The sequence below is a fragment of the Bacillus cereus group sp. Bce041 genome (assembly GCF_052646455.1).
Map to the genome: position 1 here is coordinate 461,372 of NZ_JBQXON010000003.1, position 40,834 is coordinate 502,205.

Here is a 40,834-nt window from a genome sequence, read left to right on the forward strand (position 1 = left end):
GCTAAAAAATTTATAGCAGTATTAAATACAGACTCTAATACTTCTAAAACTTTTTCCTTACATTTCGCTAAAGTTGTTTCAATCCATTCTACAGCGATATCTACCGCTCCTTTTATTTCAACTGTAGCCATTAGGCTAAATTGAATTGCTTCTGCTGTAATTTGGGATTTTAGCCCTTCATACTTTGTATTTAATCTTGAAAAACCTTCTTGAACTATATCTTTTAGCTTTTCAAGCTCCTTGCTACCTTGCATAACGTCCGAGTACCATAATATCCCACCTAAAATAGTAGAAATTGGCGTTACGCTTAGTATCAAATTAATTGCATTTCCAGCTATTTTTTCTTCCTGGATAGAAACTTTTCTATGAAATACGTCATTTATAGTTCCTGTATATATTGCACCAGTAGATTGGGAAAGCTCCAGAATCCCCGGAATAATATCCCACCCTGTATCATTATCACTTGCTAGTTTATCAATCCATATTAAATGTCCATTCTCATCATAATCCTTCACTGTAAAAGCATATGAGTGACCAGCTTGATTCGGAATTTTATACATTCTTCCCGGAAGTGTGAAGTCTGCTGCCTTTATCCCAATATGTAGTGGATCATTCTGATTAATGATATTCCGAACATTTTTCATATCAAAGCCATTACCAAACTTATCTACATCTCGATTTAAAACTGGTGCTGGATTTAGCGCCAAAACATCAATATCGTCTTCTTGATGCCTTAATGCTACTGTATTTGCAATACCTCCGCCCAAAGAATGTCCTGTTATACTAATGGTTTTACCATCAGCATATTGTTTCACTTTTTCGTAAAATGCCTCTCCTTGATCATATTGTTTTACTTCTAACTCATGTTCCCAATCATTAAACACTAATTTATTTGCATTGGTTAAATTATGACCACCTATCTCCGCATCCACTACTACATCACTATTATTGTCTTTTCCAGCTTCCGTTCCAACATACGAAATAACAACTTCTCCTGTTTTATTATCCTTAAAGGCATAAGCTGCAAATCCTGTATCTTTATCCACTTCAACTTCTATAAGTGTTGCACCAAATTTTTCTTCTAAAGTATTTATGTTTAATTCCCTGCCGTTTTCTCCTGTTTTATTATATGGCTCTTCGCTGTTATTGAAACTATATATATCTTCTCCTGCTAGTTTCAATTTCCCCCAATCCGAAGTCAATCTATAATTTTCTGTCTTTTCCACACCTTTCGTCAAACCACTTCACCTTCCCATTTAATTACTTATTTTTATATTGTTTTTCATAATTTACAAACTCTTTCTTAGCTTCCTGATTGTTATCTTTTTTACTACTAAAATAAACATATATTTGTTGACTATGCGTTAACATTTTACCTTCATCATTTTTCTTCTCATAGTCAATTGAAATTGTTAATTCTGTTATTTGCATTGGGTGTTTTTCATTGTCTATTGAATCGTTAAAGTTAAGTACAATTGATGCATTTTCAAATTTATTATATTGCAATTTTAATTTATCATTAATTATTTCTTGAAATTGTGCTTCTGTTAAAGTAAATCCAACTGAATTTGGTTCATTAAATTTTTTTCTATTACCATCTGCTTTCAGTTTTAAATTCCCTACACCTTGTAATCTATTAAATATCAATTTCACAGGAGAAATATCTAAATTTGAATCCGAACCTTGAAGTTTTCCGTTTTTATACATAAAGTTGGTATTATATTTTTCTTCTTCTTTATAATTAATATCCTTATGCCTATCCTTTATATCTTTTGTTTTACTTGTTATTTTTTGAGACGTTATTCCATATAACAATTTTTCTTTCAAATTATATATACCTTCAGTAGTTTGATATAGTGTATTATGAATTCTGTCATCACCATTTTTTTCTGTCGTAAAATCAATAACCCGTTCCTTCACATACGCATACCCATCATCACTCGCAGACATAACCTTTCTCATGTCACCTTCATCCAAAGCTTTGACAAATGGCTTATAATCTATTTGCTTTTCTCCAAAACCACATCCACTTAATAAACTTGCCACTATTGACACGACTATCATCACCTTAGCTTTCTTTTTTAATTTCATACTGTCACCTCGTTAGTTACTCTAGGCATTTTTAGTTTCATTATGTTCCCTTTTTGATAGTAATACACTTCATCTTTACCTAATGGTGCTTCGTTGCTTATATATTTTATATTGAAGATACTTTGATCATTTAATGGCATTGCGATAATTGCTGCTGTTAGTTTACTTCTCATTTTCATAGGTAGAGCTTCACGATTTCGGTCCATGTAGTCGTGGTGACCTGCTAATACAAAGTAAATACCTACTGTACGAGATAAATCAATTAAAGTCGCTGCATCCTCCATTTCTAAATAAACAAATTTACTAAACTCTTCAACATTTGTCATGATAATGAGTTGTTTTGTGAATGCAGGAATTTCTCTACCTTCTTGTCTTGCTTGTGCTAATTCAAAAGCTCGTTCACGAATTACTTCCATCCAATACTTCGCATGCATATTGATTTCATTTTCGTCTACAATGTAGTGCGTCACATCGTCTTTATATTGAACGAAACTATACTCTGCTGTATCCACCAACGTCACACTTTCAAAATAATCTTTATTCAATTGAGATAGGATGCTAGATACAATTTGTTTTCTCATACTATCATCTACACTATAAATCATTAAATGATCATTCACTGCAATATCATGAGCTACAACTTCTACGTTTGCAAAATCAAGCCCCATTGGAATTCTTGCTGCTTGTAGAGCTTTTGTAACGTCTTTATTTTTACGATAAGTAGCAATATCAATCACTTCTGGCATCATTGGAATTGCCTTCGGACGTTCTCCATCCCATTCTCGATCCATATCATTTGCTTCTTGTTGTAATAATTGAATTTGCTGTAATTCATCTTCTGCTTTCGTAGGTAATGCAACCTGGAATAATGTAGGAGATTCTAGTTTTATTAACGCTCTTCCTGCTGTTTCTTCCACTTTTATATCAGATCTCCCTACAATACTAGCTACTTCACTTTGATCAATCATATATAGGCAAGTTTGGATTTTAATATTATTGTACAATTGAATTCTAAGTGCATTTTGTCGCCCTGCACTAATTAAGGTATGAATTCCTAAACTTGCACCATCTCGGACAATTTGCATAATTAGCATTTCAAAGCTTTCATAGAACTTCGCTTCTTTTACTGCATCATAATTGTCGATTGCAATAATAATATGTGGTATTTCTTTCCCGCTTGCCTTTTCATACATTTCAATATTTGCAACGTCATATTCACTTAATAATCGTTTACGATTTTTCATTTCTTGAGTTAATCTTTCAACAAACTTTAAACATTTTTCAGATTCATCAATCGTAATCGTATCCGCTACATGAGGTAATCCTTTCAAAGGTAGAAGACCATTTGTTCCAAGGTCCACTAAATACACATGCAAATGCTCCGGACTATGCTGACGAGCTACATCCATAATGACTGATTGTAAGAATGTTGATTTTCCGTAGCCTGGGCTTGAGAAGACCGCTACGTGTCCGTCTTTACTAATATCTAATGTTAATGGTGTTTGTGATTGTAATTCAGGCTGATCTAGTAGACCAATTGTTGCTTGTAATGGTTTCTTTTCTTTCGTCCATGCTTCTTTGAACTGAATTGCATGTAAGTCTTGTAAATATACGCTTTCTGGAAGTGGTGGTAACCACGGTCTAGCTAACGCTTCAATTTCATTTATTTCTGCGTAATCGTGAATGTAGTCAATAACAGCATCCAGTTCAGATGGTACGCTTATTACTTCTTTACTGCTACCAAGTCCACTTAAATCTTCACTTAATATTTCATATTGTCCTAGATCATTTATTGCATAGATTGTTGCATCTAAATGTTCTTTATCCTCTTTATTTTCTACATAGTCTGCTCCGCTCCAAGCTGATTGGAATAGTTCATAAATTTCATTATTCCCAACTTGTAAGTAAGCACGTCCTGGTAATGTAATTTCAGCAGCATCTGGCGTTTTTAAGATTTCATTACTATCTGACGTATTTTGAACTTTTAATGCTAGTTTGAATTTCGAGTTACTCCAAATTTGATCATCTACAACACCACTCGGTTTTTGCGTAGCTAATATTAAATGGATCCCGAGTGAACGACCGATACGCGCTGTTGAAACTAACTCTTTCATAAATTCTGGTTGTTCTGACTTCAATTCCGCGAATTCATCACTAATTAAAAATAGATGCGGCATCGGCTCACTTACTAAGCCTTCTTTATACAGTTTTTGATACTGATTAATATGGTTTACATCATTTTCACCAAATAATCGTTGTCTTTTCTGTAATTCAGCTTTAATTGATGCGAGCGCTCTCATACTTTGCGCTCCATCTAAGTTCGTAATTGTTCCTAATAAATGCGGTAAGTTTTTGAATAAATTCGCCATTCCGCCGCCTTTATAGTCAATTAGTAAAAAGGCTACTTCGTACGGGTGGAAATTGACTGCTAGAGATAATATATACGATTGTATAATTTCCGATTTACCTGAACCTGTTGTACCTGCTATTAATCCGTGTGGTCCGTGTGCTTTTTCGTGTAAGTTTAAGTTTACGATATCTTCTTTCCCACGTAATCCAAGTGGTACAGCTAAAGATTTATGCGCTGCATTTTTCTCCCAACGACTTGTGATATTCAGTTCTTTTACTTTTTCAACGCCGTACATTTCTAAAAATGTTACGCTTTCTGGAATACTATTTTTTAAGTTTTGCAAATGATTTAATGGTGCTAATGCCCGTGAAATATCTTCTAAATTGAATCCTTTTGGCACATGATTTAGCTTAAATTGACGGTTAACAAGTTCTCCTTGCTCTAAGATGATGTTCCCTTGTTTTGCATCTCTTATATCTATTACCGTTTTCACATGCTCCGGTAAACTTTGCATAACATCTTGTACAAATACAAGCGATACACCTAATTGACTCGGGTCATCATTAAAGAATTCCATAACAACATGGTCTAATATTAGTTTTTCATCTGTAATGAGAACGACATAGTGCGGTGCAAAGTACATTTTTTCATTAGTAGAACTTTTTTCATCTAGTTTTAATTTTCGTTCTTTCAATATTTGATACAAACTATTTAACACTTGATCACGGCTACGATCATGGTATACAAATCCACGTACATTTATATCGCGAACACTTCCATGAGGTAACCAGCGCATCCAATCCCATTTTTCTTTTTCTTCTTCCGGAAAAATAGTAATAAACTGCAAGTCATAATAACTATGGAATAAAGCCGTTTGTGCAACTAATAATTGTAATTGCTCTAACACTAAAGAGCGTTGACCAATATAACCGACTGGTCCATTCATTAAATCTGTTACAACTGGTACATCTTCCAACGATAGATAACGCTGTCTTAGTTCACGTGCTATATCAATTAATTCATCTTTCGTTTGACTAAATTCTTCTTCATTAAATTGAATTTCAAAACTCGTATTAGCTTGTCCTGTTCCAACGCTAAATGTTAAGAAATCATGATGTAACATTGTTTTTTCATAAATTCGAGGATTTACTTGAACTGCCATATTACGTATTACTTCTACATTTGGATTGTGATAATGTAATGCGTGACGCTGTTTTTCACTTTCTGCATGTAAATCTTTCGTTTTTTGTTTTATATACTCTCTATAGCTTTTATCTCGTTCAACAATATCGACTTTATATTGCTTTAAATTTTTTATATACGATGTGACAGAAACAATGATTGTTACTAATGTCATCGCAATCGATGCGATAATAAACATTCCATATTTCATGAAAATAGCAAGTAATACGGTTACGACAATCATGACAAGTGAAGGTGCAATGATTCTTGCTAAATGCTCCGTTGGTTTTGATGGCATACTTGAAGGCTTTGCAATTGTCATTTTCTCTTCTGGTTCACGGTAAATAATACGTGGTGAACGATGATAGTCTGGATAACCACTTTGATAATTTGTTTCTGATTCTACTAAAATAGGTAACGCAGATTTCACTTTATCTTCTGAAGAAAGTACTTGAATGTCTTCACTACCAATCTCCAATAAAATACCATCAAAATATAATACGTCTCCTGATTCTAATATAACGCTATCTTTTAACTTCGTATAATTATGAAATACATCCCCGCCATACACGTTCACTTTAAAAGAATCGTACAACGTTTCGCGAGATAGCATTAAATCTACACTAGTCCCGGTAATAGAAATATCATCGTAATCGTTTTGACTCACTGTAAGAGAATGTTTCGTTCCGATATCAAACACTCTAGTTGTGCCAACAATAGATATAAAGATTTTCAAGCTCACATCTCTTGTTTTCCCAATCTCAATTTCCTTATTAAATTCTATTAATTGATTCTGTACCATCCAAGCATTTACTTCATTATTCCACTTTAACTCTACTTCTTGTTCTAAACTTGGATTCGTAATATCATTTGTCCACTCTTTTCCAATCGACACTATTGATTGCTCATTTGGATGTAATGTGCACTTATATATTTTGTCTCCATAAGTCAATACTAATAGTTGCTCCATCCGTGTTCACTGCTCCTTTTCAACTGTCTCATCAAGTGCTTACTCTTTTTTCTCTGTGTCCGACAAATTTTTATCGCTTGATGAATTGCCATATTTCTTTTTATATTCATCTAATTGTTGCTCATATGTTTTTAACTTTTGATCACGTTCTTCCCCTGATAAATCTGGATTATTTTTCAGTGATTCAATTTGTTTAACAAGGCCGTACATAATAAGCTGAGGATCATCAAGTGTCTTAGCTAAATCTAATGATTTATCAAAATTACCTTTTCCGTTATACATCCAATACAGCAAATACTTTTCATCACTTTTCAAACTAATGTTTTTCATAATCGATTTCTTTTGAGCTTCACCTAGTTTTTCAGCTGTAATGTATGCAAATGCTAACTCATATTTAGATGCAATCGGTAATGATTCAAACTCCTCCTCATTCAATTGCGTAATGACTTTGTCATAATCAGTTGCTATGAAACTTGCATTTGCTTCTAACAATTTATTTTGATAAGGAAATTTTATAAAAGTGAAATATATTAAAGGAGCAGCTAAAATAACTGTCGCCGCTATGAAGGAAAAAGCTAAGTATTTAAATGATTTATAGCTTTTTTTAGGTACTAACTGCATATTTTTTTCTGTTTTTGTTTGTTCCTTCTCAAAGCTGTCATCAAGAAACTGCAGTAATGCATCTAAGCTTTCCATTTGAGCAACGGTCTGTTCAAATGTTGTTTCTTTTGCATCTTTTAGTAACCCAGCATACAAATCATCAAAGTTATGTTTTTGGGAGAATAAAGCAATAATTAGACACTTATATTGTGTTAAAAACTGCTCTTCTAATAATGGGGTTGGTGGAACAATATCTCGAATTCCTCTATGTATAATACTTGGTATTAAATTAGCATTAAAAACTATATTGTCTGGATGTAAAAAGAACGTGATTCGTTTATTTAAATATTTACGAAACTGCGCAACATTCCGAAGTAGTCTTAATTTCTCATTTCTTCTAAAACGGCTAAGATCGTCCCACTTATATAATTTTTTATCTACTTGATATAGAAACGTAAACATATCATCCGTTTCTTCTATTGTTAATGGTACAAATTCAGATGATACGCCCGTAATTATATCGAATTGACGGAAGTCTTTTATACGTGTTTGAGATTTGGTCATCTCCAATTTCCAATTTTCTTTTTCTATTTGAAATTGATAGTTCATTGCATCAATTTGAATTATTTTTTCCGCCATGTTTATCCTCTTCTCCTTTTCTTTATAACCCGTAATAACTTATTTTCAAATAACTAAAAGTAAAAAATATTCTTTATAAAACTTGCAAAATATCTCCATCTGTTATTTGGTGATCAATTAAACGATCATTATCTGTTAAAACAATTGACTTATTTTTCACTTTAATCACAAAATGTGAACCTTCATGATTATCAATCTTTAGCGTATCTAATAAGTTTTTTAATAAATATTTAATAGATTGATGATTCGGAATACGCAAATCATATGTATTTCCATTCCATTTACTAAAATCTACTGTCACATTGATATGTGTTTGTATTGCCATCGCTTTACCTCCAACTTTTACGAAGAACCGTATAAATACCGATGCAAATAAGTAGAATGCCACCGCCAAATAATAATATTATTGTTATACTAATTGGCTCTTCATTCATTGTTTCATTACTTGCTACTTCATCTGCACTTTTTCTGACAATGTATTCACTGCTAAACAAACTATTTTTCGTATCTTTAACACTATTATTCTCTTTTTGTTTTATAAAAAGAGAATCTCGCAAAGCTTCCATATCTTTTTGTTCTTTCTTTTTCTTTTTCTCAATTTCTTCTTCTATATCTTTGTTAAATAACTCAATCGATGCTTTATCTAATTCTGTTTCCTTATGTTCCTTTTTATTTTTTTCTTGGTCGCTTTCTTCAAGTCGATCCACTTTAAACTTAATCTTCCCATCATCACCAAGATAACTGTCAGCCGCGCTCCTTATCGGTAGCGCGACAAACAGTAAAAGGATAGAGAGAAATGATAACTTAGCCACTATGCTCCATTGTTTGATCATTTACTTCTTTTTCCTCCCATTTCTTATGCCATACAAATAGATTACTAACCAATCCAATAATGGCAATTACAAACAATACGACAAAAATAACTTTCCCAGTATCTTTACCACTAATAAAATCATTTAGAAAACTTTCTATATACTGAAGCGGTGAGAATTGACGTATCTTTCCGACAGAGGACATTTGATCTACTTTACTTCCAACTGCCTCAGTTAAAAATAGGTACATGCTTAAAAATACTAATAGTATAAACATCCCTACCATTTTTATTTGTCGTAATAAGTAGGTTGAGACCAATACAAACGCCATCATAATAAATGTGATGAACGCAATCCATAGTAAACTTTGATCCTGACCGAACTTTAAAAGACGCCCAGAAATGATACCTATACTAATCCCTTCCACAATTGATATACCGAAAGCTACTACTGTAGTTGGTACATTCATATCAATTAATGAGAATTTCTCTTCAAAATGATCTGATTGCATTCGTTTCTTTTCTTGATTCGCAATTGCGTATGCTGTAAATAATGCAACAATGAAACAAGTTAATACAATTAAGTATGGTGTAAAAGCATTACCTGCTACAATTACTCCATCATTTTGCTTTTGAACTGGACTAGCTAAAAAGTCATATAGCATTTCATTTTGACGATCTCCAATACGACTATTCGCTAAAATTTTCGTAAAGTTTTTGGAGAATGATTTATCATCTTCCATTTTCTTCGTAAAGTCGTTTAGTAATAAATCAGCTTTTGAAACAATTGTCGTTCCGCTGTCTTGAATTTCTTTTGCTTGTCCATTGATTTGATCAAATGTTTTATATACATCGTCTGAAGTTGCTAAACTATGCTTCGAACTTTCGACCAATGACTGACTTTGCATCATTAATGATTTAATACCAGAATCTAACGATAAAATAGCTGTTTGCTCACCAGCATGATTTGTTGTTAATACTTGCTGCTCTTCAACTAGCTTTAAGCTATTCTCACGCCATTTCGCTAAACCTTTTACATACTCTCCTAAATTTTCATTCATACTAGTTGCTTGTTGCGTCGTTCCATTTAATTTCTCCGCTAGTAGCATAGAATTTTGATCCGCACTAGTAATAGATTGTTGATAAGAGTTTATTTTTTGTTTTAAACCTGACATATCTTGCTTTATTTCTGTAGTAATACTTGATGAAACAAGATTTGAAATTAAATCAATTAAACTTTGTTTATTTAATACGTAGTACAAAGACTGATCCGTCGCAATTGCATCTAAACTTCCCTCTTCTAACTTAGGACCTACATCTTTCGTTCTTAAATCAATCCCATAATACATTTCGTAAAGGCTCATTAAACCTTGATAACTTTCGACTGTATCTACTGCTTCTTTTATTAATACACTGGAAGTAATATCTGTTATTTTTTCTGTTTTTTGATGTATAACTTGATTCGTTGTACTTTCAATAATTTTTGAATTGCTACCGTTATCTGTCCCAGTGTCTGGCTTCTCTCCTGTATCAGGTTTTTCTCCTGTATCAGGTTTCTCTCCTGTATCAGGGTTTCCTCCCGTGTCTGGATTTCCTCCTGTATCAGGTTTCCCTCCTGTGTCTGGATTTCCTCCTGTATCAGGTTTCCCTCCTGTGTCTGGATTTCCTCCTGTATCAGGTTTCCCTCCTGTGTCTGGATTTCCTCCTGTATCAGGTTTTCCTCCTGTATCAGGGTTTCCTCCCGTATCAGGTTTTCCTCCTGTATCAGGGTTTCCTCCCGTATCAGGTTTTCCTCCTGTATCAGGTTTTCCTCCTGTATCAGGGTTTCCTCCTGTGTCTGGATTTCCTCCCGTATCAGGTTTTCCTCCTGCATCAGGCTTGACACTGTCACCATTATTACTCTGTTCTGTTTTTTGAATAATAGGCGTTTTAGCATTGTGTACTAACGGCATTATGCCATACTGTGATTTATGAACCACATTTTCCACTTTGCTATTTTCCGTTTGTGTTCCTTTATCTTCTTTGTTAGGTTTTTCTTTTTCAGGACTAGTTTCTTTTTTATGAGTCCCGCTCAATTCCCACTGCCACATTACAGGAGAGAAAACATCTATATTGATGTTTGGATCTTTTAACTTCACATGCAGATCAATCTTTATATCCCCTTCATTACGAGGAGCTATTGTAATTTCTCCTGCTTCGCTTTGAAGAAAATCACTTGTACGATCCACATCATCAATATGTAAGAATCCTGTACTCCCATCTAGTTTAAATTCTTCTGGAATCTTTATCTTCAAAATTTGCGGAGATTCCATTTTAATTACTTTAGCAGTATCACTAAATGTAATTCCCTCTGTATAAAGTCTATCCTTTACTTCTTTAATTGCGTTTCCTAAAGATATTTTATTTACAGGATCATAATAAAAATTATTTTCTTTATTATATTTTTTTGTAAATTGAATTACATTTTGCAGTTGTAATTTCGTTGTATCTGGCAAATCACTTTGACCGATTTCTTCCATGTTTAAACTAGGTAATTTCGCAATTAAATTCTCGATTTGTTTCTTTATTCGAGCATCTGGTTGTTTCATTAATGTATTTATGAAGATTTCTTGCTTTCCATCATTCGACATAGATTGCTTTAACTTCTTAATTACCGTCTCTTGAATATCACTTTCTAACTTTCCTGCAAGTTCTGTATCATATTCAGATACTTGTTTTTTTACATCTGCTAAATATTTTTGAATCGCTGCAGCATCAGTTAAAATATTCGGTTCTTTCTCTGAAAACGTAAATTGATTTGAAATAATTTTATTAGCGGATTCCAATGCACTTAATTGCTTTAAAGCATCGCCTGTATTCATATCATTCATATATTGATTGAATTGATTTGTGAAATTATTCGCTAACAAATTGTTATCAGTTTGCATTTTTTGAAAGTTATTAAAACCATCTAAATACGTACTGTTAGATTTATTCCCTTCATCTAACGCTTGACCGAAACCTTTTAAAACATCCTGAAATCCTTTGAAACTATTAACAGAAACACCTGTATAATCCTGTACTGTTTTAAATTGGTTTGTGTAATTTGCTAACGGACTATGTATATCTTTTTTATACATAGTTGTTTGAACGTTTCCTTTTTCAATTATTTTACCTATATTATCTTGTGCACCTTGTAGCTTACCGATAATACTCGCAAAATAAACGTCGATTATTTGCTTATTGAAATCTTCTAAAATAACAGAAGCTGTATTTTCTGCCTCAGCTTTCAAATCCTTATTCCCAGTTGCATTTACTTTGTAGTTTAACGTTAATTTCTCTGGAATCTCTGAATCAATCGCAACTGCCTTCCTAGAAAAATCATTTGGAATAACAATCATCATATTGTAATTATTATTTTTCAATCCATTTTCCGCTACCCCGCGACTAACTACGTACCATTCTTGTTTCGTATTTTTATTTACATTTTTAACAAATTGATCTCCAAACGCTATTTTATTGCCCTCAAATACAGTTCCCTGATCTTCATTTACCAACGCAACTGTCATTTTTGGTGTAGTATTCTCATTAGCTTTCTTAACATTTTGATTTAATGCTAAATAGGAGACCCCTGTCGATAGTACAAGAGCTAAAATAATAAACAACAAGATGCTCCATTTGAACTTTTTCACTACTTATCACTCCTGCGACTGCGAGTCTATCTAATGAAAGACTTCGTATCTTACTCTAGTTTTAAAGTAATTTAGCCATACAACGTATGGTTGCATGGCTAAATTATATATTTCTTTTTATCTGTCTTATTGTAGACCGAAATTACGAGAAAGATCTTCGTCATGTCTAGCAACAGCTTCTGCAGTTTTATTAAGCTGCATATTAATTTCTTGTAATAGCTGTGCGAAGTTTTGTACTTTTGGTTTTAATTGATTGAACTGTTGGTCAAAACCTTCGAAAGCACGACCTTCCCATTCTCCTCTTAATTCATTTTGTAAGTTTTGTAGTTGACGTAAAATGTCCTCAATTTGATTTGCACCTTGTCCATATCGAGTCGCTTTCGATTTAAGCTCCTCTGGTGACATACGAATTTGTCCTGCCATTATTAAATCCCCCTTAAAATTTAAAAATAGTAAAATTAACCAATAATCAATTCTACAAATTGATTATATCAATAATTTAAAAATTTCTAAACAAAAAAATGATATTTTTCCAAAATTTCTCTTTTACTATAATAACGATATATTGTATAATACTAATTTATTTGTTTTTTAAGCACACTCTATAAATCTACTATAAAATAAAGGCAAACCATCTATTTTATATATTTATAAGGACTTATTCACTTTAAATTCCAGCGATAAAGTAGCCACTAAATCATTGTTTTCTCCCATTCAGAATATAATACTCACTTCAAAGTCATAATTACCTGCCTTTCAACAAACCCAAACTCTTCGTACATCTCTTTTGCAAAATTCCCAGCAAATACATTCAACCGAATTTCTAAATACTTCTCCTTTAATTCCTTAATACCAGCTTCCATCAGTTCTCGCGATAATCCTCTCCCGCGATATTCTGGGAAAACGTACAATTCATATATAAATCCAAGTTTTTCACGAGAAAAATAGTCTGTATTTTCCCCTATTAATATCCATCCCATTACTTTATTTTCTTCTTTAATAATTAAATAGTATGCTCCTTTTTCTACAATCGGCTTTGTAATCTCAATTGCTTTCTTGGTACTTAATTGACAATTGCCTCTCGTCCCTTCAAAAAGCGATTGAGCCGCATATTTTAATATTTCATTGGTATCTTCTTGATTCGCCTTAATTATCATTTTTCACAACTCCCCTTGAATAATAGGCATTACTATCGCTTGTTCAAGATTCTCCGCTTCCATAACAATTGCCGTTAATCCGTGTTCTGTACTTGTTTCATGGAGCTCTCCCTTTTCCCAAAACACAGCTTGTCCCGCCTCTATCTTTATCTTTTCTTTATTTACTCCACATACATATCCTGTCCCGTCCACAATAAGAAGCAGTTGAGATACAACTGCTTCATGATTACCGATGATTCCATTCTCGTGTAAATGCATAGCACCGATATGTATATTTCCTCGATGGTTTAATATTTTCGACATGATGAAATTAGATTGAAATACTGATAGGTGCTTTCCTACTTTTTCACTAAAATCAAAAATTTTCATTACTAGTTCTCCTTATACGTATAAAACCATCCTTACTGTCTGCATCATATGTCCTTCAAAGTCTTCTTCAAATTGCTCTAATTCAGCAAAACCTTTCGCTTCATAAAAGCGTTTTCCTTTTTCATTTGCTGCTTCTACATGTATGTACAATTTCCGTATCCCATTTAATGCTTTAATTCCTTTTTGTAATAAAGCACTTCCGATCCCTTTTCCTTGCTGATCTGGTAACAAATAAATCGCACCTAATTCCGCTTCGTTTTGTAGTCTAACAGGTGAAAAGTTCGCAAACCCTATTACTTCACCCTCTTCTTCCGCAACGAATAAATGCGTATTTTTAAGACGATATTTCATTTTTTCATCAGAATATGCCTCGTCTAAAAAACTATCTTGAATTTCTCTCGGAATAATGCCTTCATATGTATCATGCCAAGCTATTTTTGCTACTGATTGTACAGCGTGAATGTCTTCTTGCTTCATTTCTCTAATTATATATGTCATCTCGATGTCTCCATTCTCTTTAAATTATATTCTGCTAATATACTAGAAGAAACGGCAAAACCATTTTCATAATTCACCTTAATTAATTTTAATTTCTCAATTGAAGCTGTTGCAAAATTAAACTTTCCATAAATATATTCCATTACACTTAAAAACTGCTTTGTATGTAATCTATTTGCAATTGTACAATGCGGAACCCATTTTCCCGGTACGTAATATGAATTTGGGTTGTCATGAAAAGTTTTAAAATAATCATGATAAGAATAATGAAGTTTTAACAATTCATCGGTAACGGTCGGCGCTAGAAAGACCGTTCCATTAGTAGGAAAAATTCCAACAGAAGGAAAAGTTACTGCGTCTATATTTCCTTGAATGGCTACAAACTCCCCTAGTTTCTCCGTATACAAATGAACATCTAACTCATTATAATCCGCAATCGTTATATGAGGTTCTACTCCAGCTAATTGATTTGTTCCAATTACATTTGTTAATTCATTTTGCAGTTCTGTAATTTTATGAGTAAACACACGATCAAATGTAGCAATAATAGCGTACAATCTTTCTCACCCCTTCGTTACACATAGCGCTTCCCATTCTTCACGAATCATGCCCATTCGAATAGAATCATAGTATGTTCCGTTATAATAACGACACTTTCGCATTCTACCTTCTAAGCTCATTCCTATTTTCTCCGCTACTTTCATCATTCGTTCATTACCAGACCAAGTCGTGAGCCCTACTCTACCAATTTCCATCTTTTCAAATAATAAATCTCGATATAACGTTAACGCTTCTGTACCGTATCCACCATTCCAGTAAGTTGGATTATAAATAACAATTCCCATCTCCAGCCAACGCGTCGGTTTATGCTCCCAATAAAATCCGACCGTCCCTATAATTTGACCGTTATTTTCTATAATTAAATTTGACAGTGGTTCTTCTTGCAAACGAGTTTGCACCTTCTCTTTATAGGAAGAGTATTCTTGCATTGAGAACGGGAAATATGGCGCATCCCATTTCTTCCATTCTGGGCTTTCTTCTTTAAATACGATATTCCATAATGTTTTTATATCTGATTCTTCTATTGTACGAATTGTAACTTTCTTCCCCTTTAATATAACGTTTTGCATAATTCCCTCCTGCATTCCTCTTTATTTCATATATAATTATAATATTTTTTCAGAAAAATCAAAACTAATATCATTTATTATATTGTATAATTTTGTTATTAGATACCAATTATTGATTTAGAAAGCTGGTGATTTAGTGAATAATCGATTTAGTATTGCTTTATTTCTCACTATTATTACGACAAATATTATTCTATATTTCTTCTTACCATCAAATATTGTTACGAAATGGGACTTCAATGGAACGCCTACATCAACAATGGATAAAAGCACTTTTGTAATCGTAAATATAATTATATGTTCCTTCTTATTCTTTGTATTTTTAGCTTTATCTAAAGTAGCGAATAACCAGAAATTTCTCCATTGGATCGGCAACACAATGTTACTATTCTTATTTTTTGTCGATATTGTCATCGCCCTCATTGCTCTTGGCTTTTCACTTCCTCTTGATCATTTCATATTTTTAGCATTAGGGCTTTTATTTATATTAATAGGTTATTTCAGTTCCAAAATTGATACGACTAAATCAACCGTTTCATTAGAATGGAATGATAAGCACCTTGAAAAAAGAGCTTCAAATATTAGTAGTATTTCAATGATGATAGCAGGTATTTTTTTAGCGATACTTCCTTTTATCGTTTCTGCTCCCTATAGAGGTTATGCTATACTAGCAATTCTTTTAGGAATGACGCTTATCATTCTGCCGAGTACGATTTATTTACTTATTAAAGACAGCAAGCAATCTACTCCTTTAAAAAAATAGGAGGTTATATCCCTCCTATTTCAGCTTAATGTTTTATTTTTCACTTTTTCTATCTCAACTAAAATCCCTTTCCCTATCCAACCCTCTACACCATCTTTTTTAATTAAATCATATCCTGAACAGCTATCATCAATGAGAGAAACGATATCTCCCTTCCTAACGCTTATTTGCGCACAAGAAATATCGGTTTTCACTGTATATTCACCTGACTCAAGTTGTTTCATATATTCATTTTTTACAGTGAGTAAATTATTCGTTTCCTTTTGTTTACATACGGTGTAATCTTGCATCTTCTCGATAGGCTCTATGTAATAATACGGATATGTCACTCCGCCCTGCATTTCTGAATTCGCATTAAAATCCGCTATTACTTCATACTCCGGAAAATAGTCTACATATGTATAAGAAAACGTATCGCCCGTTTGTTTCCTCTGAATAATAAATACGTTTAATTGCCCTGCTTCTTTAATTGCATTTCCTCCATCAATTGCAATAATTTTTTTCTCCTTATCAATAACTGGATTGTTAGACGGTGCTTCTTCAGAATAGTTCACGACAGGCCAATGACCAACTATTACATACTTATTTGCTTTATGTGATTTATTAAAAAACTGTGGCATTGCTATCGCATTTTTGCGCTCTGTTTCTTTCCAATCTACTCTATCTTCTAGACCGGCATGCACAAAAATATAATCTTCTGTTTCAATCGCTGTTGGCAAGTCTGTTAGCCAATATAGTTCTTGTGAAAATTCACTTAACAATGCTTCTTTCACTTCACGAATTGAAGTGCCCTCATGAACTGAAAAACCTAATTGCTCTAGCCATTCATTAAAAATCGAGTGCTTTCTCATACATAAATAATTAATAAAATCAGGATTTTCATTTAGAAGAGCCTCAACTAAAACTTCACAATTCCCTTCAACAACGTGAACCTTTGAATTGTTCTTTACAAGATTCATAACGTAGTTTACTACGCCTACGCTATCTCGTCCTTTCTCGCAAAGATCTCCATTAATAATTAAATAATCTTCATCTTTAAAGTTAACTTTATGTAGTGCTTCTTTTAAAAGATTTAATTCTCCATGAATATCAGATATGACGATAACTCTAGCATCATTAGGGATTGATAGTTTCTTTATTTTTTTCAAGTATAAGCGCTCCAATCATTCTCTTTATTAAATTAAAACAATTCGACAAAATACACTATATAACCTTTTCAAATACATATACCATAACTTACAACCTATTTACGGTTTAATAATAACTTAAAAAATAAGAAGAAGCTGTTCCCAACTTTTGCGGGACAACTTCTTCTTATTTTTTATAATTCTTTATGAAAAGAATAACTCACCTTATCATACCCTTCTCTTTCATAAAAACGATGAGCATCAATTCTTGAAAATGCTGACGTGAGGACGATAGACTCACATTCGTTTTCCTTTCCCCAGTTCTCTATATACGAAAGTAATACTTTCCCATGTCTTTTTGAACGATGTGCTTCTGCTGTTACAAGGTCATATACGAAAACGTGTTTCTTATTATAAAAGTTCGTACAAATTGCTACACCTGCAAGGCTAACAACTTCATCATCCTCATTACGCAGCGAAAATAGTTTATAATTTTCTTCTTTCATATTTCGAAATAAAGAGCTTGTTTCCTCTTTTGAAAGTTTCGTTCTTAATTGCTGTAAAACAGGTAATACTTCATGTAATTGCTCTTCTGTTACTACTTCTTTAACATTCATTTTTAACTCTCCCTTAACTATTTAAATAATTTTCTAAATGTTATATCATTATTATAGAAAGCAACTGCCCTTTACTTAAGTGGCAGTTTAAGTGTTTTTTATAAGGCCAGTTTTAAAGGAGAGTTTTATATGGATTTTACTATCCCATTGCAATTACAAAGTAACACACCTATTTACTTGCAAATTTACGAATATATAAAAGCTGAAATTATACAAGGGACTATTTCTGTTGGCACACGTCTACCCTCACACAGAAATTTAGCATCACAACTTAATATTAGCCGCATTACTGTTGAATCAGCTTATCAACAGTTATTAGCTGAAGGTTATGCAGAAAGTAAACCGAAACGTGGTATTTTTGTAGCAAATTTCGATATTGACATTATCCCAAATAAAAAACGAAATGCAGCAAAGAAGACGAACAATTTGATAGAAGAAAAATTTGAATATGATTGTAGCCAAGGGCTTATTGATCAAAATGCATTTCCGATTACAAATTGGAAACGAGCATTACAAGAATCCATACTTACATACGAAAATGCACTATTTGCCAAAGAAGATCCTCAAGGTGAATTCGCTCTTCGAGAGCATATATCAACATATTTATATCATTCTCGCGGTGTACATTCTTCACCTGATCAAATTGTGATCGGCGCCGGAACACAGCCACTTCTCTGGCTACTGCTTCAACTGCTTGGCCCTACAAAAGAATACGGCATTGAAAACCCTGGATTTCACCGTATACACGCAATTATTAAAAGCTGTGATAGACAAATTCATCCCATACCATTGGATGAAAAAGGGATTGATATTTCTAGTTTATACAATACAAATTCCAATGTCGCATACGTTACACCATCACACCAATTTCCACTCGGGATTATTATGCCTTTATCTAGAAGATTAGAATTGTTAAAGTGGGCTAATGATTGCAATGGATACATTATTGAAGATGACTATGACGGAGAGTTTCGCTACGCTGGTAAGCCGATTCCTTCTTTACAAAGTCTTGATTCAAATGAACGCGTTATTTATATGGGAACTTTCTCAAAATCTTTTTTACCTTCTTTACGAATGGGATATGTTGTTTTACCACCACACCTTTTAAAGATATACCAAGAACTGCATGGAATTTTCAAACAAACAGTCGCTACAATACAACAACTTGCTTTTGCTAACTTTATACAAAATGGGAATTGGGAACGTCACCTTAATCGAAGTCGTACACTTTATAAAAGAAAACATCATGCATTAGTAAAATCCATTATGAAAGAAATGGGGGCTAATGTTCAAATTCTTGGCGAACAGTCCGGACTTCATATTGTTTTATGTGTAAATAACAGTATGAATGAAAATGAACTGATTGAATCCGCTAAAAAACAAAGCGTTAAATTATACCCACTTTCTCCATATGATTTCGTGAATGATTTACGTAAGGAATCATACGTATTACTCGGCTTTGGTAGTATTCCGGAAAATAAAATTGAAACGTTGGCTATATTATTGAAAGATGCTTGGTTTCCTAGTTGCAAGGAAACTTGTTAACAGTGGGTTTAACTTGTAACATGTTAACAATTCAACAAAATAAAAAAGAAGGCTGTTCCAAAATAACTTTTTGGACAGCCTTCTTCTAGTTATTCACCTGACCTAGCTTTCCTTCCCGGACGTTTCACACCAGTCGTTTCTGTTGAATAGGAAGCTTCAATTATAGCCGTTGGATCTACAGAGAGAACGAGATCTTTCATTTTCGGATAAATGAATCGGTTTGTAATGCAATAAATGATTCTCTTATGCTCCCCTAAAAAACCACCTTCTCCATGTAGATACGTAACAGATAGTTGCAATTCTTTCATAAGTAAATCGCCTATTTCTTTATTCTTACCAGAAATAATCATAACGCTCTTACCTTGATTAATACCATCTAGTATAAAATCAATCATCTTCGTAACAATATAGAAAATTGCTAACGAGAACATCGCTTGTTCGATTGAAAATAAAATGGCAACAAAAATGAAAATAACTGCATTTACTGCAAGTAAAAATGTACTAATCGGTACATTAAAGTGTTTATTCATCCAAACTGCCAACATTTCCGAACCGTCAATTGCTCCACCCATTTTAACAACAATCCCAACACCAATTCCAAACAGTACTCCACCATAAAGTACAATTAATAACTCAGAAGTCGTAATTGCTGGAAATGGTTTTAAATAAATTAATCCGAGTGTTGTAACTACATTCGCATAAGATGTACGGATAAAAAACTTCTTTCCCATTACTTTTGCAGTAAATAATAAAATTGGGATATTAATTCCTAAGAACACACCATAAAGCGGCAATCCTGCGACTTTATTTGCCATAATAGCAATAGCCGTTACCCCGCCATCTACTAATCCATTAGGTGCTAAAATAAGCTCTAATGAACCTGCTACTATAATTGAGCCAATTGTTAATAATACGTATTCAAATACTTTCTTCATTCATTACCCCCAAAACTTATATATTTTCTTAGTATTATTTTAACGTAATTTTACTACTAATTCAAAGGTATCGATTTATATACAGAAAAGTTTCACCTTTATCGCTATTTTTATGTAATACATGTAACGCGTAATACTAAAAACACACTTACAAATTAAAAGTAAGTGTGTTTTTAACATCTATTTAATCTTTACGTACGGCTTCATTTTTAATTTGAATATTTCCTCAACTGCCCTTTGATATCCACCAGCATTTCTAAGCGACTCTCCCACTTTACGACTATTTTCCTTAAACGTCACATCATCCATTACTTTCTTTACAGTCTCACGTAACAATTCAGAAGTTAACTCGTTACGATTAAGTGTTATGCCTGCCCCTACTTCAGTCAATCGTTTTGCAACGAATGGCTGATCTCCTGTTACCGGAATTACAACTAATGGAACACCGTAATATAACGCTTCACTCGAACTATTCATACCACCATGTGTCACGAATACATCAGCATGCTGTAAAACTTCTAATTGCGGGACATAATTATACAATTTAAAGTTTTTCGGGATATTTTCAAATTGACTTATATTTATCTTCTTGCCAACGACTAATACGACTGTCGCATCTACATCTTTAAACGCTTCAAAACATTTTTCATACAAAGCAGGTTGTTCATTAAAAACTGTTCCCATAGAAATGAAAATCACTTTTTTATTTTTTAAATCTTCGGTAGGAAAACTCCCCACTTCTTTTCGAGTAGCAATTGATGGACCTACAAATTTATACGATTCATCAAATACCTCTGAACGTGGCTGATATTTTTTTGAAGTATATACAATCGTAATATCACCAGGATGGTTCATAATATCATACATACTATTACATTTCATTCCATACTGCTTATTCCATCTTTCCATTCCCGCTAAACAAGATTGATATAATGGATCCATTTCATCTACTTGTCTCGATTCTTGCCCATCATGAAAATTAATGTACTGATTAACAGCAAACGTTGTACAGGATGAAACGCTTGGTAATTGTAAAATATTCGCTATAATACGTCCTACTGGAAAATGATTATCATATATTAAATAATCATATTTTTCCTCTTTTGTTTCTTCTACAATTTGAGTAACAATACGCTCTGATGCTTCAATCATATGAGATAGCATCGTCAAAGGGCTCCCACCTTCATTTACTCGTTCCATAATATTAATTTGAGAGAGAAAATTCTCAAACACTCGGAATTCCGCACCTGTTGCTTCAACCTTCTTTCTATAATCTTCAATACAATAAGAAACAACTGTTTCCCCTCGCTGAATTAACTCACTTACAATAGCTAAAGTCGGATTAATATGACCTTCCCCAGGGAAATTTATTACGAGTACATTTGCCATAACATTCTCTCCTATCCAATTAATATAACAAAATTAACAATTAATTATATTAATTAATTTAAGTCTATTATAAATGAATGCATTCTACTTCTTCATGCTTTTCTCTTCATTTTATTATTGAGAAATATTTTCTATAGTCTACATTATTGTGATTCACAATCTTATAAATGAATGCTTAATTTTACTTTTACTCTTCATAGATTTAAAGATACGAGTCTTACATTCAAGTATTACCACCATTATTTTTAGACAATTCATACAAAAATAGAGAAATATAATATTTTTAATGAGTTTTCACTATAAATGTAAGTATGCTGTCTATCTTTTTATCTTTATCCTCATAACACATCATCTGTTATATAATGAATTTATGGAATTTACAGAAAAAGGAGTCTTTTCATGTTACAACAACTATTCAATTCACCTATTCTATCCGTTCAAGCCTTGCACCCAGGTTATGAAGATCATGCAAGTGATGTTTTTCTCGTTCAAACAGAAGATACAGAAGTTATCGTTCGTGCTTCTAAAATGAATGAAGAACCAAATAATGATTTTTGGTGGGGATGTAAAAATCTATTTGGAATTGATCCAAGGAACGTCCATCATTTAGAAACTGTACATACATTGCTGCAAGAACATACGAATCTTCCTATCCCAACAATATTAGAAAAACATGTTTTAAATAGCCGTGAATTTGTGGTGGTCGAAAAGTTAGTAGGTAACACAGTTCAATCTTTTATCGAGCAACCAGATTCTATTTTATTCAGCCTAGGAAAAGGACTTGCAGAAATACATAAATTTAAAGCCGATTTCATAGGAAATCCGTCAGGCACGTTCCAAGTTCCACTAGATGAATTCCAATCACATATTTTAAACGTGAGTAAAGAGCTTGTGAATATGTTTTATTCCGATGATGAAAGCATAAAAAATGCATTCCCTACCTTTGAATCACAACTTTCTTCCCTGTCCGTACCAAAGGAATCTACACTCGTCTTAATTGATATGGATCCTACTCAATTTTTATCTGACGGTACAACTATTACGGGTTTAGTAGATAGTGAAGCTTACGCTGTTGCTCCGCGAGAACTTGATTTTATCGGACTAGAATATGTACTTACCGAAAAAGAAGCACATGCCTTTAAAAGTGGTTACGAAACAATTATGTCTATTCCTCACTTAGAAGAATATAGACAGCCTTATCGTTATTTATACCGACTGTTATCTGTGCAAGGTAATGTGGAATTAAAAAAATGGTTAAGTCACCCATCCTATTTTTAAATACGAATGAGAGGGAGTATACAATGGATATTCAGAAAAAGCGTTCTGTAACAGAAAGTGAAATACAGCAAATGAAGGATTTGGCTTATATTTGTGGGCAACAAGACAATCTTGATTACTCTTCAGATTTACATATCAACTTTTTAAAAAATCGAAATGAAGATTATATAAACGATTTTCTTCTTTATAACGGTACTCAATTAATTGGCGCTTTAAATATGTATGATTTCGAAAGACCAACAAAGCTTGAACTAATAGGCTTTGTACATCCTCATTTTAGAAAACAACGTTTCGGAACTATCCTTTTACAAACTGCAATGAAAGAAATACAAAATAGAGAGACAGATGAAGCTCTTCTTATTATTAATGGGGATTCTATTTCTGGGAATGAATTTGTAAAACATATGAAGTTACCATATTTATATAGTGAATATAGTATGGAGTGCAAAACAAACGAAATTCAAAAAACAACAGATAATAATATACAGCTTACTCTTGCAACTTCAGAATCACTTCTTGATCTTATTAAAATTTCTAGTAAAGCTTTTGGTGATTCAGTAGAAAATACGACTGCATGGTTACAAAAAATGATGAATTCATCTTCCCATCAAGTTTACAGTGCCCTTATTGCTGAAAAAGTGATAGGAACAATTACAGTTTCTAAACAAGAGCAATCTACTACACTATCAGGATTCGCCGTTCATCCTTCTTATCAAGGTAAAGGATACGGAAAAGATATTCTTTGTAATATAGTACATACCCTTATTACAGAAGGAGTTTCAACAATTGAATTAGACGTCGAAACGAAAAATATCCACGCTTTAAAACTATATACACAATGTGGTTTTGAAATTAAAACGAGGCATGACTATTATAATTTAATGAATATTTAGGTGAATATATATGCTAAAAAAACAATTTATTCTAATTATGATATTTTAGCAAACATCTATAATGAACATTGGGGACATTTTGTTGAATCCTCCTACCCAGCCTCGTTTTACAAGATGCTCTTCTCTACTCTCGTATATTAGATCTTTGTTACGGGACTGGTCATCTTACTAGGAAACTACTTGATAATAATTTTGTAGTAACTGGTATAGATGGTTCTACTTAAATGATTGAGTATGCACGTAAAAATGCACCAGATGCAACCTTTATCGTCGCTGACGCTCGCTATTTCAATATAAATGAGCAATTCCACTACGTCATCTCTGCCGGTGATAGTTTAATTTAGATGAACTAAAAAGTGTGTTTCACAAAGTTTACTCCGTATTACATAACGAGGGTATATTCGCATTTGATATGAATAAAAAAAATAAAAAAAACTGAATCGAAATGATTCAGTTTTTTCTTAATATATTTACAACTGCAGTTGTTTCGTCATTTTCTTTATAGACACGCGGAATTCTTCTATCTAGCATACATGTAACTTCATAGTTTATTGTACCTAACATATCCGCTATTTCTTCTACTGCGATATTTTCTTCACCTTGTTTACCGTAGAATACTACTTCGTCTCCTACTTGTACTGGCATCGCTTTTGAAACATCCAACATTAACTGATCCATACAAACACGGCCAATAACAGGTACTCGAACCCCGTTAATTAACGCATAGCCTTTATTAGATAATTGACGATTATAACCATCAGCATAACCAATTGGTACAGTCGCAATCCATTCTTCACCAGTTGTTACATACGTATTCCCATAACTTACACCACGATTCTTCTTCGCATGTTTAATATGAGCTACTTTTGATTTTAACGACAACGCAGGCTGTAAAGAAACGACTGAATGATCCACTTCTTTTGACGGATACATACCGTACACTCCTATTCCAACGCGTACCATATTTTGAAATGTGTTACTTAATTCCATTGATCCCGCACTATTTGAACTATGAATATATGGTATTTGAATTCCTAATTCTTTCGCTGTATTAACAGCTTTTTCAAATAAACTTGTTTGCATATTCGTATATGATTTATCGATTTCATCTGCCGTAGAGTAATGCGTAAATATCCCTACTACCTCTACATACTCCATACGGTTTAATTCTTCTAAAAATGGTTTAACTTCTTCTTCTTGTAAACCGATACGACTCATTCCTGTATCAATTTTCACTTGAATTTGTACTTTCTTTTGAAGACGGTTTGCAATTTCATTTATACCATGTAAATCTTCTACTCTATAAACAGTCATCATAACGTCATATTGAATTACATCTTCTACAGCCGCTACTGGTGTGTATCCTAAAATTAAAATCGGCACAGTAATTCCTGCTTCTCTTAATTCTATTGCTTCATCTACAAATGCAACTGCAAGTTGATGTATTCCTGCTTCAATTGCAGCTTTGGCAACTTCAACTGCCCCATGGCCATACCCATTCGCTTTTACAGCAGCCATCATCTTAATTTCTTCATCATTTACATGTTTTTTAAATTCTTTTACATTATGTTTTACAGCATTTAAGTCAATTTCTACAATTGTATCTCTTCCATATTTCAAACTCATTGGTCTAACTCCTAACTCAATAATTGCATTCCATTCTATTTCACGTTTCATATGAACTTTTACAATATAATACTTTTCATTATGCTAGTCAAACTACTAGAATTTTCGGAATTTTGAGTATGATATAATATCCTCAAGAAACTATTATATACGGAGACGAGGAGAATTACAATGTTTGTTCAATCTGCATTGCATCAACTAAAAGTTGCTATTGATACTTCTATTGATATGCTTAACCAATATAGTGAAAACGATTTAAAAATACAACCGATTCACTCAAAACGATCATTATTTGAAATGTGTGCACATCTTTCTCTTATTTGTCATGCTGATTTACTCATTTTAAATGGTATTCCAGAAAAAGAATTACATACCTTTTATATAGAACGTACCCCCCTAACAGTTGCTCACATGCAACAAACGATGATTGAAGGTTACAACCTTCTCTCTAAAACATTTCTTTCCTACTCCCAAATAGAATTAGCAGAAGTTATGACTGCCTATTGGGGTATTTCTTATTCGCGCTTTGAATGGTTACTTGAAATCGTTGCACACTTTTATCATCATCGTGGACAAATTCATATTTTATTATGCGAGCATATGAAAGATCCTCGCATTCCTTTATTTGAGTGATTTTCCACTCATTCATTAATTATAAATAGAGAAGCTACAAAACCAATAAAAAGTATCATTCCTAATTTTCCCTCCTAATTGACCTACAAGAGAAACTAAAGACGGAACGGATATAGCAATACCTATTACAAAACAGACACTCATCATTACAAGTAGAGATAGATACGAAACAAAGCCCATTGAACTTAGACTAAAAATAGCAATCAACAATCCTCCTTGAAGAACTTTCCTTACTTCAAACCTCTTTGTTAAACGACCTGCAAGTGGTGACAGCAACATACCAAACAGCCCTGTTAAGCGAAAATAAAGGATTTGTTCTGCAGTTAAATTGTAAGTAGGAGAGCTCAAATAATTCCCTAAAACAGTATACATATTAACAAAAGCCATTAATAAAACAGGATTTTTCACACTGACTAACTATTAGTTTTAAATAATGCGCAACTTCTTTAAGGCATAAGAAATTCCGCCTTCACTCGCCTTCGTTGTAACGAAATCAGCCCTTCTCTTCAACTCCTCTCCACCATTTCCCATCGCAACTCCTAATCCTACATACTGCAACATCTCAATATCATTTCCACCATCGCCAAAAGCAATGGCTTCTAATTTACTAATGTTTAAATGTTCCAATACTTTTTGAATTGCAGTTAGCTTCGATACTTTACTATCTTCCAATACATTTATAACGTAACCATGAAAACGCTCAAACGTAAGTGCTGGATATCTTTCAATGAATTTTTGAGCTTCTGTATCATCAGCATACAGACATATGCAATACATCTCATCTGATAAGTTTCTAACTTTGTCAGGATACTGCTCTAAATGTAAGGTTTCATTTAACGCTCGCATGACACGTTCATCTTTGGAAGCAATATTATTCATTGCAAATTCTTCTGTAAAGTAAGAAACACTGTGACCATGTAATTCAGCAAAATTTGAAATATCATGAACGATTTCGCTTGAAAGTACTGATTTATGTATAACTTCTTTCCCACATTTTATATGTGCACCATTTGCTGAAATAAACGTATTTATACCTAGTTCCTTAAATTGTGAGCATAAACTATATGGTCTTCCAGTTGTAACAACTACGTGAATTCCTTTATCTATTAATCTTTGTACCGCTTCTTTTGTACTTTCGTGCATGCTTCTATCAATCTCACTTAATAACGTACCGTCAACATCGAAAAATACAACTTTGTACATAAGTCTTTACATCCCGTCCAAATGATTCGTATCATTAATGAAATGCACCGTTTTTTGTTCACCCTCAATTTCAATTAAACTTATTCCCGTATCTCCCATTTTGAAATAGTAGTCCATTGAAATTGGCATTTTGAAAAATGCACGTAATAGACTATTAATTACGCCCCCATGGGCAACAATTGCAATTCGGTCATATGTATTCTCTGTCAAGATTTTAGAAAAGATTCCTTCTATTCTCATTCGAAACTCAATAAACGATTCCCCGTTTTCAAAACGATCATGAAGAAACTTTGGCTCTGGATATTTCTTTGCTTCTTCAAATGATAAGCCTGCTTGCACTCCATTATTAAACTCCATTAATTCCTCTTCTAATTGAATTGGACAACCAATTGCTTCTGCTAATGTTTCACCCGTTTCACGAGCGCGTTTTAATGTGCTTGCCCAAATGAAATCTGGTGCAAAATCTTTTTTCACTTTCTGTACAAGTCTTTGTACTTGTTGTCTCCCTTTGTCAGTTAACTCAAAATCAGCTCGACCTTCATGCACATGTAAAATATCAGCTTCTGATTCTCCGTGGCGTATTAGTAGTATTTGCATGTTTCTCTCTCCCTTTATTTAACATTAATAAAATTCCATTATATCACATTTTAAGATTCCAAAATAAAAAAGGAACGGTCTCCCGTCCCTCATCCATTCACTTTTTCCGCATCATTCCAATAATATTTACTAAACGCTTCTGTTAACACATCAATTGTGTTATATAATTCATCTAACGTATTATCAACACCACCAACTTCAATTAACATCGCATTTTTCGATAAATCTTGGTTATAAACGCCATTTCCATCTTTTTTATACTTTGGAAAAATCCCTCTACTTAATCCGTAATAGTTTTCATCTAAATAACTATTGATCGCTCTTGCAATTTTTTCATTTTCAGCACGGCCTTCATTTTCCATCCCAATTATAAAATATAATCTTGCATACGATTTTCCGTTAATTACTTTTGTTGTTACTTTCTTACGCTGATCGTCACGGTGTATATCAATTGGAAACGCAATTTTATTATTTTGTGCTAATGCTTCTTTTACATATTCATGAGACGCTTTATATGACTGATACCATACCCACTTTTTACTCGCTAATAAATCACCCATATTCGTTTTATCATGAACTACCGGAATTCCTTGTCCTTCAAGTTGCTCTTTCATACGTTTCCCTAGTAAAGACACATTTACATCTGGGCTAGATGGATCAGTTGCCCCTGGTAATAATGGAAAGAAGGATTCCCAGCTATGTGTATGATAAATATATACTGCACTTTCACCTTTTTTCGCTCCGTTCTTTTTCTGAACCGGATTATTCTTTTCCGCTTCTGTAACTTTATCTTTTGCTATTTCCCGTTCTTTCGTTACTTCTTCAATCGGTACACTAGATTCATTTGGGATATTTGTCAAGTTTGTCCCTTCCCCAGCTACGATAATATTAGAATAATACTTTGACATACCAGGTACTTCTTTACCGACGAATGTTCTTAAATCTTTAATTTTCAAATCTGTCGCGATAGAGAACATTAAATTCCCAACTGACTCTCTTTTATTCTTCTTAAAATAATCAAATCCGTAATAGCGATTCTCACTTTCTATCATTTGAACAAAACCTTGCATCGATACTTTTCCAAACCATTGATTTGCATAATTCGATTTCATTGTATGTAAAAATGACGTCAAAATCGACGCTATCATAATTACTATTAGCGCATATAAAAGGAGTAACGAAATCAGCTTCTTCCCATGTATTCGAGTTGCATACTTTTTCACTGCATCACCTTCTTTATACATGGATATGTACAACCTTTTCAGAATATACGCACAAAAAAAGAGAAATGGTATACCATTTCTCTTCCTCACTTTTATTGTTCTTTTCCTGTATCATTTGAAGGTAGTTTCTTCGCTTGTTTTTCTTTAAATATTTCTCCAATTGCCCCAAGAGTACCAAGTGTTTCAATTGCATTAGACGGAATAAAGACTTTATTTGCTGGTCCTTTTGCAACTTCAGCTAATGACTCAAATGATTTGTAAGCAAGTATACGCTCATCCAAATTCGCTTCACGAAGCAATTCAATACGATTTTGTTCTGCTTTTGCAATTTCTTCAATTGCTCGTGCTTCCCCTTGTGCTTCTAATTCTTTTGCTTCTTTTATACCTTCAGCTTCGCGAATACGTGCTTCTTTATCCCCTTCAGCCATCAAGATTTTACTTTGCTTTTCTCCTTCAGCGCGAAGAACTTTATCTTGTTTTGCTGCTTCAGCTTCTAAAATAATCGCACGTTTATTACGCTCAGCCTTCATTTGTTTTTCCATTGATGCTTGCACATCTTTTGGCGGGTTAATATCAACAACTTCGACACGTTCAATACGTACGCCCCATTTTTCTGTTGCTTCATCAAGCGCTAAGCGGATTTCTGTTGAAATTTTTTCACGACCAGATAACGTTTCATCCAGTTCCATTTTACCGATGATTTGACGCATCGTTGCTGAAGTAATATTACGAACACCATATTCATAGTTTGAAATACCATATGTCGCAAGTTCTGGTTCAACAATTTGATAGAAAATAATTGTATCAATTTCTACTTGAACATTATCTTTCGTAATTACCTTTTGCGGTGGTACATTCGTTTGTTGAATGCGTAAGTCATGATATACACGAACACGATCTACAATTGGTATTAAAATATTTAACCCTGGGTGCATTATACGTTGAAACTTACCAAATCTTTCAACAACCCCAACTTTTTGCTGAGGAATAATTTTAATTGTTAATGCGATAAATGTAACTACAATTAGTGCGAATATAATCGTTAACGTTAATGCTACCATATTTATTCACTCTCCTTTTTCACTTGTAATATAGTACTATGCCTCTTTATAACAACGACTTTTTCTCCAGCATCAATTGAAGAATCTGCAATAGCTGTCCAAGTATCTCCATCCACCTTCACAATACCATTCGCTTCATTTGTAATCGTTTGCATAACAATCCCTCTTTTACCAACAAGCATATCTACTGTATCAGTAAAACCTTTTGCTTCTCGAAAGTTTTTTGAAATTCTTTTCGTAAAGAATGTCAAAGTTAAACTTACAATTGCACCAACAGTAACTTGTAACAGTAGTGCATCAGGAGCAAACAAAGCAATAAGACCTCCGACAACAGCTCCAATTCCAAGCCAAAGCATGTAAAATGTAATCGACAACATTTCCGCGATAAATAAAATACCAGCTATTATAAACCAAATTACCCAAGCAGCCATATGCAACCCTCACTTTCTTTCTCATTTTCTATATGTATATGAAGAAAAGAATGGTTTATCCGCCCTTTCTTACACTTGGGCGTTCGCTACAAGCTATTGTACATATTCACTGTTACAATGATCATTAATATAATACTATATCAATATATTCTTCATTATACATGAAAATCCCTTTCAAAAATTGACAAAAAATTAAATTCTTTAAAAATTTTAATTTTTAAATCACAATTATTACAATTACTAAATACTATTTTTTATAGAGGTGATATTCTTATTGAGAAACCTGTCACTAATCTACTATTTAGGTTCCAAAATATGCATTACTCTCGCTGACATCGTATATGTAATGATTATTACAACTCATATTTATATAGCAACTAAATCAGCTACTATTACTGCTCTTTTTCCATTATTACAAGTTATCACAAATCTAATTGCTAACATCTCTGCACCACTTATGATAAATCGTTTTCCATCTTATACGCTGTTATATACGCTCCAATGGTTGAAAACAGTCTTTTTACTATTATTAATGATTTTGTTCCCGGTCTTATCCACAAACATTATAGCTCTATTAACTTTTATTTTTGTCATTTCATTATGTAGCGGGTGGAGTGCTCCATTATTATACGGTATTCTTCCGCGCCTTACACCGAAAGAAAAATTAGTAAAAGTAAATAGTATCTTTTCCTTTTCAACACAAATTGTGCAAGCCGTTGCTTATTCATTTACGAGTATTGTCGTTCTTCTCATTGGCGCTACTTCTACACTCATGATTAATAACATTTTAATGATTTTCGGATGCATTGCATTACATTTTTCATTACGTTCCATACATACTGAAAGAATAGCAGATTCTCCCTCTTCCAAAAGTACTGTTTTATTGGAAGGTTGGAAACTCCTATTTCAAAATCCTTCTCTCCGTACCGTTACATATATGGACTTAATCGAAACTTTCGCAGGAACAATATGGATTGGTGCTATTACGATGGCATACGTTACGACTATCCTTCATAAGGGCGAAGAATGGTGGGGATATATTAATACAAGTTATTATGTTGGCACGTTAATCGGTGGTCTATTAGCATGGAAAATGAGTTCCTATATTCAAAACAATTTAATACGATCTATGTCGATTGGCTCTCTTATATTTAGCATTCTTACATTTTTATATGGTATGACAAGCAGCGGATTTATTGCGCTTTTTCTATGTGTTCTAATGGGACCCTGTTATCAAATTAGAGATATTTCCCAAACGACTGTTTTACAATCAAGTGTCGCCCCTTCTTTATTATCAAAAATGTATACAGCACATGGCACACTTCTTTCAACAGCCTCTGGACTATCTATGCTTAGCATTGGCATTATTACTGATATGTTCGGTGTTCGTACAATTTATATCATCGCTTCTATTCTTATTTTATGTTCCGCTTGTTTATCTTTTAGTTTATTAAAATATCATAAGACAGAGCAGAACGATATTTCAATTTAATCACTAAAACAAAGAGGACAGGGATTCCTGTCCTCTTTGTTTATTCTATTCATGATAAGTGGGGGATTTTTCTATGCTTTGTCGCTTGTTCAAAAGCATAAGCTAATTTAATTAATATCCCTTCACTAAAGGCAGTGCTTGCAATGGTAATTCCAAAAGGCCTCCCGCTTTCCATATACCCTGCCGGTATTGCTATAGACGGATAACCCGCTTTCGCACATATAGTAGAACCTATATAGGAAGGAAACAGTATCGCATCAAGATTATATTTTTCCAATGCAAAATCAATGCCTTGTTCTTGAGAAAAATATATATCTTCTAATCTCGCATTTAAATATTCTGGATTTCGTAACGTATTAGGAAAATCTTTTCTTCCCTCTAACTTAGTTTGTCCATATTTTAAAGCTCTTTCTGCTATGTTTTTATTAAACTCCATTAACTCCGAAATAGAATGTACCGGGATAGTAGAAGGTAATTTAGTAAGATAGTTATCTAAACTATGCTTCAGCTCATAAAGCGGAACTCCCCAGCTCCATTCTCTATGAAAAGAAGGAATATCAATATTTTCTACTACTGTCGCTCCTTCATTACGTAATACTTGGATCGTTTCCTTAAACAAGATTTCATCATACTCACCATTTTCGTAATAATCTTTTGGTGCATCGTTAAACACACCAATCTTCGCTCCATTTAAACCATTTGCATCAAGGTAAGATGTATAATCCCGATATGCCCTACCGTCACTTTTGTGAGTAACTACATCTTTCTCATCCATTCCAGTTAAACTCCCTAGCAAAATAGCAGCATCGGTTACCGTTCTAGCAAATGGTCCAGCTGTATCTTGCGAATAAGTAAATGGAATAATTCCTCTACGACTAATTAAACCGACAGTCGGTTTAATACCTACTACAGAATTTTGAACAGCGGGGCTCAAAATAGAAGCATCGGTTTCTGTCCCAACAGATACTACTGTAAAGTTAGCAGCAACTGCTATTGCAGATCCTGTACTAGATCCGCCAACAAACATATGATCCTTGCCCGTTCCATATGGATTGATTGTTTGACCACCTCTTGCACTATATCCAGCCCTCATTTCAAAAGACATTGCATTTGCTAATTCTGTCATATTCGTTTTTCCTATTATCACTGCCCCTGCTTCTCGCAGTTTAGTAACGAGAAATGCATCTTCACTGCTTATATTTTGTTCTAGAGCTATTGTACCTGCACTTGTATGCATGAAGTCATTCGTTTCAATATTATCCTTAAGCAAAACAGGTATTCCATGCAATGGTCCCCTTACGCCGTTTGTCTTTCTTTCATAATCTAACGCTTCTGCAATAAAAATAGCATCTGGATTAATTTCTAAAATTGAATTGATTTTCGGCCCGTCTTGATCATACTTTGCGATTCTATAGAGATAATACATCACTAGCTCTTTTGAAGTTAGCTTTCCAGATTCCATTTCATTTTGAATATCTTGAATTGTTAATTCCTTTTTTAAGATTGGATTAAACTGAATTTCCATTTATATTCTCCCTTATATGAACTTTTTTAGCATATACCCCTTACTTTTTCAATTTTTCATCTCAACACATCCTAAATTAATATCCCTTTAAAGAAATTCAATATCCTTATTTAAACACCTTTAATTTCCCGAAAAATAAAAAAAGTCTGAAACGGATTAATCTTCGCTTCAGACTCTTACATTACTGTGCGTATACTTCATCTAATAAATGTAAAAACTCACCTTGTTTTCCAGCTAATTCAGGGCATTTTACAATATCAACCCATTCGTAGCAAAATACCAATCCTTTATCTTCCTCACCAGCACTTACAATATGTTCCCAAGTATCCTTTACATCTGTTAGTAAAGTTACATGGAAAAAGTGGCGTTTTTCATACTCCTGTTTTTCTTTCATATGTATAATGTAATCTGCTAAAAAACGCTCTATGCATAAATGACGCAATCCGGATTCTTCCTGTACTTCACGCAATATAGCAGCTTCTAACGTTTCACCTTCATCAACCGTTCCCCCTGGCACTTGAATACCAGCTTCATGTATATCACGATGTTTAAAAACAAGTAATTGCATAACCCCCTCTTGTTCTCTTGTAATATATGCATGTACTTTTTTCTTATATAACATCGTCATTGTACGTCTCTCCCCTCAATTGTTCACTCTGTTACTTCTTCAAGTGTCAGTTGATTATCATACAAATATGTAGCTTGTGGATTTCCCACATACCTTACGTGCCATGGTTCATACCGATAGCCCGTAATCGTTTCTTTCGCTTTTGTGTATCGAACCACAAAACCAAATTTATGGGCATTTTCAGAAAGCCACTGACCTTCTTTCGTTTCCCCAAAAACTGTCTCTAACTGAAATTTAGCAGATTGAGACGTAATATCCATAGCTAGTCCAGTTTGATGCTCACTTGTGCCAGGAACCGCGCTAGACATTGCTGTTTTTGCTTCCCCGTCTTGTTTTTTATACATCGTATTTAATGCTTTTTGTCGATCAAAAGATCTAAATCCAGAAACTGCAAAAAGAAAAATACGCTCGTTGTCAGCCTGCTGAAACATATCCTCAAGCGCCCTCGCTGCCTCTTTTCTCATCTTTTTCTTTTCTTGATCACCTTCACTAGAGTAGCGCACTTTCGGAATAACTAAATCTGGCGGTCTATACCCATCTGGTAAACGCCTACTTTTATTTACAAGTACAAGCATTGAATTCGGATTATTAATTACCGCAATATCCCCATCCATATTAGCAATCGTTTCTTTCGCTTTCGGAAATATGCTATTTACACTTACTTCCCGCGCCTGCTTATCCTTATACATTTTATAATTGATTCCTGCTACTCCAATAATAATTATTGCAGCTACAATACCAAGTAGTGCCCATCTTTTTTTCATATAACGACCTCTTATTTTAATAATTTGGCCATTTCATACTCATCGATGCCCTTTCCATCGATAATAAGAGCAGCTTTTTTGACACCTTCTTTCTCAAATCCAGCTTTTTTATATAGTGCCTGAGCTCTTGTATTGTGGGCCATTACTGTTAATTCTAAACGCCATACATCATGTAATTTTGCCCACTTCTCAACCTCTTTAAACAATCTCGTCCCAATACCTCGCCCGTTATACTCTTGCAAAATACCAATTACAATGGTTGCCACATGCCTCTTTCTTTGAATGTTATTTCCATTCACTAATATAAAACCTACTATCCTCTCATCTTCAACTGCTACAAATATTGTTGCATATTCATTTTCTATAAAGCGATGGATCATTTTTTCTTGTTGCTCAGCTGTAGTTTTTCTTTCTCCTGGTTCATATAACATAAACTTCGTTTCTTCATCTAATTGCTTACTTAATTGCAAAAATGATGATGCATCTTCTATTTCGATCTCCCTAATCACTTCAATCACCCTACCAGTTTCATAATAAAAAGTTTTCCTTATAAAAAGATTTTCTCTACTTTCCTGAAAATCCCTTTGTAAATCTCCTACTATAAATTGACAAATTTCGATATTACTATAACAACGACAAATTATGTCTATTCTGTGACGTCTCATCATTACAAAGAAAAAACGCAAGCATTACACTTACGTTTTTCCAAGATTGAAGTGAGCTAATAATTATCGATAGATGTCCTGGCTAATTCACGTTTCACTTTATCCATTCACTTTTTCTGCCTGCCAAAAATATTCACCAAATGCTTTAGCAAGTGCATCAATTGATCGATTCAATTCTTCCTCTGTATTATCTACACCGCCAACTTCTATTAATATCGCTTGTCCTGATAGGTCTTGATTATAGATTCCATTTCCTGTCTGAAACCCTTTTTGAATGACCCCACGGCTCACTCCTGGATATTTCTTATTAATCGCCTCATGTAAAGCTGTCGCTAATTGTAAGTTTTTTTCATAGTTTTTATTTCCTTTCCCTACTACAAATGCAAGCTTTGCATATGATTTATCTCCAATTGTTTTTGTCGTTACATTCTTTCGGGCACTATCACGATGCAAATCAAAAAAGTATTGAAGATCTTTATTTCCAGCCATAGCTTGCTGCACAATTTCTCGTGACATTTTATACGAACTATTACTGTTTAAACCTTTACTTATTAACTTTTGACCAACATCACTCTTATCGTTAGTAGCCCCAATCCCTTCACCTTCTAGTTGTTCACGGAAACGATCTCCTAATATAGAAATATTCGACACAGAACTCGTTGCTTTATTCGGATTCGGGTCATTCGTTAAGTTAAGTAAAGGTAAATAAGATTCCCAGCTATGTGTATGATAAATAAACGCAACTTGTCTCTTCCCAGTCGTTTGGGACGGCTGTTTTTTCTCTTTATTCGTATCTTGTTTAGGTGCTTGTCCAGTTCCACTAGTCCGTTCCTTCACTACTTCTTCAAGAGGAACACTCGACTCTATCGGTAAGTTAGAATAATTTGTACCCTCACCCGCAATAACAATTTCTGTATCGTACTTACCAAATCCCGGGAGCTCTTTCCCGACAAAACTGCGTACATCATTAAAGCGAATATTTGTAGCCATAGAAAAGAGAAAAGAAGAAATTGAAAAATCTTGATTCAAATTTCGATACTCCTGTGTAAAATAATGATTCTCTTTTCCAAGTACATACATGTAACCATTCATCGATAACTCATTTAACCAATTATATAAATACGTTGACTTTGTCTCTTTCATAGAGGTTACCATCAGACTAATAAGAAAAAAAGTCGCTAGCACTGTAGTAATAACAAATAAAACTAACTTACGCATATTTGTAAACTTCATAAAAAAAAAGCCCCGATTCATACTATCACCTCTCTATTTCAAGTTATGTACAAGCCCTAGAGAATAGACCGTTAAAATTTCGGCTATATTGTTAATGAGGTGAAATGAATTGAAGCTATTAATAGGAATATTACCAATCGCTCTATCATTCATTTTTTATTTGTCCGCTAAGCAACCAAAAATCTCTATTGTGCTACATATTTCTGCGTACTTGGCACTATATGTACTTGGTACAATTATTTCCATTAATATATACGATGTTTTAATACAAGATTTAGTTTTCATGACGAGCATTCATGGAATTTTACTGAATCCATTTTTCCTTATTGCAGGAGCGTATATAGGAACATACACTTTGTACCTACTTTTGTCTCACATTATTATGAAAATAAAAAATGGAGCGTAATGAAATGCAACCACCATTTATCTGTCATACATGCAAAAAAAGAATTGTGAGAAAGAAAGACCTTATTACAGCCACATGGTACTTCCGCTTTTATTTATTTCACAGTGATTGTTTTAAACGACAGCAAGTGTTTATCTCACGATTTCTCCCTGTGAATACACTTTTCAATTTCTTTCTTATTATATATGGACTTATTTTTGGCAGTATTCTTATGATTACAGAACCATCTATTATTTGGCTGACTTTCTTTTTTCCTATTTTTTATCGGTTTCTTTCTCATTATTATGTTGAACGTTTTTTCTCTACATAACGCGCAGACTGACCTCTCGGAATACTTAAACATTCCCACTCATTTTCTTTTAACATCTTCCCAATGTAAATAATCTGACCAATATGCAATGCATAATGAGAAATTTGCCTTTCAATTGCTTGCATGACAGTATGTGCTTCACCGCGAATGTATACCGTCTTCAATAAGTGTTCCGGCGTTAAAGTATTCATCATATTAAAAACATATTTCCATCCTTCTTGCCAAGCTATAAGGGTTTCTTCTTTTGAATGATAGCATCCTTCAAATTCACCATCTCGATTACGATCTGTTTTTTCACCATCAGACGTTAAAAAATCCGTCCATCTAGAACGCATATTACCGTGCAGATGCTTAATAATAATCGCTATACTATTTGTTTCTTCATGAGAAGACCATTGTATTTGTTCATATGATAATTGAGAAAGTGCCCGTTCCCCTTGTTTCTTTGTTGCTTTAAAGTTCGAAATCGCACATTGCAAATATTCTCGTCCGATATCCATATTAGCCCCTACCTTCACCCTAGCTAATTTTTGTTCCATTTGGCAATTCCATATTAGGCTGAAGTAACACAACATCATCAGCTTCAGGAACACCACCAAGCACAAGCACTTCTGATTTGAATCCAGCTACACGCTTTGGTGGAAAGTTTACAACAGCAACGATTTGTTGACCGATTAAATCTTCTGGAATATACCTTTTCGTAATTTGAGCACTTGACTGCTTTATCCCGATTTCTCCAAAATCTATTGCTAGTTTAATCGCTGGTACTCTCGCTTCTTTAAATTCCTCTGCATGTATTACAGTTCCAATTCTCAAATCCAAATTTAAAAAATCTTCAAAATTAGCCATTTATCATTCCCCCCAATTATTACTTAGACAAAATACAAAAATCCCCTTCAAAAAAAGAAAGGTGCCTAAGCACCTTTCTTTTGTAATTCACTTGATTCATTTGATTTATAGAAGAAGAAACCGAGAATCCCGCCAATACATGATGGAATTAACCATCCGATTCCTTCGTTATATAACGGTAACATTTGTAGTACATTAGAAATCGCGTCAATTTTAATTTTCGCACTTTCTAAACCGTTAAAGAAACTAATTAACAATGCACCTAAAATAGCTCCAATATAAATTGTATTACGCTTCCCAATCCACTTATGGAAATACGAAAGTACGATTAATACAATTGCAACTGGATAAATGATCATTAACACAGGTAATGTTACTGCGATTAATTGTGTTAAACCTAGGTTAGATACAATTAAACTAAATACACATACCATTGTTACAATCGTTTTATGCGAAAGTTTTGGGAATAAGTTTGTAAAGAAACCTGCACACGCAGATGTTAACCCAACAGAAGTTGTTAAACAAGCGAGTATAATAACAAGCCCTAATAAAATTTTACCACTCGTCCCATATAGCTCATTTACAACATTCGTTAAAATAAGGCCACCGTTTTCTGAGATACCAAGTGATGTACTTGTTGAACCAAGATAAGCAAGTGATAAATAAATTAACGTTAAACCAAGTACAGCAATAATACCTGATACTACTGTTATTTTTGCAATTTGACTACTCTCTTTTATCCCTTTAGAGCGGATAACTTGTACAACGACAATTCCGAATACAAGCGCGCTAATTGCATCCATCGTTAAATATCCTTGAATAAATCCACCAAAGAAAGCATTTTCTTTGTAAGCAGCTAACGGCGCAGCTGGCTCTCCAATTGGATCAATAATTGCCTTTCCGACAATAACAGCGACAATTAATACTAATAATGGTGTAAGAAACTTTCCGAACCAATCCACTAATTTAGATGGATTTAATGATAAATACCACGTTATTCCGAAGAAAACTATCGTGAAAAGAAATAGCATGTACCACTCTGAAACCATTGCCTCTGATAAAAACGGCTTCATACCCATTTCAAACGAAACAGCTCCAGTACGAGGAATCGCGAAAAATGGTCCAATTGCTAAATAACTAATCAATGGGAAAATAAACGCAAATATAGGGTGGACTCTAGAAGATAGCGCTTTCAAGTCCCCCTCTACAAACGCGACAGCTGTTACAGCTAGTAGGGGTAATCCGACTCCCGTTACAAGGAATCCTATTGTAGCAATCCAAACATTCTCTCCTGCTTGTTGACCTAAAACTGGCGGAAAAATTAAATTTCCTGCTCCTAAAAATAATGCAAATAGCATTAAACCAATTGCTACCGTATCACCTGGCCTTAAACGTCCCTTCATGCTCTTCATTTGCATAGCACTTTTTCATTGTTTATCTCTATATTTTACAATATGCTATGCATCCTCCTCTCTGCTCAAGATGATAAAATATGCCCCTTACAAAGCAGTGTCTTTCTCCATAATTTCTCCATTCCCCTTATTTTTACTCTAATCATTAATACAATTATTATTTTGAATTTTGATTTTTTTGAATTTTTAAATCATTAGAGTGTTATTACGTGGAGTGTAGATGTCAGACCTCTTTGTTTTTATCACACATATAGTAACATATTTAGTTGCAAAATAAAAACATATTTTCAAATTGATTTTTTTGAAAATCGAAATTATCTACATTTTTTATTCTCTTACACAAATATTGTTACAATCTCACCTATTATTCAATTGTTATTTTCAAATAACTTTATACACGTAACATACAAAAGCCATCTAATATATGAAGTGCACCCCAATTGTTAGACACAGTCTAACAATTGGAGGTGCATTTTTTATGGCTAAATTTTCTTCAAAAGAAAAAATCCAAGCGGTGAAACGATATTTAGATGGTACAGAAAGTGGAAAAATAATTGCTAAATCTATAGGAGTTAACCCTAGCGTACTTCGTGAGTGGATTAGACGATATGAGTCTTCAGGTGAAAAGGCCTTTGAAAAGTGCTATACATTCTACCCAGCCCAGTATAAACTAGATGTACTTTATTATATGAATGAACACGGGACATCTATCAGAGAAACAGCGGCACTTTTCAATATACCGTCTTATGAAACACTTCGGA

40 protein-coding genes and 3 pseudogenes (1 of these 43 only partly in view) are annotated in these 40,834 nt (G+C 33.6%); 10 read left to right on the plus strand and 33 right to left on the minus strand.

Annotation, left to right across the window (positions count from 1 at the left end; translation table 11 throughout):
* From ACUN13_RS13935 to ACUN13_RS14000, 14 genes and pseudogenes are all read right to left on the minus strand, one after another.
* On the minus strand, positions 1-1,238 hold the 5' portion of the coding sequence (locus tag ACUN13_RS13935; protein ID WP_025687482.1) for a lipase family protein. It extends 346 nt beyond the left edge of the window; only the first 1,238 of its 1,584 coding nucleotides appear in the window; its start codon is at positions 1,236-1,238; its stop codon lies off the left edge, out of view.
* Positions 1,239-1,260: 22 nt separating this feature from the next.
* Positions 1,261-2,091, minus strand: coding sequence for a DUF3952 domain-containing protein (locus ACUN13_RS13940; RefSeq protein WP_000768472.1), 831 nt, complete (start codon positions 2,089-2,091; stop codon positions 1,261-1,263).
* Positions 2,088-6,317 (minus strand): annotated as a pseudogene (essC, locus tag ACUN13_RS13945) (type VII secretion protein EssC); the annotation flags it as partial. The pseudogene essC and the gene ACUN13_RS13940, both read right to left, overlap by 4 nt.
* A pseudogene (locus ACUN13_RS13950) lies at positions 6,312-6,593 on the minus strand (FtsK/SpoIIIE N-terminal domain-containing protein); the annotation flags it as partial. The pseudogenes ACUN13_RS13950 and essC, both read right to left, overlap by 6 nt.
* Positions 6,594-6,632: 39 nt before the next feature.
* Complete coding sequence (essB, locus tag ACUN13_RS13955; RefSeq protein ID WP_025687484.1) at positions 6,633-7,832, minus strand: type VII secretion protein EssB; 1,200 nt, start codon at positions 7,830-7,832, stop codon at positions 6,633-6,635.
* Positions 7,833-7,905: 73 nt separating this feature from the next.
* The gene (locus ACUN13_RS13960) at positions 7,906-8,157 is read right to left on the minus strand and encodes an EsaB/YukD family protein (RefSeq protein WP_001007571.1); all 252 of its coding nucleotides are present in this window, start codon (positions 8,155-8,157) and stop codon (positions 7,906-7,908) included.
* 4 nt (positions 8,158-8,161) lie between these two features.
* A complete protein-coding gene (gene essA / locus ACUN13_RS13965; RefSeq protein WP_000595653.1) occupies positions 8,162-8,665 on the minus strand; it encodes a type VII secretion protein EssA in 504 nt (167 codons plus the stop codon).
* The gene (gene esaA, locus ACUN13_RS13970; protein ID WP_445423850.1) at positions 8,637-12,314 is read right to left on the minus strand and encodes a type VII secretion protein EsaA; all 3,678 of its coding nucleotides are present in this window, start codon (positions 12,312-12,314) and stop codon (positions 8,637-8,639) included. Before esaA ends, essA begins: the two co-directional genes overlap by 29 nt.
* Before the next feature lie 126 nt (positions 12,315-12,440).
* Positions 12,441-12,737 (minus strand): WXG100 family type VII secretion target, encoded by a 297-nt coding sequence (locus ACUN13_RS13975; RefSeq protein ID WP_000918601.1) that lies wholly within the window; start codon positions 12,735-12,737, stop codon positions 12,441-12,443.
* A 305-nt stretch (positions 12,738-13,042) separates the two neighbouring features.
* Complete coding sequence (locus tag ACUN13_RS13980) at positions 13,043-13,471, minus strand: GNAT family N-acetyltransferase (RefSeq protein ID WP_025689880.1); 429 nt, start codon at positions 13,469-13,471, stop codon at positions 13,043-13,045.
* A 3-nt stretch (positions 13,472-13,474) separates the two neighbouring features.
* Positions 13,475-13,840, minus strand: a complete 366-nt coding sequence (locus ACUN13_RS13985) for a cupin (protein WP_000688074.1) — start codon at positions 13,838-13,840, stop codon at positions 13,475-13,477.
* A gap of 12 nt (positions 13,841-13,852) precedes the next feature.
* Entirely contained in the window at positions 13,853-14,338 is a 486-nt protein-coding gene (locus ACUN13_RS13990; protein WP_000221048.1) for a GNAT family N-acetyltransferase, read from the minus strand.
* A complete protein-coding gene (locus tag ACUN13_RS13995; RefSeq protein ID WP_025689883.1) occupies positions 14,335-14,895 on the minus strand; it encodes a 2'-5' RNA ligase family protein in 561 nt (186 codons plus the stop codon). The genes ACUN13_RS13990 and ACUN13_RS13995 overlap by 4 nt, the downstream gene beginning before the upstream one ends.
* A gap of 6 nt (positions 14,896-14,901) precedes the next feature.
* Positions 14,902-15,468, minus strand: a complete 567-nt coding sequence (locus ACUN13_RS14000) for a GNAT family N-acetyltransferase (protein ID WP_001181784.1) — start codon at positions 15,466-15,468, stop codon at positions 14,902-14,904.
* Positions 15,469-15,604: 136 nt separating this feature from the next.
* Between ACUN13_RS14000 and ACUN13_RS14005 the strand changes: the two genes are divergently transcribed.
* Positions 15,605-16,231, plus strand: a complete 627-nt coding sequence (locus ACUN13_RS14005) for a DUF1648 domain-containing protein (RefSeq protein ID WP_088345897.1) — start codon at positions 15,605-15,607, stop codon at positions 16,229-16,231.
* Positions 16,232-16,251: 20 nt separating this feature from the next.
* On the opposite strand, the gene ACUN13_RS14010 is transcribed toward ACUN13_RS14005, so the two are convergent.
* Both ACUN13_RS14010 and ACUN13_RS14015 read right to left on the minus strand, forming a co-directional pair.
* Positions 16,252-17,379: a metallophosphoesterase gene (locus tag ACUN13_RS14010; RefSeq protein ID WP_025688743.1), complete on the minus strand. Its 1,128-nt coding sequence runs from the start codon at positions 17,377-17,379 to the stop codon at positions 16,252-16,254.
* Between the two features lie 173 nt (positions 17,380-17,552).
* Positions 17,553-17,975 (minus strand): GNAT family N-acetyltransferase, encoded by a 423-nt coding sequence (locus ACUN13_RS14015; RefSeq protein ID WP_001101116.1) that lies wholly within the window; start codon positions 17,973-17,975, stop codon positions 17,553-17,555.
* 129 nt (positions 17,976-18,104) lie between these two features.
* On the opposite strand from ACUN13_RS14015, the gene pdxR reads away from it, so the two are divergent.
* Positions 18,105-19,520, plus strand: coding sequence for a MocR-like pyridoxine biosynthesis transcription factor PdxR (gene pdxR, locus ACUN13_RS14020; protein ID WP_000348028.1), 1,416 nt, complete (start codon positions 18,105-18,107; stop codon positions 19,518-19,520).
* A gap of 89 nt (positions 19,521-19,609) precedes the next feature.
* Here the strand turns inward: pdxR and ACUN13_RS14025 are convergent, their stop codons facing one another.
* Both ACUN13_RS14025 and ACUN13_RS14030 read right to left on the minus strand, forming a co-directional pair.
* On the minus strand, positions 19,610-20,455 hold the full coding sequence (locus ACUN13_RS14025; RefSeq protein WP_000755126.1) for a YitT family protein: 846 nt from the start codon (positions 20,453-20,455) through the stop codon (positions 19,610-19,612).
* Between the two features lie 180 nt (positions 20,456-20,635).
* On the minus strand, positions 20,636-21,844 hold the full coding sequence (locus tag ACUN13_RS14030) for a macrolide family glycosyltransferase (protein WP_025688747.1): 1,209 nt from the start codon (positions 21,842-21,844) through the stop codon (positions 20,636-20,638).
* A gap of 399 nt (positions 21,845-22,243) precedes the next feature.
* Here ACUN13_RS14030 and ACUN13_RS14035 point away from each other — a divergent pair, with 399 nt between their 5' ends.
* The 3 genes and pseudogenes from ACUN13_RS14035 to ACUN13_RS14045 all read left to right on the plus strand — a co-directional run.
* Entirely contained in the window at positions 22,244-23,122 is an 879-nt protein-coding gene (locus ACUN13_RS14035) for a nitrate reductase (RefSeq protein WP_000941374.1), read from the plus strand.
* A gap of 23 nt (positions 23,123-23,145) precedes the next feature.
* Positions 23,146-24,015, plus strand: a complete 870-nt coding sequence (locus ACUN13_RS14040; RefSeq protein WP_000354421.1) for a GNAT family N-acetyltransferase — start codon at positions 23,146-23,148, stop codon at positions 24,013-24,015.
* Positions 24,016-24,021: 6 nt separating this feature from the next.
* Positions 24,022-24,433: pseudogene (locus ACUN13_RS14045) on the plus strand (class I SAM-dependent methyltransferase); the annotation flags it as partial.
* Between the two features lie 32 nt (positions 24,434-24,465).
* Here ACUN13_RS14045 and alr read toward each other — a convergent pair.
* The gene (alr, locus tag ACUN13_RS14050; protein ID WP_002182683.1) at positions 24,466-25,641 is read right to left on the minus strand and encodes an alanine racemase; all 1,176 of its coding nucleotides are present in this window, start codon (positions 25,639-25,641) and stop codon (positions 24,466-24,468) included.
* Positions 25,642-25,812: 171 nt separating this feature from the next.
* Between alr and ACUN13_RS14055 the strand changes: the two genes are divergently transcribed.
* Positions 25,813-26,274 (plus strand): DinB family protein, encoded by a 462-nt coding sequence (locus ACUN13_RS14055; protein ID WP_025687741.1) that lies wholly within the window; start codon positions 25,813-25,815, stop codon positions 26,272-26,274.
* 15 nt (positions 26,275-26,289) lie between these two features.
* On the opposite strand, the gene ACUN13_RS14060 is transcribed toward ACUN13_RS14055, so the two are convergent.
* The 6 genes from ACUN13_RS14060 to ACUN13_RS14085 all read right to left on the minus strand — a co-directional run bounded on the left by ACUN13_RS14060 (position 26,290) and on the right by ACUN13_RS14085 (position 30,789).
* Positions 26,290-26,661 carry a multidrug transporter gene (locus ACUN13_RS14060; RefSeq protein ID WP_002183492.1) on the minus strand — a complete coding sequence of 124 codons (372 nt, stop codon included), beginning with the start codon at positions 26,659-26,661 and terminating at the stop codon, positions 26,290-26,292.
* Between the two features lie 39 nt (positions 26,662-26,700).
* Complete coding sequence (locus ACUN13_RS14065; protein WP_025687739.1) at positions 26,701-27,477, minus strand: Cof-type HAD-IIB family hydrolase; 777 nt, start codon at positions 27,475-27,477, stop codon at positions 26,701-26,703.
* 6 nt (positions 27,478-27,483) lie between these two features.
* Positions 27,484-28,074: a histidine phosphatase family protein gene (locus tag ACUN13_RS14070; protein ID WP_001166435.1), complete on the minus strand. Its 591-nt coding sequence runs from the start codon at positions 28,072-28,074 to the stop codon at positions 27,484-27,486.
* Positions 28,075-28,163: 89 nt separating this feature from the next.
* Positions 28,164-29,318: a stage II sporulation protein P gene (spoIIP, locus tag ACUN13_RS14075; RefSeq protein WP_002025676.1), complete on the minus strand. Its 1,155-nt coding sequence runs from the start codon at positions 29,316-29,318 to the stop codon at positions 28,164-28,166.
* A gap of 71 nt (positions 29,319-29,389) precedes the next feature.
* Positions 29,390-30,358 carry an SPFH domain-containing protein gene (locus ACUN13_RS14080; protein ID WP_000226252.1) on the minus strand — a complete coding sequence of 323 codons (969 nt, stop codon included), beginning with the start codon at positions 30,356-30,358 and terminating at the stop codon, positions 29,390-29,392.
* A 2-nt stretch (positions 30,359-30,360) separates the two neighbouring features.
* Positions 30,361-30,789, minus strand: coding sequence for an NfeD family protein (locus ACUN13_RS14085; protein ID WP_025687738.1), 429 nt, complete (start codon positions 30,787-30,789; stop codon positions 30,361-30,363).
* A gap of 274 nt (positions 30,790-31,063) precedes the next feature.
* On the opposite strand from ACUN13_RS14085, the gene ACUN13_RS14090 reads away from it, so the two are divergent.
* Positions 31,064-32,281, plus strand: a complete 1,218-nt coding sequence (locus tag ACUN13_RS14090) for an MFS transporter (RefSeq protein ID WP_025687895.1) — start codon at positions 31,064-31,066, stop codon at positions 32,279-32,281.
* Between the two features lie 49 nt (positions 32,282-32,330).
* Here the strand turns inward: ACUN13_RS14090 and ACUN13_RS14095 are convergent, their stop codons facing one another.
* The 5 genes from ACUN13_RS14095 to spoIIP (ACUN13_RS14115) all read right to left on the minus strand — a co-directional run bounded on the left by ACUN13_RS14095 (position 32,331) and on the right by spoIIP (ACUN13_RS14115) (position 37,117).
* Positions 32,331-33,806, minus strand: coding sequence for an amidase family protein (locus ACUN13_RS14095; RefSeq protein ID WP_445423851.1), 1,476 nt, complete (start codon positions 33,804-33,806; stop codon positions 32,331-32,333).
* Positions 33,807-33,987: 181 nt separating this feature from the next.
* A complete protein-coding gene (locus ACUN13_RS14100; RefSeq protein WP_025687893.1) occupies positions 33,988-34,434 on the minus strand; it encodes an NUDIX hydrolase in 447 nt (148 codons plus the stop codon).
* A gap of 23 nt (positions 34,435-34,457) precedes the next feature.
* Positions 34,458-35,198, minus strand: a complete 741-nt coding sequence (locus tag ACUN13_RS14105; protein ID WP_000747647.1) for a M15 family metallopeptidase — start codon at positions 35,196-35,198, stop codon at positions 34,458-34,460.
* Between the two features lie 11 nt (positions 35,199-35,209).
* Positions 35,210-35,707 (minus strand): GNAT family N-acetyltransferase, encoded by a 498-nt coding sequence (locus tag ACUN13_RS14110; protein ID WP_000617576.1) that lies wholly within the window; start codon positions 35,705-35,707, stop codon positions 35,210-35,212.
* Between the two features lie 255 nt (positions 35,708-35,962).
* Positions 35,963-37,117, minus strand: a complete 1,155-nt coding sequence (gene spoIIP / locus ACUN13_RS14115) for a stage II sporulation protein P (RefSeq protein WP_001079278.1) — start codon at positions 37,115-37,117, stop codon at positions 35,963-35,965.
* A gap of 88 nt (positions 37,118-37,205) precedes the next feature.
* Here spoIIP (ACUN13_RS14115) and ACUN13_RS14120 point away from each other — a divergent pair, with 88 nt between their 5' ends.
* Both ACUN13_RS14120 and ACUN13_RS14125 read left to right on the plus strand, forming a co-directional pair.
* Positions 37,206-37,502 carry a hypothetical protein gene (locus ACUN13_RS14120; RefSeq protein ID WP_000770738.1) on the plus strand — a complete coding sequence of 99 codons (297 nt, stop codon included), beginning with the start codon at positions 37,206-37,208 and terminating at the stop codon, positions 37,500-37,502.
* A 4-nt stretch (positions 37,503-37,506) separates the two neighbouring features.
* On the plus strand, positions 37,507-37,812 hold the full coding sequence (locus ACUN13_RS14125) for a permease (protein WP_257116005.1): 306 nt from the start codon (positions 37,507-37,509) through the stop codon (positions 37,810-37,812).
* Here the strand turns inward: ACUN13_RS14125 and ACUN13_RS14130 are convergent.
* The 3 genes from ACUN13_RS14130 to brnQ4 all read right to left on the minus strand — a co-directional run bounded on the left by ACUN13_RS14130 (position 37,785) and on the right by brnQ4 (position 40,064).
* On the minus strand, positions 37,785-38,351 hold the full coding sequence (locus ACUN13_RS14130) for a DUF1572 family protein (RefSeq protein ID WP_025687892.1): 567 nt from the start codon (positions 38,349-38,351) through the stop codon (positions 37,785-37,787). The genes ACUN13_RS14125 and ACUN13_RS14130 overlap by 28 nt on opposite strands.
* Positions 38,332-38,661, minus strand: a complete 330-nt coding sequence (gene csaA, locus ACUN13_RS14135) for a chaperone CsaA (protein WP_001263013.1) — start codon at positions 38,659-38,661, stop codon at positions 38,332-38,334. The genes ACUN13_RS14130 and csaA overlap by 20 nt, the downstream gene beginning before the upstream one ends.
* Positions 38,662-38,726: 65 nt before the next feature.
* A complete protein-coding gene (gene brnQ4 / locus ACUN13_RS14140) occupies positions 38,727-40,064 on the minus strand; it encodes a branched-chain amino acid transport system II carrier protein BrnQ4 (RefSeq protein WP_011110049.1) in 1,338 nt (445 codons plus the stop codon).
* Positions 40,065-40,551: 487 nt separating this feature from the next.
* On the opposite strand from brnQ4, the gene ACUN13_RS14145 reads away from it, so the two are divergent.
* A partial coding sequence (locus tag ACUN13_RS14145; RefSeq protein WP_445423852.1) for a transposase occupies positions 40,552-40,834 on the plus strand: 283 nt, incomplete at its 3' end.

Coding starts and splice junctions, on each gene's coding strand:
- ACUN13_RS14025 (WP_000755126.1), bottom strand. CDS start 20,455: ATGAAGAAAGTATTTGAATACGTATTATTAACAATTGGCTCAATTATA.
- ACUN13_RS14000 (WP_001181784.1), bottom strand. CDS start 15,468: ATGCAAAACGTTATATTAAAGGGGAAGAAAGTTACAATTCGTACAATA.
- ACUN13_RS14055 (WP_025687741.1), top strand. CDS start 25,813: ATGTTTGTTCAATCTGCATTGCATCAACTAAAAGTTGCTATTGATACT.
- ACUN13_RS14015 (WP_001101116.1), bottom strand. CDS start 17,975: ATGAATGTTAAAGAAGTAGTAACAGAAGAGCAATTACATGAAGTATTA.
- ACUN13_RS14070 (WP_001166435.1), bottom strand. CDS start 28,074: ATGCAAATACTACTAATACGCCACGGAGAATCAGAAGCTGATATTTTA.
- ACUN13_RS13990 (WP_000221048.1), bottom strand. CDS start 14,338: ATGACATATATAATTAGAGAAATGAAGCAAGAAGACATTCACGCTGTA.
- spoIIP (WP_002025676.1), bottom strand. CDS start 29,318: ATGTATAAAGAAGGTGATGCAGTGAAAAAGTATGCAACTCGAATACAT.
- ACUN13_RS14030 (WP_025688747.1), bottom strand. CDS start 21,844: ATGGCAAATGTACTCGTAATAAATTTCCCTGGGGAAGGTCATATTAAT.
- csaA (WP_001263013.1), bottom strand. CDS start 38,661: ATGGCTAATTTTGAAGATTTTTTAAATTTGGATTTGAGAATTGGAACT.
- ACUN13_RS14095 (WP_445423851.1), bottom strand. CDS start 33,806: ATGGAAATTCAGTTTAATCCAATCTTAAAAAAGGAATTAACAATTCAA.
- essB (WP_025687484.1), bottom strand. CDS start 7,832: ATGGCGGAAAAAATAATTCAAATTGATGCAATGAACTATCAATTTCAA.
- ACUN13_RS14125 (WP_257116005.1), top strand. CDS start 37,507: ATGCAACCACCATTTATCTGTCATACATGCAAAAAAAGAATTGTGAGA.
- pdxR (WP_000348028.1), top strand. CDS start 18,105: ATGGATTTTACTATCCCATTGCAATTACAAAGTAACACACCTATTTAC.
- ACUN13_RS14035 (WP_000941374.1), top strand. CDS start 22,244: ATGTTACAACAACTATTCAATTCACCTATTCTATCCGTTCAAGCCTTG.
- ACUN13_RS14100 (WP_025687893.1), bottom strand. CDS start 34,434: ATGACGATGTTATATAAGAAAAAAGTACATGCATATATTACAAGAGAA.
- essA (WP_000595653.1), bottom strand. CDS start 8,665: ATGATCAAACAATGGAGCATAGTGGCTAAGTTATCATTTCTCTCTATC.
- ACUN13_RS14060 (WP_002183492.1), bottom strand. CDS start 26,661: ATGGCTTTTGTTAATATGTATACTGTTTTAGGGAATTATTTGAGCTCT.
- ACUN13_RS14080 (WP_000226252.1), bottom strand. CDS start 30,358: ATGGTAGCATTAACGTTAACGATTATATTCGCACTAATTGTAGTTACA.
- ACUN13_RS14085 (WP_025687738.1), bottom strand. CDS start 30,789: ATGGCTGCTTGGGTAATTTGGTTTATAATAGCTGGTATTTTATTTATC.
- ACUN13_RS13960 (WP_001007571.1), bottom strand. CDS start 8,157: ATGGCAATACAAACACATATCAATGTGACAGTAGATTTTAGTAAATGG.
- ACUN13_RS14105 (WP_000747647.1), bottom strand. CDS start 35,198: ATGAAAAAAAGATGGGCACTACTTGGTATTGTAGCTGCAATAATTATT.
- ACUN13_RS14040 (WP_000354421.1), top strand. CDS start 23,146: ATGGATATTCAGAAAAAGCGTTCTGTAACAGAAAGTGAAATACAGCAA.
- brnQ4 (WP_011110049.1), bottom strand. CDS start 40,064: ATGAAGGGACGTTTAAGGCCAGGTGATACGGTAGCAATTGGTTTAATG.
- spoIIP (WP_001079278.1), bottom strand. CDS start 37,117: ATGAATCGGGGCTTTTTTTTTATGAAGTTTACAAATATGCGTAAGTTA.
- ACUN13_RS14065 (WP_025687739.1), bottom strand. CDS start 27,477: ATGTACAAAGTTGTATTTTTCGATGTTGACGGTACGTTATTAAGTGAG.
- alr (WP_002182683.1), bottom strand. CDS start 25,641: ATGAGTTTGAAATATGGAAGAGATACAATTGTAGAAATTGACTTAAAT.
- ACUN13_RS13985 (WP_000688074.1), bottom strand. CDS start 13,840: ATGAAAATTTTTGATTTTAGTGAAAAAGTAGGAAAGCACCTATCAGTA.
- ACUN13_RS13940 (WP_000768472.1), bottom strand. CDS start 2,091: ATGAAATTAAAAAAGAAAGCTAAGGTGATGATAGTCGTGTCAATAGTG.
- ACUN13_RS13980 (WP_025689880.1), bottom strand. CDS start 13,471: ATGATAATTAAGGCGAATCAAGAAGATACCAATGAAATATTAAAATAT.
- ACUN13_RS13975 (WP_000918601.1), bottom strand. CDS start 12,737: ATGGCAGGACAAATTCGTATGTCACCAGAGGAGCTTAAATCGAAAGCG.
- ACUN13_RS14130 (WP_025687892.1), bottom strand. CDS start 38,351: ATGGAACAAAAATTAGCTAGGGTGAAGGTAGGGGCTAATATGGATATC.